Annotated in this window: 49 protein-coding genes (2 of these 49 cut by a window edge); 22 read left to right on the top strand and 27 right to left on the bottom strand. The window is 60.1% G+C overall.

The genetic code is table 11. From position 1 onward, the window contains the following. The 4 genes from AD668_RS24990 to betI all read right to left on the bottom strand — a co-directional run. Positions 1-1,121 carry the 5' portion of a TldD/PmbA family protein gene (locus tag AD668_RS24990; protein ID WP_053163133.1) on the bottom strand. Its footprint begins 322 nt before the window's first position, so only the first 1,121 of its 1,443 coding nucleotides appear in the window; its start codon is at positions 1,119-1,121; its stop codon lies beyond the left edge, outside the window. 282 nt (positions 1,122-1,403) lie between these two features. Beyond that, positions 1,404-3,104, bottom strand: coding sequence for a choline dehydrogenase (gene betA / locus AD668_RS24985; protein ID WP_053163131.1), 1,701 nt, complete (start codon positions 3,102-3,104; stop codon positions 1,404-1,406). Between the two features lie 169 nt (positions 3,105-3,273). After that, entirely contained in the window at positions 3,274-4,746 is a 1,473-nt protein-coding gene (gene betB / locus AD668_RS24980) for a betaine-aldehyde dehydrogenase (protein WP_053163129.1), read from the bottom strand. Between the two features lie 61 nt (positions 4,747-4,807). Next, positions 4,808-5,401: a transcriptional regulator BetI gene (gene betI / locus AD668_RS24975; protein WP_053163127.1), complete on the bottom strand. Its 594-nt coding sequence runs from the start codon at positions 5,399-5,401 to the stop codon at positions 4,808-4,810. A gap of 381 nt (positions 5,402-5,782) precedes the next feature. Here betI and AD668_RS24970 point away from each other — a divergent pair, with 381 nt between their 5' ends. Beyond that, on the top strand, positions 5,783-7,723 hold the full coding sequence (locus AD668_RS24970; protein WP_256220784.1) for a BCCT family transporter: 1,941 nt from the start codon (positions 5,783-5,785) through the stop codon (positions 7,721-7,723). 172 nt (positions 7,724-7,895) lie between these two features. Here AD668_RS24970 and choV read toward each other — a convergent pair whose 3' ends face one another. The 3 genes from choV to AD668_RS24955 all read right to left on the bottom strand — a co-directional run bounded on the left by choV (position 7,896) and on the right by AD668_RS24955 (position 10,940). Continuing rightward, positions 7,896-9,074: a choline ABC transporter ATP-binding protein gene (choV, locus tag AD668_RS24965; protein WP_053163123.1), complete on the bottom strand. Its 1,179-nt coding sequence runs from the start codon at positions 9,072-9,074 to the stop codon at positions 7,896-7,898. Then, positions 9,071-9,916 carry a choline ABC transporter permease subunit gene (gene choW / locus AD668_RS24960; RefSeq protein ID WP_053163121.1) on the bottom strand — a complete coding sequence of 282 codons (846 nt, stop codon included), beginning with the start codon at positions 9,914-9,916 and terminating at the stop codon, positions 9,071-9,073. The genes choV and choW overlap by 4 nt, the downstream gene beginning before the upstream one ends. A 76-nt stretch (positions 9,917-9,992) precedes the next feature. Continuing rightward, on the bottom strand, positions 9,993-10,940 hold the full coding sequence (locus AD668_RS24955) for a choline ABC transporter substrate-binding protein (RefSeq protein ID WP_053163119.1): 948 nt from the start codon (positions 10,938-10,940) through the stop codon (positions 9,993-9,995). Between the two features lie 435 nt (positions 10,941-11,375). Here AD668_RS24955 and AD668_RS24950 point away from each other — a divergent pair, with 435 nt between their 5' ends. Beyond that, on the top strand, positions 11,376-12,752 hold the full coding sequence (locus tag AD668_RS24950) for an L-serine ammonia-lyase (protein ID WP_053163117.1): 1,377 nt from the start codon (positions 11,376-11,378) through the stop codon (positions 12,750-12,752). Positions 12,753-13,279: 527 nt separating this feature from the next. Next, positions 13,280-14,383, top strand: coding sequence for a GlxA family transcriptional regulator (locus AD668_RS24945; protein ID WP_053163115.1), 1,104 nt, complete (start codon positions 13,280-13,282; stop codon positions 14,381-14,383). A gap of 76 nt (positions 14,384-14,459) precedes the next feature. On the opposite strand, the gene AD668_RS24940 is transcribed toward AD668_RS24945, so the two are convergent. The 6 genes from AD668_RS24940 to choX form a co-directional block, all read right to left on the bottom strand. Continuing rightward, positions 14,460-14,726, bottom strand: coding sequence for a hypothetical protein (locus AD668_RS24940; protein ID WP_053163113.1), 267 nt, complete (start codon positions 14,724-14,726; stop codon positions 14,460-14,462). Between the two features lie 353 nt (positions 14,727-15,079). After that, positions 15,080-16,243, bottom strand: coding sequence for a gamma-butyrobetaine dioxygenase (locus AD668_RS24935; RefSeq protein WP_053163112.1), 1,164 nt, complete (start codon positions 16,241-16,243; stop codon positions 15,080-15,082). 13 nt (positions 16,244-16,256) lie between these two features. Beyond that, a complete protein-coding gene (locus AD668_RS24930) occupies positions 16,257-16,733 on the bottom strand; it encodes a thioesterase family protein (RefSeq protein WP_053163110.1) in 477 nt (158 codons plus the stop codon). A gap of 129 nt (positions 16,734-16,862) precedes the next feature. Next, complete coding sequence (locus tag AD668_RS24925) at positions 16,863-17,828, bottom strand: L-carnitine dehydrogenase (protein ID WP_053163108.1); 966 nt, start codon at positions 17,826-17,828, stop codon at positions 16,863-16,865. 135 nt (positions 17,829-17,963) lie between these two features. Next, positions 17,964-18,851 carry a 3-keto-5-aminohexanoate cleavage protein gene (locus tag AD668_RS24920; protein ID WP_053163105.1) on the bottom strand — a complete coding sequence of 296 codons (888 nt, stop codon included), beginning with the start codon at positions 18,849-18,851 and terminating at the stop codon, positions 17,964-17,966. Positions 18,852-18,925: 74 nt separating this feature from the next. Further along, entirely contained in the window at positions 18,926-19,870 is a 945-nt protein-coding gene (choX, locus tag AD668_RS24915; RefSeq protein ID WP_053163103.1) for a choline ABC transporter substrate-binding protein, read from the bottom strand. A gap of 224 nt (positions 19,871-20,094) precedes the next feature. Here choX and AD668_RS24910 point away from each other — a divergent pair, with 224 nt between their 5' ends. After that, positions 20,095-21,039 (top strand): GlxA family transcriptional regulator, encoded by a 945-nt coding sequence (locus AD668_RS24910; RefSeq protein ID WP_053163101.1) that lies wholly within the window; start codon positions 20,095-20,097, stop codon positions 21,037-21,039. A 108-nt stretch (positions 21,040-21,147) separates the two neighbouring features. Here AD668_RS24910 and AD668_RS24905 read toward each other — a convergent pair whose 3' ends face one another. From AD668_RS24905 to AD668_RS24890, 4 genes are all read right to left on the bottom strand, one after another. Beyond that, complete coding sequence (locus tag AD668_RS24905; protein WP_053163099.1) at positions 21,148-21,564, bottom strand: DUF3010 family protein; 417 nt, start codon at positions 21,562-21,564, stop codon at positions 21,148-21,150. 33 nt (positions 21,565-21,597) lie between these two features. Continuing rightward, positions 21,598-21,921 carry a helix-turn-helix transcriptional regulator gene (locus AD668_RS24900; protein WP_053163097.1) on the bottom strand — a complete coding sequence of 108 codons (324 nt, stop codon included), beginning with the start codon at positions 21,919-21,921 and terminating at the stop codon, positions 21,598-21,600. Then, on the bottom strand, positions 21,905-22,159 hold the full coding sequence (locus AD668_RS24895; RefSeq protein ID WP_053163094.1) for a type II toxin-antitoxin system RelE/ParE family toxin: 255 nt from the start codon (positions 22,157-22,159) through the stop codon (positions 21,905-21,907). The genes AD668_RS24900 and AD668_RS24895 overlap by 17 nt, the downstream gene beginning before the upstream one ends. Before the next feature lie 210 nt (positions 22,160-22,369). Then, positions 22,370-22,771, bottom strand: a complete 402-nt coding sequence (locus tag AD668_RS24890) for a lysozyme inhibitor LprI family protein (protein ID WP_053163093.1) — start codon at positions 22,769-22,771, stop codon at positions 22,370-22,372. A gap of 224 nt (positions 22,772-22,995) precedes the next feature. Here AD668_RS24890 and AD668_RS24885 point away from each other — a divergent pair, with 224 nt between their 5' ends. The 7 genes from AD668_RS24885 (at position 22,996) to AD668_RS24855 (ending at position 32,132) form a co-directional block, all read left to right on the top strand. Beyond that, entirely contained in the window at positions 22,996-23,973 is a 978-nt protein-coding gene (locus tag AD668_RS24885; RefSeq protein WP_053163091.1) for a dipeptidase, read from the top strand. 78 nt (positions 23,974-24,051) lie between these two features. Beyond that, entirely contained in the window at positions 24,052-24,582 is a 531-nt protein-coding gene (locus tag AD668_RS24880; protein ID WP_008033249.1) for a DUF5943 domain-containing protein, read from the top strand. 15 nt (positions 24,583-24,597) lie between these two features. Beyond that, complete coding sequence (gene dgcA / locus AD668_RS24875; RefSeq protein ID WP_053163088.1) at positions 24,598-26,658, top strand: dimethylglycine demethylation protein DgcA; 2,061 nt, start codon at positions 24,598-24,600, stop codon at positions 26,656-26,658. Between the two features lie 138 nt (positions 26,659-26,796). After that, entirely contained in the window at positions 26,797-28,746 is a 1,950-nt protein-coding gene (gene dgcB, locus AD668_RS24870; protein WP_053163086.1) for a dimethylglycine demethylation protein DgcB, read from the top strand. Continuing rightward, the gene (locus AD668_RS24865; protein ID WP_053163084.1) at positions 28,746-29,966 is read left to right on the top strand and encodes an electron transfer flavoprotein subunit alpha/FixB family protein; all 1,221 of its coding nucleotides are present in this window, start codon (positions 28,746-28,748) and stop codon (positions 29,964-29,966) included. The genes dgcB and AD668_RS24865 overlap by 1 nt, the downstream gene beginning before the upstream one ends. Before the next feature lie 15 nt (positions 29,967-29,981). Further along, positions 29,982-30,752, top strand: coding sequence for an electron transfer flavoprotein subunit beta (locus AD668_RS24860; protein WP_053163082.1), 771 nt, complete (start codon positions 29,982-29,984; stop codon positions 30,750-30,752). Positions 30,753-30,932: 180 nt separating this feature from the next. Further along, the gene (locus AD668_RS24855) at positions 30,933-32,132 is read left to right on the top strand and encodes a retropepsin-like aspartic protease (RefSeq protein WP_256220760.1); all 1,200 of its coding nucleotides are present in this window, start codon (positions 30,933-30,935) and stop codon (positions 32,130-32,132) included. 765 nt (positions 32,133-32,897) lie between these two features. On the opposite strand, the gene gbcA is transcribed toward AD668_RS24855, so the two are convergent. Next, entirely contained in the window at positions 32,898-34,193 is a 1,296-nt protein-coding gene (gene gbcA / locus AD668_RS24850) for a glycine-betaine demethylase subunit GbcA (RefSeq protein ID WP_053163079.1), read from the bottom strand. Between the two features lie 283 nt (positions 34,194-34,476). Here gbcA and gbcB point away from each other — a divergent pair, with 283 nt between their 5' ends. After that, positions 34,477-35,577 (top strand): glycine-betaine demethylase subunit GbcB, encoded by a 1,101-nt coding sequence (gene gbcB / locus AD668_RS24845; protein WP_053163077.1) that lies wholly within the window; start codon positions 34,477-34,479, stop codon positions 35,575-35,577. Between the two features lie 129 nt (positions 35,578-35,706). Here the strand turns inward: gbcB and AD668_RS24840 are convergent, their stop codons facing one another. After that, positions 35,707-36,531 carry an NAD(P)-dependent oxidoreductase gene (locus AD668_RS24840; protein WP_053163075.1) on the bottom strand — a complete coding sequence of 275 codons (825 nt, stop codon included), beginning with the start codon at positions 36,529-36,531 and terminating at the stop codon, positions 35,707-35,709. Between the two features lie 178 nt (positions 36,532-36,709). Further along, positions 36,710-37,750 (bottom strand): low specificity L-threonine aldolase, encoded by a 1,041-nt coding sequence (locus tag AD668_RS24835; protein WP_053163074.1) that lies wholly within the window; start codon positions 37,748-37,750, stop codon positions 36,710-36,712. 131 nt (positions 37,751-37,881) lie between these two features. Here AD668_RS24835 and AD668_RS24830 point away from each other — a divergent pair, with 131 nt between their 5' ends. The 9 genes from AD668_RS24830 to AD668_RS24790 all read left to right on the top strand — a co-directional run bounded on the left by AD668_RS24830 (position 37,882) and on the right by AD668_RS24790 (position 48,709). Next, positions 37,882-38,610 (top strand): TraX family protein, encoded by a 729-nt coding sequence (locus AD668_RS24830; protein ID WP_256220759.1) that lies wholly within the window; start codon positions 37,882-37,884, stop codon positions 38,608-38,610. Positions 38,611-38,893: 283 nt separating this feature from the next. Next, positions 38,894-40,147, top strand: a complete 1,254-nt coding sequence (gene glyA, locus AD668_RS24825; protein WP_053163070.1) for a serine hydroxymethyltransferase — start codon at positions 38,894-38,896, stop codon at positions 40,145-40,147. 23 nt (positions 40,148-40,170) lie between these two features. Then, positions 40,171-41,421 (top strand): sarcosine oxidase subunit beta, encoded by a 1,251-nt coding sequence (locus tag AD668_RS24820; RefSeq protein ID WP_007980419.1) that lies wholly within the window; start codon positions 40,171-40,173, stop codon positions 41,419-41,421. Positions 41,422-41,435: 14 nt separating this feature from the next. Next, a complete protein-coding gene (locus AD668_RS24815; protein WP_053163068.1) occupies positions 41,436-41,765 on the top strand; it encodes a sarcosine oxidase subunit delta in 330 nt (109 codons plus the stop codon). Next, on the top strand, positions 41,762-44,779 hold the full coding sequence (locus AD668_RS24810; protein ID WP_053163066.1) for a sarcosine oxidase subunit alpha: 3,018 nt from the start codon (positions 41,762-41,764) through the stop codon (positions 44,777-44,779). Before AD668_RS24815 ends, AD668_RS24810 begins: the two co-directional genes overlap by 4 nt. Before the next feature lie 142 nt (positions 44,780-44,921). Further along, positions 44,922-45,554, top strand: coding sequence for a sarcosine oxidase subunit gamma (locus AD668_RS24805; RefSeq protein ID WP_053163064.1), 633 nt, complete (start codon positions 44,922-44,924; stop codon positions 45,552-45,554). Between the two features lie 133 nt (positions 45,555-45,687). Further along, on the top strand, positions 45,688-46,545 hold the full coding sequence (gene purU, locus AD668_RS24800; RefSeq protein WP_053163062.1) for a formyltetrahydrofolate deformylase: 858 nt from the start codon (positions 45,688-45,690) through the stop codon (positions 46,543-46,545). A 222-nt stretch (positions 46,546-46,767) separates the two neighbouring features. Then, positions 46,768-47,967, top strand: a complete 1,200-nt coding sequence (gene fdhA, locus AD668_RS24795) for a formaldehyde dehydrogenase, glutathione-independent (RefSeq protein ID WP_053163059.1) — start codon at positions 46,768-46,770, stop codon at positions 47,965-47,967. A 169-nt stretch (positions 47,968-48,136) separates the two neighbouring features. Next, complete coding sequence (locus AD668_RS24790) at positions 48,137-48,709, top strand: DUF2780 domain-containing protein (RefSeq protein WP_053163827.1); 573 nt, start codon at positions 48,137-48,139, stop codon at positions 48,707-48,709. 1 nt (position 48,710) lies between these two features. Here the strand turns inward: AD668_RS24790 and AD668_RS24785 are convergent, their stop codons facing one another. After that, the gene (locus AD668_RS24785; protein ID WP_053163057.1) at positions 48,711-49,598 is read right to left on the bottom strand and encodes an acyltransferase; all 888 of its coding nucleotides are present in this window, start codon (positions 49,596-49,598) and stop codon (positions 48,711-48,713) included. 165 nt (positions 49,599-49,763) lie between these two features. On the opposite strand from AD668_RS24785, the gene AD668_RS24780 reads away from it, so the two are divergent. Next, positions 49,764-50,270 carry an ATP-dependent zinc protease gene (locus AD668_RS24780; RefSeq protein ID WP_053163825.1) on the top strand — a complete coding sequence of 169 codons (507 nt, stop codon included), beginning with the start codon at positions 49,764-49,766 and terminating at the stop codon, positions 50,268-50,270. A gap of 33 nt (positions 50,271-50,303) precedes the next feature. On the opposite strand, the gene AD668_RS24775 is transcribed toward AD668_RS24780, so the two are convergent. From AD668_RS24775 to AD668_RS24750, 6 genes are all read right to left on the bottom strand, one after another. After that, positions 50,304-50,933, bottom strand: a complete 630-nt coding sequence (locus tag AD668_RS24775; protein ID WP_053163055.1) for a glutathione S-transferase family protein — start codon at positions 50,931-50,933, stop codon at positions 50,304-50,306. 173 nt (positions 50,934-51,106) lie between these two features. Next, positions 51,107-52,405: an MFS transporter gene (locus tag AD668_RS24770; RefSeq protein ID WP_053163053.1), complete on the bottom strand. Its 1,299-nt coding sequence runs from the start codon at positions 52,403-52,405 to the stop codon at positions 51,107-51,109. 297 nt (positions 52,406-52,702) lie between these two features. Further along, positions 52,703-52,882, bottom strand: a complete 180-nt coding sequence (locus AD668_RS24765; protein WP_053163051.1) for a hypothetical protein — start codon at positions 52,880-52,882, stop codon at positions 52,703-52,705. Then, positions 52,879-54,009: a PepSY domain-containing protein gene (locus AD668_RS24760; protein WP_053163823.1), complete on the bottom strand. Its 1,131-nt coding sequence runs from the start codon at positions 54,007-54,009 to the stop codon at positions 52,879-52,881. The genes AD668_RS24765 and AD668_RS24760 overlap by 4 nt, the downstream gene beginning before the upstream one ends. A 72-nt stretch (positions 54,010-54,081) precedes the next feature. Then, the gene (locus AD668_RS24755) at positions 54,082-56,517 is read right to left on the bottom strand and encodes a TonB-dependent siderophore receptor (RefSeq protein ID WP_053163049.1); all 2,436 of its coding nucleotides are present in this window, start codon (positions 56,515-56,517) and stop codon (positions 54,082-54,084) included. Between the two features lie 226 nt (positions 56,518-56,743). Next, positions 56,744-57,332 carry the 3' portion of a FecR domain-containing protein gene (locus AD668_RS24750; protein ID WP_053163047.1) on the bottom strand. 386 nt of this gene lie beyond the right edge of the window, so 589 of the gene's 975 nt are visible here — the last part of the coding sequence; its start codon lies beyond the right edge, outside the window — the gene reads right to left on this strand; it ends in the stop codon at positions 56,744-56,746.

The raw sequence follows: 57,332 nt of genomic DNA, 5'->3' as shown, positions 1-57,332 counted from the left end.
ATCAGTTGTTCCAGCGGCTGATCGCCGGGCTCGATATTGAGGTTGGCCATGCGGTCGATCGGCGGACGGTTCCAGCCGCAGGCGCGGCTGTTGGCGACGCCATCCATACCCGCGCGGAACTGCGACAGCGCGCCACCCAGCGGGCGCAGCAACCGGCCTTCGCGGATCAGGAATTGTTTGCTGGCGGCGCTGCCTTCGTCGTCATGGCCGTAGCTGGCGAGCTGTTCGGGGATGTCCGGGTCGAAGGTCACGTTGAGCAATTTCGAGCCGTATTGCAGGCTGCCGAAATCTTCGGCTTTGACGAAACTGGTGCCGGCGTAATTGCGTTCATCGCCAAGGATGCGGTCCAGTTCCAGCGGATGACCGATGGATTCGTGGATCTGTAACATCATCTGGTCGGGCATCAGTAGCAGATCGCGCTGGCCCTGCGGAGTGTTTGGTGCCAACAGCAATTGCAGCGCCTGATCGGCGACTTGCGCGCCGGCACCGATCAGGCCGCAACGGCTGATGACATCGGCACCGCCCTGCTGGCCGAAGTTCTCGCGGCCAAGGCTGCGGGTCTGGCTGTCGTTGCCGTCGTAGGCCGTAACGTCCATGCCCGGATAGACAAAACGTTGGGCCTGGCGCAATTCGGCACCAGCGCTGTTGAGGTAGATCTGCTCGACGTGGGTGATACCGAGGCTGACTTGCCAATTGACCAGGCGTTCATCCTTGGGTACGGCGGCGGACTCGGCACCGAGCAGTTGATAGCAGTCGCTCAGGGACGGGAACGGCTGATCGAGATTTGGCGAGAAGTAATCGGCGCGATCACTTGAAACGGCCTGAGCGCGCAGATCCAGCAGGGCGTGGGGTTTGAGTCGTCGAGCTTGTTGCTCGGCGCGGTCCAGCGCCGCTTGCAGGCCTTGTGGCGACAGGTCATTAGTTGCGGCATAGGCTTCTACACCATTGACCCGCACCGTCAGCATCGCCCCTTCGTCACGGCTCAGGCTCGGTGGTTCGGCGACGTTCTTGCGTACCGACAGGTACTGGCCGGACTCGCGCACGTAACGCAGGGAAAAGAATTCAGCGCCCGTGCGCAAGGCAGCAAAACGCTGCTTGAGCTGGGGGTGGAAATCGAACATTCGGGAACCTCCTTGGTATGGAGTGACGGTGAAGCGGTGTAGCGAGGGGAGAGGTGAAACGATTGCGTGGCGCTAGATTAGGCTTGCGCGGGGGGAGGATCAAGTTTGGAATGGGGTAGGGGTGGATTGCTGAGTCTGACGGCACGATGTGTGCTGAATGGTCTGGCCTCATCGCTGGCAAGCCAGCTCCCACAGTGACCAAGTTGGACGCAAATTTTGCGGCCGACATAAAACCTGTGGGAGCTGGCTTGCCAGCGATTGGCCGTGACGCGGTATAACGCCTTACGCGATCTGGGTCACTTCACGCAAAGGCTTGCCCTTCACCGGCGCTTCACCCGCCACATAATAAGTGGCGGTGCTGCGCGGCAATGGTTTGCGGCCACGGATCTTGTCGGCGATTTTCTCCGCCATCATGATCGTCGGTGCATTGAGGTTGCCGGTGGTGATGATCGGCATGATCGAGGCATCGACCACACGCAGAGCTTGCATGCCGTGCACGCGACCTTCGCCATCGACCACGGCCATGTCGTCGGTGCCCATCTTGCACGAGCAGGACGGGTGGAACGCGGTTTCGGCGTGTTCGCGGATGAACTTGTCCAGCTGCTCATCGGATTGCACGTCGATGCCTGGGCTGATTTCTCGGCCACGGAAAGCGTCCAGTGCAGGTTGCTGCATGATTTCACGGGTCAGGCGAATGCCGTCGCGGAATTCCTGCCAGTCCTGCTCGGTGGCCATGTAGTTGAACAGGATGCTCGGGTGCTGGCGCGGGTCCTTGGACTTGGCCTGGATGCGCCCGCGGCTTGGCGAACGCATGGAGCCCATGTGCGCCTGGAAACCGTGTTCTTTCACACCGTTGCTGCCGTTGTAGTTAATGGCGACCGGCAGGAAGTGGTACTGGATGTTCGGCCACTCGAACTCTTCACGGGTACGGATGAAACCGCCGGCTTCGAACTGGTTGCTGGCGCCGATGCCGGTGCCGTTGAACAGCCACTCGGCGCCGATGGCCGGCTGGTTGTACCAGAGCAGCGACGGGTACAGCGAGACCGGTTGGGTGCACGCGTATTGCAGGTACAGCTCAAGGTGATCCTGCAGGTTTTCACCGACACCCGGCAGGTCGTGAACCACCGGAATGTCGAGCTTGTTCAGCAGTTCGGCCGGGCCGACGCCGGAGCGTTGCAGGATCTGCGGCGAAGCGATGGCGCCGGAGCACAGCAGTACTTCCTTGCGCGCTTTGACTTCAACGCGCTCCTCAGCGTCGCCGACCAGGTAACGCACGCCGACCGCACGCTTGCCGTCGAACAGGATCTTGTCGGTCAGGGCGTGGGTAACGATGGTCAGGGTCGAACGCTTTTTGGCGACGTCCAGGTAACCGCGTGCGGTGGAGGCACGACGACCTTTCGGCGTCACGGTGCGGTCCATCGGGCCGAAGCCTTCTTGCTGGTAACCGTTGAGGTCTTCGGTGCGCGGGTAACCGGCCTGCACACCGGCTTCAACCATGGCGTGGAACAGCGGGTTGTTGCCTGCCTTCGGCGTGGTCACGCTGACCGGGCCGTCGCCACCGTGGTAGTCGTTCGGGCCGATGTCACGGGTTTCGGCCTTGCGGAAATACGGCAGGCAATCGAGGTAGGTCCAGTCTTCCAGACCTGGCAGTTTGGCCCAGCCATCGTAGTCCATGGCGTTGCCGCGGATGTAGCACATGCCGTTGATCAGCGAAGAACCACCCAGGCCCTTGCCGCGACCGCATTCCATCCGGCGACCGTCCATGTGTGGCTCGGCATCGGTTTCGTAGGCCCAGTTGTAGCGACGGCCCTGCAGCGGGAACGCCAGTGCGGCCGGCATTTGCGTGCGGAAGTCGAAACGGTAGTCCGGGCCGCCGGCTTCGAGCAGCAGGACGGTGACGCCTGCGTCTTCAGTCAGACGGGTCGCCAGAGTGTTACCGGCCGAGCCGGCACCGATGATGATGTAATCGAATTCTTGGGACATTGAATGCACCCTCTTTGAAGTTGGTCAGGTCTTGGCGAGTGCTGCGCACTCGATCGCCAGCAAGCCGGCTCCTATAGAAGTGCGGGGCGCCGTGACTGTTGTGCACGACGCCACCTGTAGGAGCCGGCTTGCTGGCGATAGCGGGCTCCCGGGAGAAGCAGAGGCTGCCTTAGAACACCGAGACGTAATCGCCCAGCTCAACCTGTACCGATTTGATGCGGGTGAAGTTGTTCAGCGAGCTGATCCCGTTCTCACGGCCAACGCCCGACTGCTTGTAGCCGCCCACCGGCATCTTCGCGTCGGACTCGCCCCAGGCGTTGATCCAGCAGATACCGGCTTCCAGTTGATGAATCACGCGGTGGGCGCGGTTCAGGTCCTTGGTGACGATACCGGCGGCCAGGCCGAAGTCGGTGTCGTTGGCCCGACGGATCACTTCTTCTTCGGTTTCGTAGGTGAGGATCGCCATCACCGGGCCGAAGATTTCTTCGCGAACGATGGTCATGTCGTCGGTGCAGTCGGTGAACACGGTCGGTGCCACGAACGCGCCTTTGGCGAATTCGCCGTCGGTCATGCGGTCGCCGCCGCACAGAACGCGAGCGCCTTCTTCCTTACCTTTGGCGATGTAACCCAACACGCTTTCCATGTGGGCGAAGCTGACCAGCGGGCCGAAGTTGGTGTTTTCGTCTTCCGGGTTGCCGACGCGGATGCGCGCAACACGCTCAACGATCTTGGCTTCGAACGCAGCTTTCAGGTGGGCTGGTACGAACACGCGAGTGCCGTTGGTGCAGACCTGACCGGAGCTGTAGAAGTTGGCCATCATTGCGGTGTCGGCGGCGCGATCGAGGTCGGCGTCGTCGCAGATGATCAGCGGGGATTTGCCGCCCAGTTCCATGGTCACGTCTTTGAGGGACGAGGCCGAAGCGCTGGCCATGACTTTCTTGCCGGTGTCGGTGCCGCCGGTGAAGGAGATCTTCTCGATGCGTGGGTGCTCGGTCAACCAGGTGCCGACTTCACGGCCGCTGCCGGTCAGGACGTTGAAAACGCCGTCGGGCAGGCCGGCTTCGGTGTAGATCTCGGCCAGTTTCAGGGTGGTCAGCGAGGTGACTTCGCTTGGTTTGAAGATCATCGCGTTACCGGCCGCCAGGGCCGGGGCGGATTTCCACAGGGCGATCTGGATCGGGTAGTTCCACGCGCCGATGCCGGCAACCACGCCCAGCGGCTCGCGCCGGGTGTAGACGAACGACGTGGTGCGCAGCGGAATCTGCTCGCCTTCGATGGCCGGTACCAGGCCTGCGTAGTATTCCAGCACGTCAGCACCGGTGACGATGTCGACGTAGCGGGTTTCGGAGTACGACTTGCCGGTGTCCAGGGTTTCCAGGGCAGCCAGTTCGTCGTTGCGCTCGCGCAGGATTTCCACGGCGCGACGCAGGATGCGCGAGCGCTCCATGGCGGTCATCGCCGCCCAGATTTTCTGGCCCTTTTCGGCGCTGACAACAGCGCGCTCTACGTCTTCCTTGGTCGCACGCTGGACCTGTGCGAGGACTTCACCGTTAGCCGGGTTGATGGCTTCGAAAGTGGCGTCGCTGCTGGCGTCGGAGTACGCGCCATCGATGTAGAGTTTTTGCAGTTCGAAACGGGCCATAAAGTCCTCGCAAGAGCATTAAGTGGTTGGCGCGAGTCAGGGTTGAGCGTCTATGTGTGCTCTAACTCACCCGCTTGGCCAATTGGATATCCATGTATTCGTAAGCGATCTGTTGCGCCTGCCCGGTGTCGAAAGCGTCTCCCGACAGCGCGCCGCGCAACCACAAACCGTCGATCAACGCTGCCAGGCCGCGGGCGGCGCTGCGCGCATCATCGAGCGCCAGCACGCGGCGGAACTGGCAGCACAGGTTGGAATACAGACGGTGATCGTTGATCCGCTGCAACCTGTGCAAAGACGGCTGGTGCATGCTGGTGGCCCAGAAGGCCAGCCAGGTTTTCATTGCCGGGCCATTGACCTGGCTGGCGTCGAAGTTGCCTTCGATGATCACCTGCAGATGCGCCCGTGGGCTGTCATCTGCCAGCGCCTGACGGCGCGCGGTGACGCTCTCGCTGAGGGCGGTCATCAGATACCGCATCGTGGCGGCGATCAGGCCATTCTTGTCCTGAAAGTAGTGACTGATGATGCCATTCGAGACACCGGCCAAACGGGCGATCAGCGCAATGCTGGCGTCCCCCATTCCGACCTGATCGACTGCCTGCAATGTGGCTTCGATCAATTGCTGACGACGGATGGGTTGCATACCGACCTTGGGCATCTTGCACATCTCCTTAGGCCTTCCGGCAGACGTAGAACGTCTATCGGCTTGTAGGCCAGTCTATTTTGTTTTGATTGAACGTTCAATCAACAAAGAATAAGATCTGCGACAAATCGTCGCTGCCTGGAGATTTTTTCCACGTGTAGCGGCGAAAAAAATCGACTTCCGAAACTGCTCGAAACCTGCGCGCTGCGGCGCCTACGGGCTTCGGGCTTTTTTCGGGCTGTCTTTATATCACCCGTCGGTCGGCTGCCCACTAACCGATTAGTCGGGTAACACGTTTGTCTTGCGTTCTTCTCTCGCACTGCCCGGAGCATCTGTGCCATGAGTTCTGCCTCGCTAATAAAGACCCCACCGGAAAAGGTGACGGTCAACGGTTGGGTGTTTTACACCTCTACCGCGTTGATTCTGTTGTTGACCGCCATTCTGATCATCGCCCCGCAAGAGGCCGGCAGAATGCTGGGTACGGCGCAAGCCTGGCTGTCCCGCAGCTTCGGTTGGTACTACATGGTAGTGATCGCCGCCTACCTGATTTTTGTCGTCGGCCTGGCGTTCTCGTCCTACGGCAAACTGAAACTGGGCAGCAAGGACGACACCCCGGACTTCAGCTACGGCGCCTGGGCGGGGATGCTGTTTTCGTCGGGTATCGGCATCTCGCTGCTGTACTTTGGTGCATCGGAGCCGCTCGACCACTACTTCAATCCGCCGGAAGGCGTCTCCGCCAGCAACCTCGCGGCACGTCAGGCGGTTCAACTGACATTCATGCACTGGGGCCTGCATGGCTGGGCGATCTATGCGCTGGTGGGGTTGGCGGTGGCATATTTTGCGTATCGCCATAACCAGCCGCTGGCGCTGCGCTCGGCGTTGTATCCGCTGGTGGGCGAGCGTTGGGTCAAAGGCGCTGCCGGCCATGCGGTGGACGGCTTCGGCATGTTCGTGACCCTGTTGGGTCTGGTGACCAACCTGGGGATCGGTTCGCTGCAAGTGTCGTCGGGGCTGGAAAACCTGTTCGGCATGGAACACAGCAACACTAACCTGCTGATCGTGATCATCGTGATGAGCACCGTGGCGACCATTGCTGCCGTGTCGGGCGTGGAAAACGGCATCCGTCGTCTGTCCAACCTCAACATCGTGCTGTTCAGCGGCCTGCTGATTTTCGTGCTGCTGTTCGGCCCGACCCTGCACCTGCTCAACGGCTTCGTGCAGAACGTCGGCGACTACTTGAACGGCGTGGTGCTGAAGACCTTCGACCTTTACGTGTACGAAGGCGACAGTGAGAAGTCCGACCGTTGGTTGGGCCTGTGGACCCTGTTCTACTGGGCCTGGTGGATTTCCTGGGCACCGTTCGTTGGCATGTTCATCGCGCGTATTTCCCGTGGTCGCACGGTGCGTGAACTGGTGGCGGGTGTGCTGCTGATCCCGCTGGGCTTCACCCTGGCGTGGCTGTCGATCTTCGGTAACTCGGCCCTGGATCTGGTGATGAACCACGGGGCCGTGGAGCTCGGAAAGACCGCACTGGAACAGCCATCCATGGCGATCTACCAGTTGCTGGAACATTACCCCGCGTCGAAAGTAGTGATCGGCGTGTCGATCTTCGTCGGCTTCGTGCTGTTCCTGACCCCGGCGGATTCCGGTGCTGTAATGATGGCCAACCTGTCGTGCAAGGGCGGCAACGTCGACGAAGACGCTCCACACTGGCTGCGGATTTTCTGGTCGGTAGTGATCACCCTGGTGACCATCGGCTTGCTGTTTGCCGGCAACTTCGAAGCCATGCAAACCATGGTGGTGCTGGCGGGACTGCCGTTCTCGGTGGTGCTGGTGTGCTTCATGTTCGGCTTGCACAAGGCCATGCGCCAGGACGTGCAGATCGAACAGGAGCAAGCGCAGTTGGCTGAACGTGGCCGTCGTGGTTTCAGCGAGCGTTTGACTCAGCTGGACCTGCAGCCGAGCCAATCGGTGGTGCAACGCTTCATGGACAAACAGGTGAGCCCGGCATTGGAAGATGCGACGGCGCAGATGCGTGCGCAAGGTCTGGAAGTGCAGACGTTGCTCGGCAAGTCCAAGCGTTGCATGGGCGTGCGCGTGGAGATGGAAGAGGGCAACCCTTTCGTCTACGAAGTGAGCCTGGATGGCTATCTGGCCACGCCGACCGAGTCTGTTCAATCCGATGAGGCGCGTCAGCGTTTCTATCGTGCCGAGGTGTACCTGCACAACGGCAGCCAGGACTACGACCTGATGGGCTTCACTCAGGATCAGATCACCCGTGACGTGCTCGATCAGTTTGAAAGCCATCGGCAGCTCCTTGGCCGGGTTTATAGCTGAGTTGTGAGTAGCGCCTTTGTAGGAGCTGGCTTGCCAGCGAATGCCATACCGCGGTGTATCTGATACACCGCCATCGCCGGCAAGCCGGCTCCTACAGAGATAGCGTTGATACGAATAACGCGTTCAAACAAAAACGCCGCGATCCTCTCGCGGCGTTTTTGTGTCTGTTGCCTTACCCCAGGTTCTTGCCGAGCAGCGCGTGATACAGCTCGCTGTCACCCAGTATCCCCACCACATGGTTATTGTCGTGCAGCACCAGTTTGTTGCCGGTCTGATAACGAATCTGCAATGCGTCGCGCATGCCGATGTTCGAGTCCACCAGGGTTGGCCGACGACCCAGGCCTTCAACGGCCTGACCCGGTATCCAGTTCTGCAAGTCCAGCGCCGAGCCGTTCTGGCGAGCACCCTTGATGGTGTTGCCTTCCGCCAGATCCAGCCACGAATCGCCGCCCGGATCGAGGCACACTGAACCGTTGATGCGTTTGCAGTTGTCCAGTGTGCGCATCAGGCTGCGGCCGCACAGCACGTTCAGCGGGTTAGTGTGGGCGACGAAGGTTCGTACGTAGTCGTCCGCCGGGTTGAGGACGATTTCTTCCGGTTTGCTGTATTGGATGATCCGACCGTCTTTCATGATCGCGATGCGGCTACCCAGCTTCAGGGCTTCATCGAGGTCGTGACTCACGAACACAATGGTCTTGCTCAGCTTGCGTTGCAGTTCCAGCAGTTCATCCTGCAAGCCCTGACGGATCAGCGGGTCGAGTGCCGAGAACGGTTCGTCCATCAGCAGGATGTCAGCGTCCATGGCTAGCGCACGGGCCAGGCCCACTCGCTGCTGCATACCACCGGAAAGCTCATCGGGTTTCTTGTTGCGCCATTGGGTCAGGCCCACCAGTTCGAGTTTCTCGTCGACCAGTTTCTTGCGTTCTTTCTCCGGACGACCCTGCATTTCCAGACCAAAACTGATGTTTTCGCGCACGGTCAGCCAGGGCATCAAGGCGAACTTCTGGAACACCATCGCGATGCGCTTGGTGCGCATCATTTTCAGTTCTGCCGGGGTGCAGGAGGCGATGTCGATCTGTTTGCCTTCATGCTCGACGAACAGCTTGCCGCGACTCACGGTGTTGAGGCCATTGATGCAGCGCAGCAGGCTGGACTTGCCGGAGCCGGACAGGCCCATCAGCACGCAGATTTCACCTTTCTCGATATCCAGGCTGGCTTTTTCAACGCCGACAATCTGCCCGGTCTTTTTCAGGATTTCGTTTCGGGTCATGCCTTGGTCGAGCAGTTTCAAGGCTTCGCGCGGATCTCTGGCGAAGATCACGTCGACGTCTTCAAAGCGAATAATGCTCATGCGTCACCCCCTACTTTGGCGTCGGGTTGTTTGCAGATACGGTCGAGCATGATCGCCAGCAGTACGATCGCCAGGCCCGCTTCGAAGCCTAGGGCGATATCAGCGGTATTCAGTGCGTTGACCACCGGTTTGCCCAATCCATCGGCGCCCACCAGTGCCGCGATCACCACCATCGACAACGACAGCATGATGCACTGGGTGATGCCGGCCGCGATGCTCGGCATGGCGTGAGGCAGTTCGATCCGTGAGAGCAATTGGCGACGCGAGCAGCCGAAGGCCTTGCCGGCGTCCATCAGTTCTTGCGGGACATCGCGGATGCCCAGGTAGGTCAGGCGGATCGGCGCGGCAATGGCGAACACCACTGTGGAGATCAGGCCCGGCACCACGCCCAGCCCGAAGAGGGTCAGGGTAGGAATGAGGTAAACGAAGGTCGGTACGGTCTGCATCAGATCGAGTACCGGACGCATTACAGTGTAGAACATCGGTTTGTGTGCGGCGACGATGCCCAACGGCACGCCGATCAATACGCAGACCAGGGTGGCGAACAACACCTGGGCGAGGGTTTCCATGGTTTCCTGCCAGTACCCCAGATTGAGGATCAGCAGGAAGGAGGCGATGACAAAGGCGGTGAGGCCCCATTTGCGTTGGATGAAGTGGGCGAGCAGTGCGATCAGGCCGATCAATGCCAGCGGGTTGAACCAGGTCAGCGCAAAAGTCACGCCGTGGATCATCGTTTCCAGTGTCACGGCGATGGCGTCGAAGGTGTTGGCGCCGTGTTGCGTCAACCATTCAACGAAGCCTGCGATGTACTGGCCTAAAGGTATTTTCTGATCAATCAGCATGGTAGTGAACGTCCGCATGCGAGGAAATAAACAGCCCGGGCGGCTACACCGCCCGGCATAAGCGATGCTCCCTGATTCAAGGCGTCAGTTTGGCTTTCACGGCCTCCAGGCCAGGTTTACCGTCAATGGTGGTCACGCCAGCGAGCCAGGTATCGAGCACCTGTGGATTCTTTTTCAGCCAGGCCTTGGCGGCCGCGTCAGGCTTCATCTTGTCGTCCAGGATGTTGCCCATCAGTTCGCTTTCCATGTCGACGGTGAACTCCAGGTTCTTCAGCAACTGACCCACGTTGCTGCACTCCTGGGCGTAACCCTTGCGGGTGTTGGTCGCCACGGTGGCGGCACCGAAATCCGGGCCGAAGAAGTCATCGCCACCGGTCAGGTACTGGATTTTGAAACGCTTGTTCATCGGGTGCGGCGCCCAGCCGAGGAACACCACGGCGGTGTCGCGTTTCTGTGCGCGGTCGACCTGCGAGAGCATGCCGGCTTCGCTGGACTCGACCATCTTGAAACCAGCGTCCTTGAGACCGAAAGCGTTCTTGTCGATCATCGACTGGATAAGGCGGTTGCCGTCGTTGCCCGGCTCGATGCCATAGATCTTGCCGTCGAGTTCTTTCTTGAATTTGGCGATGTCGGCGAAGTCATGCAGCCCTTTGTCGTACAGCGCCTGCGGAACGGCGAGGGTGTACTTGGCGCCTTTGAGGTTGGTGCGCACAGTCTCGACGGTGCCCGCATCGCGGTAGGCCTTGATGTCGTTTTCCATGGTCGGCATCCAGTTGCCCAGGAACACGTCCATGTTCTTGCCGTCGGCCAGGGACTTGTAGGTCACGGGCACGGAAATCATGGTGGTCTTGGTCTTGTAGCCGAGGGCGTTGAGTACGACGCTGGTGGTCGCGGTAGTCGCGGTGATATCGGTCCAGCCGACATCGGAGAAGTTTACGGTGCTGCATTGGGCCGGTTCGGCGGCTTGCGCGAGAACCGGCAGACTAAGCAGGGCGGCCAACAACAACGACGGGGAACCTTTCATGGATGGACTCCTTGGTGTTTTTTTTGGCAGTGTTCCGACTGGACCACCGCACTTATAGGTTGCGGTTGGATGGCGTTCTGGAGACAGCTCTACCACGGCGCCTTGCAATCGAGTCGATATGATCATGTACCAGTGAAAATCTGACGCCTACAGGGTGCGTCGTATCCAGTACAGGGATGGTCGCATCCAGTGTCGGTGAAGTCGTTTACAGATTTTTTCAGCCTCCTTCGTCCTTCCTGAGCGCAAATAAACGGCTAAAACGCGGCGTAAAAGACACGCGGCGTTCGTGGGCATGAGTGCGTCGGTTAGAGACGTCGAACAACTGGATAAAAGCTTGATGATGCGGCCACCTCGACGGATTGCAGCTTGAGCGTAGCAGCTCCGTCACCGGGCGTTTTTGCGCCTGGAGTTGGTACATCCAGGAGTTCTGCAGTCATGGCTATCAGTGTTTTCGACCTGTTCAAAATCGGCATCGGCCCTTCCAGTTCACACACCGTGGGGCCTATGCGGGCGGCCGCGCTGTTCGTTCAGGGCCTGCGTGAGCGAGGGTTGCTGGAACACGTGCGGCGCGTCGAAGTCCAGCTGTTCGGCTCGTTGTCGGCCACCGGTATCGGGCATGGCAGCGACAACGCGGTCGTCATGGGTTTGATGGGCGAGTGGCCGGATGCGATCGATCCGTCGCAAATCGGCATTCGTATCGCCACGCTGCGCGAAACCGATACGCTGCTGCTCGACAGTCGCTTGCCGGTGCCCTTCATCTGGGCCCGGGACATGCGCCTGATCGACGAGAACCTGCCATACCATCCCAACGCCATGACCCTGATTGTCGAGGGTGATGACGGCGAGTTGTCTCGCGACACCTACTATTCGGTCGGCGGTGGTTTTGTCGTCGATGAGGCTCAGGCTTCCAGCGGTGTCGTCGACCTCGACCGCACTGTATTGCCTTATGACTTTTCCAGCGCTGCCGAGCTGCTGGAGCTATGTAAGAAGCACAACCTGCGGGTGGCCGAACTAATGATGGCCAACGAAAAGGTCTGGCGCAGCGAGGAGGAAATCCGCAGCGCCCTGATGACGCTCTGGCGTGCCATGCAGGATTGCGTCGAGCAGGGTCTCAAGCATGAAGGCATCCTGCCCGGTGGTCTGAACGTGCGCCGTCGCGCGGCCAAACTGCATCGCAGTTTGCAGGAGCTGAACAAGCCCAACGTCATTGGCTCGACCTTGAGCGCAATGGAATGGGTCAACCTGTTCGCCCTGGCGGTCAACGAAGAAAACGCCGCCGGCGGGCGCATGGTTACGGCACCAACCAATGGCGCGGCGGGAATCATTCCAGCGGTGTTGCACTACTTCATGAAGTTCAGCGAAGCGGTGACCGACGCCAACGTTGTCGATTACCTGCTTGGCGCGGCGGCGGTGGGAATTCTGTGCAAGAAGAACGCTTCGATCTCTGGCGCCGAGGTTGGATGCCAGGGTGAAGTCGGATCGGCCTGCGCCATGGCGGCGGCGGGGCTGGCGGAAATCCTCGGCGCCACGCCGGAGCAACTGTGCAACGCGGCGGAGATCGGCCTGGAGCATAACCTCGGCCTGACCTGCGATCCGGTGGGCGGGCTGGTCCAGGTGCCGTGCATCGAGCGCAACGCGATTGCGGCGGTGAAAGCGATCAACGCAGCGCAGATGGCCTTGCGCGGTGATGGGCAGCACTTTATTTCGCTGGACCGGGTGATCCGGACCATGCGTGATACCGGTGCCGACATGCATGACAAATATAAAGAGACATCGCGGGGTGGCCTGGCGGTGAGTGCGGTTGAGTGTTGAGTGTAGGAGCCGGCTTGCTGGCGATTCAGACGACGCGGTGAATCAGTCAATCCGCGTTATCGTTTATCGCCAGCAAGCCGGCTCCTACAGACGAGGCTTTACCATTCAGAACTGCGCGTTAAGTGAACACCCGATTTAAACCGCGCCACCTTTTGGCGCGTCGCTAACAGATAACTCGTTTCACCGATGGTCGTCTCCTATTCAAAGGCTCGACCACTCGTCCCCCGTGCCTGCGGTGACACTCTCTCCCTGCGGCACTCAGCCCTGTTCCCACAAGTGCTACCGAATTGCTCACGGCGTGTGGAGCGGGGCGCTTGCCAGCCTTGATGGCCATTTAAATCCCCACTCCTTGCGTGTCTTGTATAGACACATTCCGACGTCGTTTTCAGGAGTTATTGAACGCGCATTCAAATTTAGGCACGGCAATTGCTCTGTCATTACAAAGCCCGTCTCCCACGCGAGAACGATGGCAATAACAAGAGCCTCCGCCTGAGGCCATCACCCGCTTTGTGTGAGGAGATACCGCGATGACGTCGTTCAACTCCGGGGCCCAACCCCAGAACCGTGCGCCTCAATCCATCGGCTTTCTGCTGCTGGACAATTTCACGCTGATTTCTCTGGCCTCCGCAGTAGAACCGCTGCGCATGGCCAACCAGTTGTCCGGTCGCGAGCTGTATCGCTGGACGACCCTCACCGTTGATGGCGGTCAGGTCTGGGCCAGTGATGGCCTGCAAATCACCCCCGACGCCTCCATGCACAAAGCCCCGCCGATGGACACCATCATCGTTTGCGGCGGTATCGGCATCCAGCGCACTGTTACCCGGGAACACGTGTCATGGCTGCAAAGCCAGGCGCGTCAGTCCCGTCGTCTCGGCGCGGTCTGCACCGGCAGTTGGGCTCTGGCTTGCGCCGGTCTGCTCGATGGTTTTGATTGCAGCGTGCACTGGGAATGTCTGGCAGCAATGCAGGAAGCTTTCCCGCGTGTGGCGATGAGCACTCGCCTGTTCACCCTCGATCGTAACCGTTTCACCAGCTCCGGTGGCACCGCGCCGCTGGACATGATGTTGCACCTGATCAGCCGTGATCACGGTCGTGAACTGTCGGCCGCAATCTCGGAAATGTTCGTCTACGAGCGCATTCGTAACGAGCAGGATCACCAGCGTGTGCCGCTCAAGCACATGCTCGGAACCAACCAGCCAAAGTTGCAGGAAATCGTTGCGCTGATGGAAGCCAACCTCGAAGAACCGATCGATCTGGACGAGCTGGCGGTGTATGTCGCGGTGTCGCGTCGACAGCTGGAGCGGCTGTTCCAGAAATACCTGCACTGCTCGCCGTCGCGCTACTACCTCAAGCTTCGCCTGATCCGCGCACGGCAGTTGCTCAAGCAAACGCCGATGTCGATCATCGAAGTGGCGTCGGTGTGCGGGTTTGTGTCCACGCCGCACTTCTCCAAGTGCTACCGCGAGTACTTCGGTATTCCGCCGCGTGATGAACGCGTAGGGTCCAACACCACCCAGCAAGTGGCGATGATGCCGCTGCCGCAGGCGCTGGTACTGTCGCCGTTGTCCGGGCCGTTGTCGGCACTGAGCCAGGCGCGTAATGAGTCGACGTTTGCCAGTGTAAGGCTCTAGGCCGAGGGGCCATTAAAACATCGCAGCCTTCGGCAGCTCCTGTAGGCGCTGCCGAAGGCTGCGATCTTTTGATCTTTTATGGGCTGGTGTGGCTCTGCTGATACTCCGCCAATGCCGGCAACAACTGCTTGTCGATGGCCTGGCGCACTGCCGGCAATATCGTCGCGCTGCTGGTGTACATCTGCTTGACCATCGTGCGCAGCACTGTTGCCCGTTCGTTGTTCAAACCTCGCACCGCACATTCACAAGCCTGCTCGGCTGTGGATCCGATCGGTACTTGAAAGCCCAGCGACTTGAGCTGGCCCAACAGGTCTTCCTGGTCTATCAAATCGGCGTGCATCATGACGCAATCCTTCTTCAGGGAACGGTGTCGTGAATCGATTCTGGTGGGGGGGGCGGGGTGTCGGCAAGGGCGATTTGTCGCAATGCCTCAATTGGTTATGAACATGTCGTTTTCGGCTAACCTGGTAACGAGAGGAGTGGGCACACTGGACTCAGCTCGCTTCACGAAGGTTTGGTCACCATCGCACGGCAGCTCCTCAACAGTACCCTCTGCCTCGATCCTGTCACGGCTTGATCGGGGCTTTTTTTGTCTGCTTGAAAAGCAAAAGATCGCAGCCTTCGGCAGCTCCTACCGTTGAAACACAATCCCTGTAGGAGCTGCCAAAGGCTGCGATCTTTTAACGCTTTAACGCTTTAACGCTGCAATACGAGAATGCGCGACAGCAACTCATCCCGGTCGACATAACAACCCTGGAAATGCCTCGCCCCGCTGGCCGGGTCAAACGCGTTGCGGGCATGCAGGGTGCGGCGGTTGTCGAAGCACCAGAGTTCGCCCGGGTTGAGCCGCTGCATCAACCTGAACCGGGGCTCGCGTGTCATTGCGATAAAGCGACGATAGGCGTGATAAAGCCTGGGCATTTGCTCCACCGACGCATCGAACGGCCCGCGCAGAAAGTTCGCCATACGGATTTCCGACACCTGTCCCAAGGTGTCCAGGGCGATGATTGGTGCGAGGCAGCGGTAGTCGCTGTGGCGGTCCTTGTTGCGAAATTCGACGGGTATTTCACACAGGCTTTTAAAGGCCTCCGGATCCTCGCGGCGCAAGGCCTCGGCGATGGCAAAACCATCGACAAAAACGCTCTCGCCACCGTCGGCGTCGTTGACCAGGCAATGCAAAAACTGCAGCCCCGGTTGCAACTCCCGGGTTGGCAGATCGCTGTGCAACGGCAGGTTGAATGCGGTGTAGGCATTGCTGTCGGCATCGGCCTTGGATTGCACGTTGAACAGCACGCCAAAATTGCTCTCGCGGATGAAGGAAATCCGTTGGGCGATCAGCTTCAACGAACCGGGTTCAGTGGGTACGCCGCGGACTTGGGTCAGTCCGATATCACGCACGGCCAGCAGCCATTGCAATAGCGCATCGTTGTCGGTCATCAGCGCCTGATAGTCGAAAACCGGCAGCTGTAGATCGCTGTGCCACAGCCTGGCTTTCGGCTTGCCGTCACGGCGCTCGGCGCGAGATTCGTCATCATAGGCGTGAGCGCGAAGCCAGCCGGGATCGAAGCGGCTGAGGTGGCCGTCCTCCCATCGAATACTCAGGCAACCTTCAGCATCAACGCTGCTTTCGGCGGGCGTCAGGTTTTGCGCAACATCGACGATTTCCAACACCTGCTCACGGGTCACCGTGTACACGCATTGGGGGCACGGGCAGTTGTCCCGCAGCCATTGATGATGGAAGGGACTGACACGATCGTCGGCCCACTTCACCAGCACGCGATCCGCCATGGCGTGCACGCCAGCCAGCGCGCTGATCATCGGATAAGTACGAAAGTCGGCAAATGCTGCGGCGGTGTTCATGGTGATCTCCTTGTTATTTTTTTGGGGGCAATGCGATCACTCGGCCAATGTAGGCGGGTGTGGGCAGGTCAGCCTGTTCGGCGACGATGGCTTGCAGCTTGCTCAATGACTGTTCACTGAACGGTGTTGATCTTGGCCCGGCGAGATCGACATGCAGCAGCATTTGCTCGTTGCCCGCCAGCTCCTTGTCGTCCCCGACGAGGTGCAGGCTGTGGTAGAGGTGCAGGCGTTTGCTGTCGTGAGCGATGATTTGCGTGTGCACTTCGACGTCGGCGTCGAGCTTCACTTCGTGCAGGTAATTGAGGTGCAGTTCGAGGGTGAACAGCGAGTTGCCGCTGGCCTCGCGGCTGTTGCTGTCGAGGCCAAGGCGATCCATCAGCGCGTCGGTGGCGTAGCTGAAAATCAGCAGGTAGAACGCGTCGCGCAGGTGGCCGTTGTAGTCGACCCAGTCGGAGATGATTCGGGTTTTGTAGGTGGTCAATGCAGGCATGTCATCAAATCCTGAAATCACGAAAACCTGTAGGAGCCGGCTTGCTGGCGATAGCGATGTTCGCAGCGCCACAGAGGTGGTGGTTGTGCCGGCCTCATCGCCGGCAAGCCAGCTCCTACAAGGGTAGGGTTATTCGGCGAATGCCATCCCATGCTTCTCTTTTGTGGTCTTCACCGCCTCCAGCACGGCTAGCAGGCAATCATCACGATAGCGCTCCAGCGCCGAAATGCTGTGTTTGCCCAGTTGATCGCTGGTGCCATCGACCACATCGTCGATCAGTTTGTCGGTCAGCTCCGGTGCCGGCAGATAGGTCCACGGCAACTGCAACGCCGGGCCGAATTGCGCCATGAAGTGACGCATGCCGGCATCACCGCCCGCCAGAGTGTAGGTCAGGAACGTGCCCATGAACGACCAGCGCAGACCGGCGCCAAAACGGATCGCGTCGTCGATTTCGCCGGTGGTGGCCACGCCGTCGTTGACCAGGTGCAAGGCTTCGCGCCACAGCGCTTCGAGCAGACGATCGGCGATGAAACCTGGCACTTCCTTGCGCACGTGCAAGGGTCGCATGCCCAGGGATTCGTAGACGTTCATTGCCGCCTGCACGGCTTCAGGTGCGGTGTTTTTACCGCCCACCACTTCGACCAGTGGCAGCAGATAAACCGGGTTGAACGGGTGACCGACCACACAGCGCTCAGGGTGCGTGGCGCTCTCGTAGAACTCACTCGGCAGAAGGCCCGAGGTACTGGAGCCGATCAACGCATTGGGCTTGGCCGCCGCGCTGATCTTGCTGTGCAGTTCCAGTTTCAGTTCGAGGCGTTCCGGGGCGCTTTCCTGAATGAAGTCAGCGTCGCGAACGCACTCTTCAATGGTGGCGACAAAGCGCAAACGGTCCTGCGATGCACCCGGTGCCAGGCCTTGTTTCTCCAGCGCCCCCCAGGCATTGGCGACACGTTTGCGCAGCGCCGCTTCGGCACCTGGCGCCGGGTCCCAGGCCACCACATCGAGGCCGTGGGCGAGGGCGCGGGACACCCAGCCACTGCCGATGACACCGCTGCCCAGTGCGGCGAAGGTTTTGATTTCGGTGATGAAGGTCATGGTCATTTCCTGAAAATTTCGGTGTTCCCTGTAGGAGCCGGCTTGCTGGCGAAGACGGTATTCCCGTCACGGAAAATGTGGCGGATGTACTGGCCTCATCGCCAGCAAGCCGGCTCCTACAGGGGGGAGTGGGGGTTAACCGCGCTGGGTCAGGCCCATTTTCTTGCGGCCTTCAGCCGGGGTCAGGACGCGGGCGCCGAGGCGGCTGAGGATTTCCGTGGCGCGCTCGACCAGTTGGCCGTTGGTCGCCAGTACGCCTTTGTCCAGCCACAGGTTGTCTTCCAGACCGACCCGCACGTTGCCGCCCAGCAGCACCGCTTGCGCCGCCATGGGCATCTGCATGCGCCCGATACCGAAGCCGGCCCAGACTGCGTCCGCAGGCAGGTTGTCGACCATGGCTTTCATGGTGGTGGTGTCAGCCGGTGCACCCCAGGGGATGCCCAGGCAGAGCTGGAACAACGGGTTATCCAGCAGACCTTCCTTGATCATCTGCTTGGCGAACCACAGGTGACCGGTGTCGAAGATTTCCAGCTCGGCTTTCACGCCCAGCTCTTGAATGCGTTTGGCGCCAGCCCGCAGTTGCGCCGGGGTGGACACGTATATGGTGTCGCCATCGCCGAAGTTCAGGGTGCCGCAATCGAGGGTGCAGATTTCCGGCAGCAGTTCTTCGACGTGGGCCAAGCGGGTCAGCGGGCCGACCAGGTCGGTGTTCGGACCGAATTCCATCGGGTTCTCGCCAGCACCGATTTCCAGGTCGCCGCCCATGCCGGCGGTCAGGTTGACGATGATGTCCACGTCTGCCTCGCGGATGCGCTCCATCACTTCGCGGTACAGCGCCACATCACGGCTGAACTTGCCGGTTTGCGGGTCGCGAACGTGGCAGTGCACCACGGTGGCGCCGGCCTTCGCGGCTTCCACGGCAGCGGCGGCGATCTGTTTCGGGGTGACCGGCACGTGTGGGCTTCTGGCGGTCGTGTCGCCAGCACCGGTGAGTGCGCAGGTGATGATGACGTCGTGGTTCATTGGGCGGTTTCCTTCAGGCGTGTGGGTCCCGTTCGCAGCCCGGTCGGGCTGCGAGTCGGTGATTCAATCAGGGTTTATTTGCTGGTCAGTTTCAGGTTTTCCGCAGCCGGTTTGCCGTCGAAGGTGGTGACGCCTTCGAGCCAGCGTTGTTTGTCCTGCGGGTGATCCTTGAGCCATTGCCGGGCCGACTCGAAGGCGTCCTTGTGATCCAGCAGCGGCTGCATCATTCGGCTCTCGTCTTCGGCGGTGTAGGTCAGGTTGCTCAGCAGGCGGCCGATGTTCGGGCATTGTTCGGCGTATTTCGGCGCGGTAACGGTCCAGACCGTGGCCATGCCCTCGTTCGGGCCGAGGGCGTCTTCGCTGCCGGTCAGGTAAGTCATTTGCACATTGACGTTCATCGGGTGCGGCGCCCAACCGAAGAACACCACGGCCTCCTTGCGGCGCACGGCACGGTCCACGGCGGCGAGCATGCCGGCTTCACTGGATTCGACCAGCTGGAATTTGCCGAGACCGAACTGGTTCTTGGCAATCATCGCTTTGATCTGGGTGTTGGCGCCCGAGCCCGGTTCGATGCCGTAGATCTTGCCGCCCAGTTCTTTTTCGAATTTGGCGATGTCGGCGAATGTCTTCAAGCCTTTGTCGGCGAGGTAGGTCGGCACGGCAAGGGTGGCGCGAGCGTCTTGCAAACTAGGGGCTTCAAGCACCCTGACCTGGTTGGCGTCGACGAACGGGGTGATGGTCTGGGTCATCAGCGGGTTCCAGTAACCCAGGAACAGGTCCAGACGCTGGTCGCGGATCCCGGCGAAGATGATTTGCTGGGAGGCGCTGGTTTGTTTGGTGTTATAGCCGAGGCCATCGAGCAATACCTGGGTCATCGCGCTGGTCGCGATCACGTCGGTCCAGTTCACTACACCCATGCGCACGTTCTGGCACGCGGCGGGTTCGGCGGCCATGACACTGGCGCTCAGAAAAGCGGTACCACTGAGTGCAAGAACACAGCTGCTGATCAGTCGTTTCATTCTCAGGTTCCTCGGCAGTTCGTTTATTGTGAGTTCCGGCGTCTGATGCGCCGGTGATCACACGTTACGCAGCAAATCGGCCATGAAAGCGCACTGCGGCGACCAGCACTTGCACTGCAGCGACCTGTGCTCTTGAATGCACCTTGCAAGTGGCGTATCAACATCCCTACGCTGCCCGCCCCTCGTTACCTGGCCTCTTGTTACCTGCTAAGCGAGTGCGCTCCATGTCTCAGGATTTCTACTTCTTGTTGATGCCGGGTTTCTCGGCCATTGGCTTTATCTCGGCGATCGAGCCGCTGCGGGTCGCCAATCGCTTTCGTGGCGAACTGTATCGTTGGCATGTGCTGAGCGCGGACGGCGGCGCGGTGCTGGCCAGCAACGGCATGTCGGTCAACGCCGATGCGGCGCTGGAACCCTTGAAGAAAGGTGCGACGCTGCTGGTGGTCGCCGGGTTCGAACCTTTGAAGTTCGCGACTCCGGGGCTGGAGCATTGGCTGCGGCGGCTGGACAACGAAGGTGTAACCCTCGGCGCCATCGACACCGGCAGCTTCATCCTCGCCGAGGCGGGTCTGCTCGACGGGCATCGCCTGACCCTGCACTGGGAAGCCATCGACGCGTTCAAGGAATCTTATCCGCAGCTCAGCGTCACCCAGGAGCTGTTCGAAATCGACCGTCGGCGCATCACCTCTGCCGGTGGTACCGCTTCCATCGATTTGATGTTGGATTTGATCGCCCAGGCCCATGGTGCGGAACTGGCGATCCAGGTCAGTGAACAGTTCGTGCTCGGCCGTATTCGCCCGCGCAAGGACCACCAGCGCATGGAAGTCGCCACACGTTATGGCATCAGCAACAAGAAACTGGTGCAGGTGATCGGCGAGATGGAGCAGCACAGCGAACCGCCGTTGAGCACGCTGGAATTGGCGGAATCGATCAAGGTGACGCGGCGACAGCTGGAGCGATTGTTTCGGTTGCACTTGAACGACACACCGAGCAATTTCTACCTGCGGTTGCGCCTGGAAAAGGCGCGGCAGTTATTGCGTCAGACCGACATGAGCGTGCTGGAAGTGAGCATTGCCTGTGGCTTTGAATCGCCGTCGTACTTCACCCGCAGTTATCGGGCGAAGTATGAGCGGTGCCCACGGGAAGATCGGCGCACCGCAAAAGCATGATCAATTGAGAACCCTGTAGGAGCTGGCTTGCCAGCGATGGCACTCTCAAGATCACCACGATGCCCATGGCCTCATCGCCAGCAAGCCGGCTCCTACAGGGCGGCGTTTTTACTTTTTCATCAGTGCAGAGCAGGCTGCTTTGTAAGCCTCATGCTGATACTTGTTCAGCGTCCCCGGCAGCTCGAAGTTGTGCTTTTTGGCCTGGGCATTGATCGTCTGCGGCGACAGCAACGTCACCTCACAATTTTCCAGCAACTGGAAAACCCCTTCGATCTTGAACGTCGTCGGCCCGCCCGCGAACTCGCCTTTCTTGCTGCGCTTCTTGATCACAATACGATCAATGGAATTCTCACGCACAAACGACGCAACCTGAGCCGCAAACACTTTGACGTTGGCGGCCTCGTCGTCATCGTCCAGGGCAATTTTCTTGGTGGCGAGCGCAACATGGCTCAACGTCGTGCCGTCCAGGCTGGCCACGGCGATGATCGCTTCGCTGCCTTTGATTTCGATGCCGCAGAGTTTCATGTTGAATCCTTTTACTGGCTGATGGCGTGCAGCTTACAGCTCAAGTTGACTGGCGGTGATGCCAAACGCCATGGCGATTTTTTCGCGGGTCGCTTTGCGGGGCTTGGCGACTGTTTCCTGTTGAGCGAAGGCTGGTTGAGAAATGCCCATGCGTTTGGCTACTTCATCTTGGGTAAGGTTCAAGTGTTCTCGCCATGCACGGATGGGAGTGGCGCCGTCGACGATGCGACTGACCACTTCGTGAGGGATCAGATCGGGCTCGATTTTCTGCGCCACATATTGCGCGTATGGAATGACCACAAAGGCTGGATTGCCTTCGGCGTCGTTGATGATTTGTACGTCAGTAGGTGCGCTCATCGCGTTTTTTGACCTGTTGAATGCTGACCACTTTGATCGCGCCATCCCAATCAAACATGACCCGATAGTTACCGACGCGCAGCCGATAAGCGTAGTCATGACCGACCAGTGCTTTGACATTGCCCACATCGGGCATGCCAGCGAGCGCCGTGATGGCATCACGAACCTGAATCTGGTGAACGGAATGCAATCTCAAGAGTTGCTTAACGGCCTTTCGAGTCCAGTGAATGCTGTTCATGGAAGAATATAAGTCTTTTATAAGATTTGCGAATCTTTGCTTATATTTTTCAAATAGCCAATGAACAACAATTGTCAGCGTGTTGCTTAAAAGCCCACAGACTTGGGCTTTTAAGCAAAACGTGTAGGCGAGGTTAGAACGTGCTGTAGGAAAAACGGAATCTGCTGGTGAAGGCAGGAAAAATTTCCAGCTTTCACCGCTATACCAGGATCACTCCTGCCCAATCGACTCCAAAAACTCCGACCGCTCGTCACTCATTCGCGCCACGCAATCGTTCTGCGCAATGGTGAATGCTTTGCTGCCGGACGTGGTGGGAAAGGCTTCTACGGCGCAATCGGCATCGCGGGTTTTCAGCCATAGCGCCTGAGCGGCTTTGATTTTGGCGATGATGTCGTTCAGTTGCGACGGGTTCTTGCCGTACAGCGACTGCATGCGCTCGTTCAGGCTTTTGAGGTTTTCGTTCAGCAGCTCTTCAGCGGTGGTTTTACTGAAAGCCGAGCATTCCAGGGTCTGGATGTCGTTTTCGACTTTGTCGCACGGGTTGTCGTCGGACTCCTCCGCTGCGTGTACGCCAGTCGCAATCAGTGCCAAAGCCAGGAGGATGGATTTCATTGAAGTCGCCGCTCTATTCCAGTGATGCGGCGAATTCTGGCTCAAGCAGACGGCCTTGAACAGGTCGCCGATTGTGCCTGGCGACGACCCTTTGTCGCGGATTGACGCTTTCGGCAATTCCCCTGTCGTTTTTGCACCCGGCTGCCCCGGTGCGCAGGCATATGCTGGCCCCAAAGCGCCGGCAGACGATTCGGCGCATGAATCGCTAATAAGGGGACAGCCTGATGAGCCCAGCCGAATTGCACGCCGACAGCATCGTTATCGACGGGCTGATTATCGCCAAGTGGAACCGTGAACTGTTCGAAGACATGCGCAAGGGCGGTTTAACGGCGGCCAACTGCACCGTTTCAGTGTGGGAGGGCTTTCAGGCCACCGTCAATAACATCGCCGCCAGCCAGAAACTGATTCGCGAGAACGGCGATCTGGTAATGCCGGTGCGCACCACCGCCGACATCCGCAAGGCCAAGGAGCAGGGCAAGACCGGCATCCTCTTCGGTTTCCAGAATGCCCACGCCTATGAAGACCAGATCGGCTATGTCGAGGTGTTCAAGCAGCTGGGCGTCGGCATTGTGCAGATGTGCTACAACACCCAGAACCTGGTGGGCACCGGTTGCTACGAACGTGATGGCGGCCTGTCGGGTTTCGGTCGCGAAATCGTCGCCGAGATGAACCGCGTTGGCGTCATGTGCGACCTGTCTCACGTTGGCTCCAAGACCTCTGAAGAAGTCATCCTCGAATCGAAAAAACCTGTGTGCTACTCCCACTGCCTGCCGTCGGGGCTCAAAGAGCACCCGCGCAACAAGTCCGATGAAGAGCTCAAGTTCATTGCCGACCACGGCGGTTTTGTCGGCGTGACCATGTTCGCGCCATTCCTGGCCAAAGGCATCGATTCGACCATCGACGACTACGCCGAAGCCATCGAATACGTGATGAACCTCGTCGGCGAAGACGCCATCGGCATCGGCACAGATTTCACCCAGGGTCATGGCCAGGACTTCTTCGAATACCTGACCCACGACAAGGGCTACGCCCGCCGCCTGACCAGCTTCGGCAAGATCATCAACCCGCTGGGCATCCGTACCGTGGGCGAGTTCCCGAACCTGACCGAGACCCTGCTCAAGCGCGGCCACTCCGAGCGCGTGGTGCGCAAGATCATGGGCGAGAACTGGGTCAATGTCCTCAAGGACGTCTGGGGCGAGTAAGCCGCCGCACTTCTGAATCCTTTCCTGCGGCCGTCCGCGCCGCAGGCAACACAACGAATTTTCTGGAGTTAAGTTTCCATGGCCAAGATCGCCCCGCAATTGCCTATCGAAGTCGACAGCGAAACCGGTGTCTGGACTTCCGACGCCTTGCCGATGCTGTACGTGCCGCGCCATTTCTTCGTCAACAACCACATGGGCATCGAGGAAGTGCTGGGCGCCGACGCCTATGCTGAGATCCTCTACAAGGCCGGCTACAAATCCGCCTGGCACTGGTGTGAAAAGGAAGCCGAATGCCATGGTCTGGAAGGCGTTGCGGTGTTCGAGCACTACATGAAGCGTCTGTCGCAGCGCGGCTGGGGCCTGTTCAAGATCCAGGACATCGACCTCGACAAAGGCACCGCCAGCGTCAAGCTCGAACACTCGGCGTTCGTTTACGTGTACGGCAAGGTCGGGCGCAAGGTCGACTATATGTTCACTGGCTGGTTTGCCGGTGCGATGGATCAGATTCTCCAGGCCCGTGGCAGCAAGATTCGCACCGTCGCCGAGCAAGTCTACGGTGGCTCCGAAGAAGGCCACGATGACGGTTTGTTCACCGTCAAGCCGTTGTAAGTCGAGGAACCCGCCATGGCTTTCGAAGCAATGTTCCAGCCGATTCAGATCGGCAAACTGACCATCCGTAACCGCGTGCTCAGCACCGCGCACGCGGAGGTCTATGCGACCGACGGCGGCATGACCACCGACCGGTACGTCAAGTATTACGAAGAGAAGGCCAAGGGCGGGATCGGCCTGGCGATCTGCGGCGGTTCGTCCGTGGTGGCGATCGACAGCCCGCAGGAATGGTGGAGTTCGGTGAACCTGTCCACCGACCGCATCATCCCGCACTTCCAGAATCTGGCCGACGCCATGCACAAGCACGGCGCCAAGATCATGATTCAGATTACCCACATGGGTCGTCGCTCGCGTTGGGACGGCTTCAACTGGCCAACCCTGATGTCGCCATCGGGCGTGCGTGAGCCGGTGCACCGTGCCACCTGCAAGACCATCGAGCCGGAAGAAATCTGGCGGGTGATCGGCAACTATGCGCAAGCGGCACGCCGCGCCAAGGCCGGTGGCCTGGACGGCGTCGAACTGTCGGCTGTGCACCAGCACATGATCGACCAGTTCTGGAGCCCACGGGTCAACAAGCGTACCGACGAATGGGGCGGCACCTTCGAAGGCCGCATGAAGTTCGGCCTGGAAGTCTTGAAAGCGGTACGCGCCGAGGTCGGTGACGATTTCTGTGTGGGCATGCGCATTTGCGGTGACGAGTTCCACCCCGATGGTTTGTCCCACGAGGACATGAAGCAGATCGCCAAGTATTACGACGACACCGGCATGCTCGACTTCCTCGGCGTTGTGGGCTCGGGTTGCGACACCCACAACACCCTGGCCAACGTTATCCCCAATATGAGTTATCCACCGGAGCCGTTCCTGCACCTGGCGGCCGGCATCAAGGAAGTGGTCAAGGTCCCGGTGCTGCATGCGCAGAACATCAAGGACCCGAACCAGGCCACCCGTATTCTGGAAGGCGGATACGTCGACATGGTCGGCATGACCCGCGCCCACATCGCCGACCCGCACCTGATCGCCAAGATCAAGATGGGCCAGATCGACCAGATCAAGCAGTGTGTCGGCGCCAACTACTGCATCGACCGTCAGTACCAGGGGCTGGACGTGCTGTGCATCCAGAACGCCGCGACGTCCCGTGAATACATGGGCCTGCCGCACATCATCGAAAAAACCACCGGCGTGAAGCGCAAAGTTGTGGTGGTCGGTGCCGGCCCTGCGGGGATGGAAGCGGCTCGCGTTGCCGCCGAACGTGGCCACGACGTGACCCTGTTCGAGAAGAAAGAATTCATCGGCGGGCAAATCACCACTGCTTCGAAAGCGCCGCAACGGGACCAGATCGCCGGTATCACCCGCTGGTATCAGCTGGAACTGGCACGCCTGAAAGTCGACCTGCGCCTGGGCACTGCGGCCGATGCGCCGACCATCATGGACCTGCGTCCTGACGTGGTGGTGCTGGCGGTCGGCGGTCATCCGTTCATCGAGCAGAACGAACACTGGGGCGCGGCTGAAGGTTTGGTGGTCAGCAGCTGGGACGTACTCGACGGCAAAGTCGCGCCGGGCAAGAACGTGCTGGTCTACGACACCATTTGCGAGTTCACCGGTATGTCGACTGCCGACTTCATCGCGGACAAGGGCAGCCAGGTCGAGATCGTCACCGACGACATCAAGCCGGGCGTGGCCATTGGCGGTACGTCGTTCCCGACCTACTACCGCAGCATGTACCCCAAAGAAGTGATCATGACCGGCGACATGATGCTGGAAAAGGTCTACCGCGAAGGCGACAAGCTGGTGGCAGTGCTGGAGAACGAATACACCGGTGCCAAAGAGGAGCGGGTGGTCGATCAGGTGGTCATCGAGAACGGCGTGCGCCCGGACGAGGAAATCTACTACGCGATGAAGGAAGGCTCGCGCAACAAGGGTCAGATCGACGTCGAAGCGTTGTTCGCGATCAAGCCGCAACCGTGTCTGGAACAGAGTGGTGACGGTTACCTGCTGTTCCGCATCGGCGACTGCGTGGCCCAGCGCAACGTGCATGCGGCGATCTATGACGCGCTGCGGCTGTGCAAGGATTTCTAAGCCTGCCACCTGTAGGAGCCGGCTTGCTGGCGATGAACGATAACGCGGTCTGCCTGATTCACCGCGTCGTCTGAATCGCCAGCAAGCCGGCTCCTACAAGATCGATGCATGACTCCGTGGTTTGTGGGAGCAACACCTATGTTGAACACCCTTCTTCCAATCCTGTTGTTCGCAGCCCTGGCCCTTGCGGTGCTGGGCGCGTTGCGGCGGGTGGCCATGTGGCGTCGGGGCCGGGCCTCGAAGGTCGACCTGATCGGCGGCCTGTTCGCCATGCCCAAGCGTTACATGGTCGATCTGCACCACGTGGTGGCGCGGGACAAGTACATCGCCAACACCCACGTCGCCACGGCGGGCGGTGCGGTGGCGTCCATCGTGCTGGCGATTCTGGTGCATGGTTTCGGCCTGCATAACCGCATCCTCGGCTACGCGTTACTGCTGATGACGGCGGTGATGTTCGTCGGGGCGATCTTTGTTTACCTGCGTCGCCGCAACCCTCCGGCGCGTCTGTCGAAAGGCCCGTGGATGCGCCTACCGAAAAGCCTGCTGGCGTTCTCGGCCTCCTTCTTCCTGTTGACCTTGCCGGTGGCCGGGATCCTCCCGGAACACTTCGGTGGCTGGCTGTTGGCGGCGATTCTCGGGGTTGGCGTGTTGTGGGGCGTGTCGGAACTGTTCTTCGGCATGACCTGGGGCGGTCCGATGAAGCACGCCTTCGCCGGTGCCCTGCACCTGGCCTGGCACCGTCGCGCCGAACGCTTTGGCGGTGGTCGTTCCACCGGTTTGAAACCACTGGACCTGAGTGATCCTGACGCGCCTTTGGGCGTGGAAAAACCCAAGGATTTCACCTGGAACCAGTTGCTCGGTTTCGACGCCTGCGTGCAGTGCGGTAAGTGCGAAGCAGCATGTCCGGCCTTCGCCGCCGGTCAACCGCTGAACCCGAAAAAACTGATTCAGGACATGGTCGTCGGCCTGGCCGGTGGCACCGATGCCAAGTTCGCCGGCAGTCCGTATCCGGGCAAGGCCATTGGCGAGCATTCAGGGAACCCGCATCAACCGATCGTCAACGGTCTGGTAGACGCTGAAACCCTATGGTCGTGCACCACCTGCCGCGCTTGCGTCGAGGAATGCCCGATGATGATCGAGCACGTCGATGCCATCGTCGACATGCGCCGCCATCTGACCCTGGAAAAAGGCGCAACGCCGAACAAGGGCGCCGAAGTCCTGGAGAACCTGATCGCCACCGACAACCCCGGTGGTTTTGCGCCGGGCGGGCGGATGAACTGGGCGGCGGACCTGAACCTCAATCTGCTGAGCGAGAAGAAATCCACTGACGTGCTGTTCTGGGTTGGCGACGGCGCCTTCGACATGCGCAACCAGCGCACCCTGCGTGCGTTCGTCAAAGTGCTGAAAGCGGCTAAAGTCGACTTCGCGGTACTCGGCCTGGAAGAACGCGACAGCGGTGACGTGGCCCGACGCCTGGGCGATGAAGCGACCTTCCAGTTGCTGGCCAAGCGCAACATTCAGACCTTGGCCAAGTACAGCTTCAATCGCATCATCACCTGCGATCCGCACAGTTTCCACGTGCTGAAAAACGAGTACGGCGCCTTCGATGGCAACTACCTGGTGCAGCACCACAGCACCTACATGGCAGAAATCATCCAGGCCGGCGCGCTGAACCTCGGCCAGCACAAAGGCGACAGCGTGACCTATCACGACCCGTGCTACCTCGGCCGCTACAACGGCGAATACGAGGCGCCGCGTCAGGTGTTGCGCGCCCTCGGGATCGAAGTCAAAGAGATGCAACGTTCCGGTTTCCGTTCGCGCTGCTGCGGTGGCGGCGGCGGGGCGCCGATCACTGACATTCCGGGCAAGCAACGGATTCCGGACATGCGCATGGAAGACATCCGCGAGACCGGCGCCGAGCTGGTGGCCGTGGGTTGTCCACAGTGCACGGCGATGCTCGAAGGGGTGGTCGAGCCCCGCCCGCTGATCAAGGACATCGCCGAGCTGGTGGCCGACGCGTTGCTCGAAGATGCCGCGCCGAGCAAACCGGCTGCACCAGCCCAACGTGAACCTGCGGAGGTGCACTGATGAGCGACATTATCCGCCGCGACCCGCGTGCCGAATGGATCGCCCGTAACCGTCTGCATCCGCTGCACGCGGCCATGCAACCGGCGCAACACAGCTGGATGGGGCCCAACGGCGTCATCCGCAAGAACCCGCATGGGATGGGTTTCATCGGACCCAACGGCATCAAACGGATCGACCGAAGTGGCGAACAACAGGGTGGCGCCACCAAGCGCACCGCCGCCGTTGAGGTGCAATTGCCGCTGCATCAAGTGCCAGCACCGGCGTTCTACATCTGCGTGGTGCCGGACATGGTCGGCGGCCGCTTGAGCAGCCACGACCGCGATCTGTTGGGCCTGGCTCATCAACTGGCCGGCAGCGACGGCGCGGTACTGGCCGTGGTGTTCGGCGAGCACAAGGAAACCACGTTCGCCACTGCAGGCGTCGATCGCTTGCTGGTGCTGGATGGCGAAGAATTCAGCGGTTATGCACCGGAACAGCGAGTCCAGGGCCTGCGGGCTGTGGATAACCAGTTCAGCCCGCGTCACTGGTTGCTGCCGGACAGCCGCAGCGGTGGCGGTGAATTGGGTCGGCGCTTTGCTGCGGCTTTGGCTCAACGCCCGGCCACGCGGGTCTGGCAGGTCAAGGATCAGGAGTGCATCGGCCGCGCTGGTGCGGGTTTGCAAGACTTGGCCCGTCCGCTTGCGCGCTTGATTCTGGCGGCCGTCGAGTGCGCCGAACCGGTCAACGAAACCCGTCATGAAGCCTTGCCCGTGGAGTTATCCACAACCGTGGCACGCAGCCTGTCGCGGATCGAAGATCTGGGTGCGGTGGCGGTGGACCCGGCGGCGATCCCCATGGCCGAAGCCGAGTTCATTTTCTCCGGCGGCAACGGGGTCAAGGACTGGGGACTTTTCCACAGGACAGCCGAAGCCCTCGGCGCGACCGAAGGCGCCTCGCGGGTGGCAGTGGACGACGGCTTCATGGCCCGCGACCGTCAGGTCGGCGCGTCCGGCACCTGGGTCACGGCACGGGTCTATGTGGCGGTGGGGATTTCCGGGGCGATCCAGCACCTGCAAGGCATTGGTGCCTGCGACAAGGTGGTGGCGATCAACCTTGACCCCGGTTGCGACATGATCAAGCGCGCGGACCTCTCGGTGATCGGCGAGAGCGCGGAGATTCTTCAAGCCTTGATCGAGGCGGTAGAGGCTTACCGCAACGACGCCAAGCGCGACGCGGCTTAAGGGAAGGAAAGGGTTATGAGCACGAAAATCATCAGCCTGGTGTCCATCGGCGCCCACCCGACCTCCGGCCGGCCACGTCGCGCGGAACAGGATGCGCGGGCGGTGGAATTGGGTCTGCAACTGGCTGGGGATAACTTGCAGGTGCTGCATGCCGGCGACATCGCCGAACCTGCGTTGCGCGCCTATCTGGGTATGGGCCTTGAACAACTTCACGTACTTGAACAACCAGAAGGTGCTGATGCGCTGCCAGCGTTGACCGACTATTTGCGCGACGCGGGCGCTCAAGTGGTGCTGACCGGCAGCCAGGCGGAAACCGGCGAAGGTTCGGGGATGTTGCCGTTCCTGCTGGCCGAAAGCCTCGGTTGGCCGCTGGTGGTGGGACTGGCGCAGGTCGAGTCCATCGATGGCGGTTCGGCGCTGGTGCTGCAAGCCTTGCCCCGTGGCCAGCGGCGCCGGTTGAAAGTCCGGTTACCGTTTCTGGCGACTGTGGATAACGCTGCACCCAAACCTCGACAAAGTGCCTACGGCCCGGCTCGACGCGGAGTGTTGCGGGCCGATGAAGTGGAGGTTATCGATGATGAACTGCTGGCGGTTTCCACCCTGCAACCAGCCAAGCCACGGCCCAAACGTTTGAAAGTGATCAAGGCCAAGAGCGGCGCCGACCGCATGAAAGCGGCGACTGCCAAGGCCAGCGGCGGCGGTGGCCAAGTGCTCAAAGGCGTTACGGCGCAAACCGGCGCCGAGGCGATCCTTAAGCTGCTCATCGAAGAAGGGGTCGTCCGCTGACGAACCAACTGCAACAAATCCAATGTGGGAGCAAGCGCGCTCCCACAGAATATTGCGTCGCACCGAGCTGCCCGGTGAACTAAAGTTTTCCCATGCGCTGCTTAAAGGGCAATACGAGGTCGGGAGCTTTCAGACGTTCAGCGCTGACCCATAAAACCGGTTTTTATGATTGGCCTGAATATGAAGACTTTCGCTCTTCTGGCGCTCTTTGCATCGGCTCTGTGGCTCACCACGGGCGCCATATCTGCCGCCCCGACAAAGGCCCCCGTGGTTGAACCGGATTTTTATCAGTGGCTTGAGACCGAACAGGGGCGCAACGCCTCTTTGGCGCAATTGAGGCAACAGTGCGACGCGGTGCTGGATGCCACGAAGAATCTCAGTTGTTCAGTGACGGTCTTCGCCAGAATGCTCGAAGCCAAAGCCGCCAACCAGCTCCCTGAATACTATCTGGCGATCAAGGACAAACACGCGCGGGCGATTGAGGCTAACCCCGATCTGAAACCGTTGTTCTCCACGTTTGGCAGCGAATCGCTGGCAATGCTGGCTTCCACCGGCAGTTTCTCGGTCAATGGTTTAGCGCGGCATGAAGTACTGCCGCTCCATCCGTATGCCGACGACTTTTACATTGCTGATCAAGTGCTGCCATTTATTGAGGTCGGCGCGGCCAACGGTGTCTCGGCGCGTTTTGTACTGGACACGGGCGCACCACAAACCCGGGTCAACATCGCCACAGCGAAACAGATGGGCATCCGGTTGTTGCCCGATGCTCATTATCGCTACAACACGTTTTATGGCGAAAAGGGCCTTGCGGCGAGGCTGGGAATCCTCGGCTCACTCCGGGTCGGCAGCCGCGAATTCAGGAACGTCCTGGTCTTTGTCAGCGACCGGGAGAATCTGTTGGGGCTGGATCTGCTCAGCAAGCTGGGACGCCTGAAGATCACCCAACGAGCGCTGGAGCTCAATCCGCCGCCCGCCAGGCGTTGTGATGCGCCAATTGCCTACAGCCGCCTGGATCTCAATCAACGGCTGGTGGTTGCCGCACAACTGGATCGCCGGGCAACGCTGGCAATCATAGATACGGGAAATGTCGACTACCTGACGGCCGGATCGCCCGGCAGGCAAGAAAGCGTTGTGCAGGCGCTGACACCGGGAAGCTCAAGCTCCGGCGACAACTATCACTTCCAGCGCTTCGATGGCTTATTGGCCCTGCAAGGTGAGAGCATGGCAGTCACCTACAAATACTACCCCGGCTTTACCATCCCTCCGTCGCTGATGGATGGGCGTTACGTGCCGTCGATATTGCTCGGATGGCGCGCCTTCAAAGACTTTGAATTGAACCTGGATTTGACGTCAGGCCGTTCATGCCTCAATAAAGTCTGAACCACCTCGGCATTTACCCACAATCCCTGTTGGTGGTTCTGTGGATAACGTGTTCGCCACTCGCTGCACCCCATACCAATCAAGCCCTACAAGGCGTCGTTCAAAAAACAACCAGCCACAGCCTTGATTTTTCCAAGCTTTTTCAAGGGGATAAGTGCTGACGGTGATGCAGAGTTGCCCCCAATCTCTGTTGGCGGTTCTGTGGATAAGATGTTCGCTCAGTGCTACAGCCCTTGCAGGACGTAACGTTCATGGCTTTGATCAAATATTGATCATGTCGACGTTTTTTGCCCCTGAACACCGTGAAACCCTCTGTTTTTCACGGTTTGCAGGGGTTTTCCACAGGCGTGCTGAAGTTGTACCCAAAGTCTGTTGGCGATTCTGTGGATAAGGTGTTCGCTATAGTCTGCGAGCCACGTGATACGTGACTTTCAATGGTTTGGTTGAAAAATGATCAGGCGCATTTGAAAACCCTGGTTCTGGATAAGTCACGGATTTTCTTTGGTTTTTGTGGAGAAAGTTTTCAACATTTCCACAGTTGTCCCCATTTGCTGTGGGTGGAGATGTGGATAACTTGTTTGCGGAAGGCTGAGAGGCGCGGGCTGTATAGCGCGGAAGGGAATAGATCATATTTCGTACAGTTCTAAACCCCTGTAGGAGCAAGCGTGCTCGCGATGGACGCCAACGATAACGCTGGCAACCTGACACCCCGCGGCGTTCTCAGGTCTATCGCGAGCAGGCTCGCTCCTATAGGGGGCAGTGGCATCAGCCTTGGACGGGTACGCCTTTGAGATACGGCGCAGGCTCGGCCCCCAGGTTGCTCAGCAGGCGTTCGCTGTACCAGTCCACAAAGTTCACCACACCAAACTCGTAGGTCTTGGAGTAAGGCCCTGGCTGGTAAGCCGTGGAGTTGATCCCGCGCTGGTTCTCTTCGGCCAGGCGACGGTCCTGGTCGTTGGTGGCGTCCCAGACCTGGCGCATGCGGTCCACGTCATAATCCACGCCCTCGACCGCGTCCTTGTGCACGATCCACTTGGTGGTGACCATGGTTTCCTGGGCGCTGATCGGCCACACGGTGAACACGATGATGTGGTCGCCCATGCAGTGGTTCCAGGAGTGCGGCAAGTGCAGGATGCGCATCGAGCCCAGGTCCGGGTTCTTGATGCGGCCCATGAGTTTGGCGCAGCCCTGTTTGCCGTCCAGGGTCATCGACACGGTGCCCTTGAGCAGCGGCATGCGCACGATGCGGTTACGCAGGCCGAAGCTCGCGTGGGCGTATGGGATCTTCTCGGCGTCCCAGGCCGCGGCGGAGGCGGCGACGTGGTCCTTGAAGGCCTGGTCGGCGCGTGGATCGGTGACGTCGTCCCATTCCAGCAGGGTTTTCAACAGCTCCGGGTGCGACGCGTTGCAGTGGTAGCACTCGCGGTTGTTTTCCAGCACCAGTTTCCAGTTGGCCTTTTCCATCAAGGTGGTGGTGATTGCCACCTTGGTGTTTTCCATGTCGTACGGTTCCATGTAATGGCTGAGCGTCGACAGGAAGTCATCGATGGCCGGCGGGTTCTCCGCCAGGCTGATGAAGATGTAGCCGCCGGCGGTTTTCACGTTCACCGGTTTGAGGCCGTACTGCTTCATGTCGAAGTCGGCACCCATCTCGGTGCCGGCGAACAGCAGGCGGCCGTCGAGTTCGTAGGTCCACTGGTGGTAGTGGCAGACCAGTTTGGCGACCTTGCCCTTTTCGCTGGTGCACAGGCGCGAACCACGGTGGCGGCAGACGTTATGGAACGCATGCACCACACCCTCGGCGCCACGGATCACGATGATCGGGTTCTTGCCGACCTGCAGGGTCAGGTAGTTGCCCTTGGTAGGGATTTCGCAGGTCATGCCGGCGATCAACCACTCTTTCTGAAAGATTTCCTGCATGTCGATATCAAACAGGCGCTCGTCAGAGTAGAACGGCTGCGGCAGCGAGAACGTGCGCTCGCGCTCTTGCAGCATCTGCGCAGTGGCCTTGCGTGCGGGTTCCAGCGGATCGCCCAGGCTCAGGGTAGTAGTGACGTCCATCGATTCAGTCCTCATGGCCATTCTGTGTGGCCGGCGAAATGTGGCTACGGTTGTGCGACGCAAGACAAAAAACAGCAGTTCTCTGTTGAAGCGAGTGTGGGGCCGGCGCAGGCCAGAACCTTATCCATGGGCGACATGATGCAATCTGTTCCCGACGCGCAACCCCCGGTCGTTGGGGGCTGGTCGCGATAAGCATGTCAATGTCGCAGATAGGTAAACGGGTGGTTCGCGCTATACGCAGAATCGCCAACATGAAGGCCGACAGTCGGCCGTGGAGATCAGCATGTCCAACACCTTCCTGAACCCGGTAACCACCCAGACCTGGGCCAATGGTCGACACATCGTCCGTTGCGTCAAAGTCATCCAGGAAACCTGGGACGTGCGCACCTTCTGCTTTATGGCCGACCAGCCGATCATGTTCTTTTTCAAGCCGGGGCAGTTCGTCACCCTGGAGCTGGAAATCGAAGGCGAGCCGATCATGCGCTCGTACACCATTTCCAGCTCGCCGTCGGTACCCTACAGCTTTTCGGTGACCATCAAGCGTGTGCCCGGCGGTCGGGTTTCCAACTGGTTGCACGATACCCTGCACGAAGGCCAGGAGCTGGCGGTACACGGCCCGGTCGGGCTGTTCAATGCCATGGATTTCCCGAGCCCGAAAGTGCTGTACCTCAGCGGCGGCGTCGGGATCACGCCGTGCATGTCCATGGCACGCTGGTTCTACGACACCAACGCCAACGTCGACATGACGTTTATCCACAGCGCCCGCTCGCCGAAAGACATCATCTATCACCGCGAGCTGGAGCACATGGCGTCGCGGATCGACAACTTCAGCCTGCACCTGATCTGCGAGAAACACGGCCTGGGCGAGCCTTGGGCCGGTTATCGCGGCTACCTGAACCACAAGATGCTGGAACTGATGGTTCCGGACTTTCTCGAGCGTGAAGTCTTCTGCTGCGGCCCGACGCCGTACATGCACGCGGTCAAGCGCCTGCTGGAAAACGCCGGCTACGACATGAAGCGTTACCACGAGGAATCCTTCGGTGCGACACCACCGGAGGCGCGTGCCGATGCAGTGGAGCAAGCCGAACAAGCGGCCGATGCGCCGGAAGTCGATGCGGCTGATCTGCATCAGGTGGAGTTCACCGCGTCCGGCAAGAGCATTCGCGTGGCGCCGGGCGAGACCGTGCATGCGGCGGCGGCCAAGGTCGGTCTATTGATCCCTAAAGCTTGCGGCATGGGAATCTGTGGGACCTGCAAGGTGCTCAAGCTCGGCGGCGAGGTAGAGATGGAGCACAACGGCGGGATCACCGAGGAAGACGAAGCCGAAGGGTACATTCTGTCGTGCTGCAGCGTGCCGAAGGGGGATGTGCGCATCGAGTTCTGACGGTCACGCAATAACCCCTGTAGGAGCGAGCCTGCTCGCGATGAACCTGAGAACGCCGCGGGGTGTCAGGTTGCCAGCGTTATCGTTGACGTCCATCGCGAGCAGGCTCGCTCCTGCAGGGGAGGGTGTTTAGTCGATAAACAAGTCTGTCATGAGTTTGTCGCTACTGTCCGGCGCGAAGCGGTAGTGGTCGAACTCGGTCACACCGCTTTCCCGCAGAATCTCCTCATCGATCAGCAAACGCCCGGTCAGGCTGCGTCCGCTGCTGCTCAGAATGACGTGGGCCGCATCCGCCATGATCGCCGGCGTGCGCGCATGCTTGAACGACTCCCGCGACCCCAGCTGAAACTCAATGGCGGCGGTGGCAATCATCGTCTGTGGCCACAGGGAGTTGACGCTGATGCCGTAGTTCTTGAATTCCTCGCTCATGCCCAGCGTCAGCATGCTCATGCCGTACTTGGTGACGGTGTACGGGCTGTATTGGGCGAACCATTTGGTCGCAAGGTTCAGCGGTGGGGACAGGTTGAGGATGTGGCCGTTGGACTTCTTCAGATACGGCAGGCCCGCTTGACTGCACAGCAACACCGCACGGGTGTTGATCTGGTGCATCAGGTCGAAGCGCTTGAGTTCGAGGTGTTGAACGCCGGTCAGCTTGATTGCGCCAGCGTTGTTGATCAGTGCGTCGATGCCGCCAAAGTGTTCGTTGGCCTGGGCCAGCGCTTCGCGCACGGCGTCTTCTTCACGCACGTCCACTTGCAAGGCCAGTGCTTTACCGCCAGCGGCTTCGACTTCCTGGGCCACGCTGAAAATCGTCCCCGGCAGCTTGGCGTGGGGTTCGGCGCTTTTTGCAGCGATCACGATGTTGGCGCCATCGCGTGCGGCGCGCAGCGCGATCTCGCGGCCGATGCCCCGGCTGGCGCCGGTGATGAACAGGGTTTTGCCTTGCAATGACATGCGTACGCTCCTGATTATTGTTATGTGAGCGGAGTGGCTCGACAAACAATGTAGACGAAGTCTTCAGGTGCGAAGGTTTCCTGTAGGAGCTGCCGAAGGCTGCGATCTTTTGATCCTGATCTTGAGCATCGAAAGATCGCAGCCTCGTTTCACTCGACAGCTCCTACAGGGGCAGGTGTCAGAGGGACATGACTTCGCGGATGTCGCGGGCCAGCTCACGCACCCGCTCTTCCTCGGTATCCCACGAGCACATGAAGCGTGCGCCGCCGTTGCCGATGAAGGTGTAGAAACGCCAGCCCTTGGCGGTCAGCGCAGCGATGGCCGGTTCCGACAGTTGCAGGAACACGCCGTTGGCCTGCACCGGGAACATCAGCTCAACCCCAGGAATATCGCTGACCAGTTCGGCCAGCAGTTGCGCGCAATGGTTGGCGTGGTTGGCGTATTTGAGCCAGGCGCCGTTTTCCAGGATCCCGACCCACGGCGCCGACAGGAAGCGCATCTTCGATGCCAGTTGTCCGGCCTGTTTGCAGCGATAGTCAAAGTCTTCCGCGAGTTTGTGGTTGAAGAACAGAATCGCCTCGCCCACCGCCATGCCGTTTTTCGTGCCGCCGAAGCACAACACGTCGACACCAGCCTTCCAGGTCAGGTCAGCCGGCGAGCAGCCGAGGAAGGCGCAGGCGTTGGAGAAGCGTGCGCCGTCCATGTGCAGGTTCAGGCCCAGTTCCTTGCAGGTGGCGCTGATGGCGCGGATTTCGTCCGGGGTGTAGACGCTGCCGACTTCGGTGGCCTGGGTCAGGGTCACGACACGCGGTTTCGGGTAGTGGATGTCCTGGCGCTTGAGCGCGACTTCGCGAATCGAGTCCGGGGTCAGCTTGCCGTTTTCAGTGCGGGCGATCAGCAGTTTGGAGCCGTTGGAAAAGAATTCCGGCGCGCCGCATTCGTCGGTTTCGACGTGGGCGGTTTCCGAGCAGATCACGCTGTGGTAACTCTGGCACAGCGACGACAGGGCCAGCGAGTTGGCAGCGGTGCCGTTGAAGGCGAAGAACACTTCGCAATCGGTTTCGAACAGTTTGCGGAAACCGTCGGATGCGCGGGCGGTCCATTCGTCGTCGCCGTAAGCGCGTTGATGGCCATGGTTGGCCTGCTCCATGGCAGCCCAGGCTTCAGGGCAAATGCCGGAATAGTTGTCGCTGGCGAATTGTTGGCTCTTATCGGTCATGGCCTGCTTCCGTGGTCGGGACGCCTATGGTGAAGCGTTCCGTGGTCAATGAGGGTGCGCACGTTGCCCAAGATCGTCAGGCGCGCGCACGGGATGTCGCTGTCGGGAAAATACACAATCGAAGGACGATTATGCACGTGACTATGCACTTAAGGCAGCGCGACGGGGCACTGGATCTGCTCAAGTGGTTGGCGCTTTTGAGCATGGTTCTCGATCACCTGCGATACGTCGGCTTTTCCGCCGATCTGTTGTATGTGCCGGGGCGGTTGGCGTTTCCATGGTTTTGCCTGGCGATGGCCGCGAATCTGGCGCGGGTGCGAGAAACGACGACGGGTGGTCAATGGCGCTATCTGGGCTGGTTGATTCTGTTCAGCGCAGCAAGCGAAATCCCCTATCGGATGTTCATTGCAGATCACGATACCTTGAACGTCATGCCAACATTGGCCCTCGGCCTGCTGGTGGCGCGGGGCTGGCAGCAACCGACCTTGCAATCGCGCCTGCTGGCGGCCGGGGCCTTGCTGTTGGCGGTGTTCTTTTCCCCGCGCGTGATGTTTGGTTTCTTCGGCGTTTTATTGCCGCTGGTGTTGTTGTGGGTGATCCATCGTCCCTGGTACTTCGCGCTGATGGCGGGGCTGGTCTGCCTGGCGTGCAATCAATGGCAGGTGCTGTATTACTCCGTTCGATTGGGCAATGGCGTGGCGATGGCGGCGGTCGCCACTTGTCTGATTGCGCCATGGCTGGGTCTGTTCCTGTTGCGACACGCGAAGGACGTAAAAGCACCGCCGATGCGCCGTTGGGCGTATGCGTTGTATCCCGCGCATTTCCTGCTGTTGCTGGCACTACGTCAGGCCATCGCATGACCCTGCAGGAGCTGGCTTGCCAGCGATTGCGGCGGGCCTGCCGATATCAATGCCGGATGTGCTGCCCCATCGCTGGCAAGCCAGCTCCTACAAGGGATCTGCGTTGAATTGATGGTTGTGTTCGGCCAGCCATTTCTTGCCATGTCGTAAACGCACCTTTGCGTGGCGCCCGTAGGCATTTGATCTCTCCAAGCCAGTCATACCATCGCTACCAAAGGGCACTGCCGAAACGCCGGTGCCTTACCGAGACGAATGGCGCACTGATGCCGCTGGGAGAGACGCGATGTTCAGCAAGCAAGACCAGATCCAGGGTTACGACGATGCACTGCTGGCGGCGATGAATGCCGAGGAGCAACGTCAGGAAGATCACATCGAGCTGATCGCGTCGGAGAACTACACCAGCAAGCGCGTGATGCAAGCGCAAGGCAGCGGCCTGACCAACAAGTACGCCGAAGGCTATCCGGGCAAGCGCTACTACGGTGGCTGCGAGCACGTCGACAAGGTCGAAGCCCTGGCCATCGAGCGCGCCAAGCAACTGTTCGGCGCCGATTACGCCAACGTCCAGCCGCACTCCGGTTCTTCGGCCAACAGCGCCGTGTATCTGGCCTTGCTGCAAGCCGGCGACACCATTCTGGGCATGAGCCTGGCCCACGGTGGTCACCTGACCCACGGCGCCAAAGTGTCGTCCTCGGGCAAGTTGTACAACGCCGTGCAGTACGGCATCGACACCAAGACCGGCCTGATCGATTACGACGAAGTTGAGCGCCTGGCCGTCGAGTGCAAGCCGAAGATGATCGTTGCCGGTTTCTCGGCTTATTCCAAGACTCTCGACTTCCCGCGTTTCCGCCAGATTGCGGATAAAGTCGGTGCGCTGCTGTTCGTCGACATGGCCCACGTGGCCGGTCTGGTCGCCGCCGGTCTGTACCCGAACCCGCTGCCTTACGCCGATGTGGTCACCACCACCACCCACAAGACCCTGCGCGGTCCACGTGGCGGCCTGATCCTGTGCAAGTCCAACGAAGAGATCGAGAAGAAGCTCAACGCCGCAGTGTTTCCAGGTGCCCAGGGCGGCCCGCTGATGCATGTCATCGCCGGTAAAGCCGTGTGCTTCAAGGAAGCGCTGGAGCCTGGCTTCAAGACCTACCAGCAACAAGTGATCGACAACGCCCAGGCCATGGCCGGCGTGTTTATCAAACGCGGCTACGATGTAGTGTCCGGCGGCACCGACAACCACCTGTTCCTGGTCAGCCTGATCCGTCAGGGCCTCACCGGCAAAGAGGCGGACGCAGCACTCGGTCGCGCCCACATCACCGTGAACAAGAACGCTGTCCCGAACGATCCACAGTCGCCGTTCGTGACCTCCGGCCTGCGCATCGGCACCCCGGCGGTGACCACTCGCGGCTTCAAGGTTGCCCAGTGTGTGGAACTGGCCGGCTGGATCTGCGACATCCTCGACAACCTCGGCGACGCCGATGTCGAGGCCAATGTTGCCCAGCAAGTGTCGGCACTGTGCGCGGACTTCCCGGTTTATCGCTGAGCGCGGTTTTGGAGTAAATGACTATGCAACGCTACTCAGGTTTCGGCCTCTTCAAACACTCCCTCAGCCACCATGAAAACTGGCAACGCATGTGGCGCACGCCGACCCCGAAGAAAGTCTACGACGTGGTCATCGTCGGCGGTGGCGGGCATGGTCTCGCCACGGCCTACTACCTGGCCAAGGAGCACGGCATCACCAACGTGGCCGTGGTCGAAAAGGGCTGGCTGGGCGGCGGTAACACTGCGCGCAATACCACCATCGTACGTTCCAATTACCTGTGGGACGAGTCGGCGCACCTGTACGAACACGCGATGAAACTGTGGGAAGGCCTGTCCCAGGACCTGAACTACAACGTGATGTTCTCCCAGCGCGGCGTCTACAACCTGTGCCACACCCTGCAGGACATCCGTGATTCCGAGCGTCGGGTCAGCGCCAATCGTCTCAATGGCGTGGACGGTGAACTGCTCGATGCCAAGCAGGTTGCCGACGAGATTCCGTACCTCGACTGCTCCAAGAACACCCGCTACCCGGTGATGGGCGCCACCGTACAGCGTCGCGGCGGCGTGGCTCGTCACGATGCCGTGGCGTGGGGCTTTGCCCGTGCCGCCGACGCCCTCGGCGTGGACCTGATCCAGCAGACCGAAGTGATCGGCTTCCGCAAGGAAAACGGCGTGTGCATCGGCGTGGAAACCAACAAGGGCTTCATCGGCGCCAAGCGCGTCGGTGTGGTCACCGCCGGTAACTCCGGACACATGGCCAAGCTCGCCGGTTTCCGCCTGCCGATCGAATCCCACCCGCTGCAAGCGCTGGTGTCCGAGCCGATCAAGCCGATTATCGACAGCGTGATCATGTCCAACGCCGTGCACGGCTACATCAGCCAGTCCGACAAGGGCGACCTGGTGATCGGCGCCGGTATCGACGGCTACAACGGCTACGGCCAGCGGGGTTCGTACCCGGTGATCGAGCACACCATCCAGGCCATCGTCGAGATGTTCCCGGTGCTGTCCCGCGTACGCATGAACCGCCAGTGGGGCGGCATCGTCGACACCACGCCTGACGCCTGCCCGATCATTTCGAAAACCCCGGTGCCGAACATGTTCTTCAACTGCGGTTGGGGAACCGGTGGCTTCAAGGCCACACCTGGCTCGGGCAACGTATTTGCCGCGAGTCTGGCCAAGGGCGAAATGCACCCATTGGCCGCACCTTTCTCCATCGACCGTTTCCACAACGGTGCGTTGATCGATGAACACGGCGCTGCTGCGGTTGCCCACTAACAGGAGAAATCCCCATGTTGCATATCTTCTGTCCTCACTGCGGCGAACTGCGCTCCGAAGAGGAATTCCACGCTTCCGGCCAGGCGCACATCCCGCGCCCACTGGACCCAGGCTCCTGCACCGACGAGGAGTGGGGCGACTACATGTTCTTCCGCGATAACCCGCGCGGTCTGCACCACGAGCTGTGGGATCACGTCGCCGGTTGCCGCCAGTACTTCAACGTCACCCGCGACACCGTGACCTACGAGATTCTCGAAACCTACAAGATCGGCACCAAGCCACAATTCACCGACAAGACCGATAGCCCGAAAGCGGCCAGCACGGCTCTGGGAGAGAAGGTATGAGCCAGATCAATCGCCTGTCCAACGGCGGACGGATCGACCGCAACAAAGTCCTGACCTTCACCTTCAACGGCCAGAGCTACAAAGGCTTTGAAGGCGACTCGCTGGCCGCCGCCCTGATCGCCAACGGCGTCGATATCATCGGTCGCAGCTTCAAGTATTCCCGTCCGCGCGGCATCTTCGCTGCCGGTGCCGAAGAGCCGAACGCGGTGCTGCAGATCGGCGCCACCGAAGCCACGCAGATTCCGAACGTGCGCGCCACGCAACAGGCGTTGTATCAGGGCCTGGTCGCCACCAGCACCAACGGCTGGCCGAGCGTGAACAACGACATGATGGGGATTCTCGGCAAGGTCGGCGGCAAGCTGATGCCACCGGGTTTCTACTACAAAACTTTCATGTACCCGCAATCGTTCTGGATGACTTACGAGAAGTACATCCGCAAGGCTGCCGGTCTTGGCCGCTCGCCGACCGAGAACGATCCGGACACCTACGACTACATGAACCAGCACTGCGACGTGCTGATCGTGGGTGGTGGCCCGGCGGGTCTGGCCGCTGCTTTGGCGGCTGCACGCAGTGGTGCTCGCGTGATTCTCGCCGATGAACAGGAAGAGTTCGGCGGCAGCCTGCTCGACTCCCGCGAAAGCCTCGACGGCAAGCCTGCAATGGAGTGGGTGGCCGGTGTCATCGACGAACTGAAGAACACCCCGGACGTGCTGCTGTTGCCACGCGCCACGGTCAACGGCTACCACGACCACAACTTCCTGACCATTCACGAGCGCCTGACCGATCACCTCGGCGACCGTGCACCGATTGGCCAGGTGCGTCAGCGTATTCACCGGGTCCGCGCCACTCGCGTAGTGCTGGCGACCGGCGCTCACGAGCGTCCATTGGTCTACGGCAACAACGACGTGCCGGGCAACATGCTCGCCGGCGCCATCTCGACCTACGTGCGCCGCTACGGCGTGGCACCGGGCAAAAAACTGGTGCTGTCGACCAACAACGACCACGCCTACCGCGTTGCCCTGGATTGGCTCGATGCCAGCCTGCAAGTGGTGGCCATCGCCGACGCCCGCAGCAACCCGCGTGGTGCGCTGGTGGAGGAGGCTCGCGCTAAAGGCATCCGCATCCTCACCGGCAGCGCCGTGATCGAGGCCCGTGGCAGCAAGCACGTGACCGCTGCCCGCGTTGCCGCGATCGATGTGAAGGGACACAAAGTCACCAGCCCGGGCGAATGGCTCGACTGCGACATCGTCGCCAGTTCCGGCGGCTACAGCCCGGTGGTTCACCTGGCTTCGCACTTGGGCGGCAAGCCGATCTGGCGCGAAGACATCCTCGGTTTCGTACCGGGCGAAGCACCGCAGAAACGCGTGTGTGTCGGTGGCATCAACGGGGTCTATGGTCTCGGCGATTCTTTGGCTGACGGTTTTGAAGGGGGCGCCCGCGCCGCCGCAGAAGCCGGGTTCCAGACCGTCGAAGGCCTGTTGCCAAAAGCCCTGAGCCGTCTTGAAGAGCCGACGCTGGCGCTGTTCCAGGTGCCACATGAAAAGAACACCGCACGGGCGCCGAAGCAATTCGTCGACCTGCAAAACGACGTCACCGCCGCCGCCATCGAACTGGCGACGCGCGAGGGTTTCGAGTCGGTCGAGCACGTCAAGCGCTACACCGCCCTGGGCTTCGGCACCGATCAGGGCAAGCTCGGCAACGTCAACGGCCTGGCCATCGCTGCCCGCTCGCTGAACGTGACCATCCCGCAGATGGGCACCACCATGTTCCGCCCGAACTACACGCCGGTGACGTTCGGCGCCGTGGCCGGTCGTCACTGTGGGCACATCTTCGAGCCGGTGCGTTACACCGCACTGCATCAATGGCACCTGAAAAACGGCGCCGAGTTTGAAGACGTCGGCCAGTGGAAACGTCCTTGGTACTTCCCGAAATCCGGTGAAGACCTGCACGCCGCCGTCAAGCGCGAATGCAAAGCCGTGCGCGACAGCGTCGGCCTGCTGGACGCTTCGACCCTGGGCAAGATCGACATCCAGGGCCCGGATGCGCGTGAGTTCCTCAACCGCGTCTACACCAACGCCTGGACCAAGCTCGATGTGGGCAAGGCCCGTTACGGCCTGATGTGCAAAGAAGACGGCATGGTCTTCGACGACGGCGTGACGGCTTGCCTGGCGGACAACCATTTCGTCATGACCACCACCACTGGCGGCGCGGCTCGCGTACTTCAGTGGCTGGAGCTGTACCACCAGACCGAATGGCCGGACATGAAGGTGTACTTCACCTCCGTCACCGACCACTGGGCGACCATGACCCTGTCCGGGCCGAACAGCCGCAAGCTGCTCGCTGAAGTCACCGACATCGACCTGAGCAGCGAAGCGTTCCCGTTCATGACCTGGAAAGAAGGTCTGGTGGGTGGTGTGCCGGCGCGGGTATTCCGGATTTCGTTTACCGGTGAGCTGTCGTACGAAGTCAACGTGCAAGCCGACTATGCGATGGGTGTATTGGAGAAAATTGTTGATGCTGGCAAGAAGTACAACCTGACGCCATATGGCACCGAAACCATGCACGTGCTGCGGGCCGAGAAGGGCTTCATCATCGTCGGTCAGGACACTGACAGCTCGATGACCCCGGACGACCTGAACATGGGCTGGTGTGTCGGTCGCACCAAACCGTTCTCGTGGATCGGCTGGCGTGGCATGAACCGTGAAGACTGCGTGCGTGATCAGCGCAAGCAACTGGTGGGCCTGAAGCCAATCGATCCGAACAAATGGCTACCGGAAGGTGCGCAACTGGTGTTCAACACCAAGCAAGCCATCCCGATGACCATGGTCGGTCACGTGACCTCCAGTTACCTGCACAACTCCTTGGGCTATTCGTTCGCCATGGGCGTGGTCAAGGGCGGGTTGCAGCGGATGGGTGAGCGCGTGTTCGCACCGCTGGCCGACGGCAGCGTGATCGAGGCGGAAATCGTTTCTTCGGTGTTCTTCGATCCGAAAGGCGAACGCCAGAACGTGTGATTGCCGGATGTCCGTAGGAGCCGGCTTGCTGGCGATGAACGATAACGCGGTGCATCTGATACACCGCGTCGTTTGGATCGCCAGCAAGCCGGCTCCTACAGGAGGCAACCGCACCATCAACAGAATTCAGGAAAGGTGCTTTATGACCACAGCCAATGTTTATCAGCAACGCCCAACCACCGGGACCAAGGCCGAGTCGTCGCTGCATCATGCCGACCTCGCCAGTCTGGTGGGCAAGGGCCGCAAGAGTGCCGGCGTCATCGTTCGCGAGAAGAAACTCCTCGGCCACCTGACCCTCCGTGGCGATGGTCACGACGCAGCATTCGCCGCAGGCGTACACAAGGCCCTGGGCATCGAACTGCCGGGTGCGCTGAGCGTGATCGTCAAAGGCGAATCCAGCCTGCAATGGATGGGGCCGGATGAATGGCTGCTGATCGTGCCGAGTGGTGAAGAGTTCGCCGCCGAGCAAAAACTGCGCGCAGCACTGGGCGATCTGCACATTGCAATCGTCAACGTCAGCGGTGGCCAGCAGCTCCTCGAGCTGAGCGGCCCGAACGTGCGCCAGGTATTGATGAAGTCCACCAGCTACGACGTGCACCCGAATAACTTCCCGGTGGGCAAAGCCGTCGGCACGGTGTTCGCCAAGTCGCAACTGATGATCCGTCACACCGCCGAAGACACCTGGGAGCTGCTGATCCGCCGCAGCTTCTCGGATTACTGGTGGTTGTGGCTGCAGGATGCTTCTGCCGAGTATGGGCTAAGCGTTCAGGCTTGAGATTTATCGCCGGCAAGCCGGCTCCTGCAGGATTGATGTCGGTCTTGAGAGCGACGTGAACCCCTGTAGGAGCTGGCTTGCCAGCGATCAACCGCGCAGCGGTTGTCATTAAACGAACAGGAGTCACCGCACTATGAGCCGCGCCCCAGACACATGGATCCTGACTGCCGACTGCCCCAGCGTGCTCGGCACCGTGGACGCGGTGACGCGCTTTCTGTTCGAGCAGGGCTGCTACGTCACCGAACACCACTCCTTTGATGACCGGCTCTCGGGCCGTTTCTTCATTCGCGTGGAGTTTCGCCAACCTGATGGCTTCGACGAGCAGTCCTTCCGCGCAGGTCTCGCCGAGCGCGGTGAATCCTTCGGCATGATCTTCGAACTGACACCGCCGCATTACCGGCCGAAGGTGGTGATCATGGTCTCCAAGGCCGATCACTGCCTCAACGACTTGCTCTACCGCCAGCGCATCGGCCAATTGTCGATGGACGTGGCTGCCGTGGTCTCCAACCACCCGGACCTCAAGCCGCTGGCCGACTGGCACCAGATTCCGTACTACCACTTCCCGCTGGACCCGAACGACAAGCCCTCCCAGGAACGCCAGGTGTTGCAGGTGATCGAAGAGGCCGGGGCTGAGCTGGTGATCCTCGCCCGCTACATGCAGGTGCTGTCGCCGGAGCTGTGCCGCAAACTCGATGGCAAGGCGATCAATATCCACCACTCCCTGCTGCCCGGTTTCAAAGGTGCCAAGCCCTATCACCAGGCCTACAACAAGGGCGTGAAACTGGTGGGTGCGACGGCGCATTACATCAATAACGATCTCGATGAAGGGCCGATCATTGCTCAAGGCGTCGAGGTGGTGGATCACAGCCATTACCCGGAAGACCTGATCGCCAAGGGGCGGGATATTGAAGGCCTGACCCTGGCGCGGGCGGTTGGGTATCACATTGAACGACGAGTGTTTTTGAACGCCAATCGCACCGTTGTGCTTTAGATTTTTGGGGCCGCTTCGCAGCCCATCGCCAGCAAGCCGGCTCCTACAGGATTGAGGCCGGCATAAGATCTGGCTCGGCCGCGATCCCTTGTAGGAGCCGGCTTGCTGGCGATGAGGCTCGCACGAACAACACAAAACACACAGGCAACACCCAGAGCAATCAACGCGGCGCCGATCCCTGGCGACGCGACCGCTACATAAAAACAACAGCGAGGTGAAAGCATGTCTGGCAATCGTGGTGTGGTGTATCTCGGCGCTGGCAAGGTCGAAGTGCAGAAAATCGACTATCCGAAAATGCAGGACCCGCGCGGCAGGAAGATTAACCACGCCGTCATCCTGCGTGTGGTTTCCACCAATATCTGTGGTTCCGACCAGCACATGGTGCGCGGCCGTACCACGGCGCAAACCGGCCTGGTGCTGGGACATGAGATCACCGGTGAAGTGATCGAGAAGGGCAGCGACGTCGAGAACCTGCAGATCGGCGATCTGGTGTCCGTGCCGTTCAACGTGGCTTGCGGGCGCTGCCGTTCCTGCAAGGAAATGCACACCGGCGTCTGCCTGAGCGTCAACCCGGCGCGCCCCGGTGGTGCTTATGGTTACGTCGACATGGGCGACTGGACCGGTGGTCAGGCCGAATACGCCTTGGTGCCGTACGCCGACTTCAACTTGCTCAAACTCCCGGATCGCGACCGGGCCATGGAGAAAATTCGCGACCTGACCTGCCTCTCCGACATCCTGCCGACCGGTTACCACGGTGCCGTGACCGCTGGTGTTGGCCCGGGCAGTACCGTTTACATTGCTGGTGCCGGTCCGGTCGGCCTGGCGGCGGCTGCTTCGGCCCGTCTGTTGGGCGCGGCAGTGGTGATCATCGGCGACGTCAACACCGTGCGCCTGGCTCACGCCAAGGCCCAGGGTTTTGAAATCGCTGACCTGTCCCTCGACACCCCGCTGCACGAACAAATCGCCGCGCTGCTCGGTGAACCGGAAGTGGATTGCGCCGTCGACGCCGTAGGTTTCGAAGCCCGTGGCCACGGCCATGATGGCGTCAAACACGAAGCCCCGGCTACCGTGCTCAACTCACTGATGGGCGTGGTGCGTGTCGCTGGCAAGATCGGCATCCCCGGCCTCTACGTCACCGAAGACCCGGGCGCTGTCGACGCTGCGGCAAAAATGGGCAGCCTGAGCATCCGCTTCGGCCTCGGCTGGGCCAAATCCCACAGCTTCCACACCGGCCAGACACCGGTGATGAAGTACAACCGCCAGTTGATGCAGGCGATCATGTGGGACCGCATCAACATCGCCGAAGTGGTGGGTGTGCAAGTCATCAGCCTGGATCAGGCGCCGGAAGGTTACGGCGAGTTCGATGCGGGTGTGCCGAAGAAGTTTGTGATCGATCCGCACAAGCTGTTCAGCGCGGCGTAAGTCTTCAGGCCAAACAAAACGGCGACCTTCGGGTCGCCGTTTTCGCTTGGATCGACTGACAAGGTAAAAATGCCTGAGTCGCACAGGAACATGCCGGTCGATGTCCGGTCAAACCGGCAGCTTTCCGTCCGTTCAACCGGACGGTTTACATGCACAAGAGGATGTCTGGATGAAGATTTCACGCGGTATTGCACTGGCTTCGCTGTTGGCCTTGTCCGCCAGCCCGGTCTTCGCACAGTTCAGCCTGAACGATGCGGCCAATGCCATTTCGGGCATGCAGGGCGGTAACGCGGCTACCGACGCGGCGCCCACTACGCAAACGGCAGATCTGCTGGGCGCGCTCACTCAATTGAACATCACCCCGCAGCAAGCCGTCGGCGGTGCCGGCGCGATGTTGGGGCTGGCGAAGAACCAGTTGAGCTCGACCGATTACTCGGAACTGGCCAAGAGTGTGCCGGGGATCGACAAGTTGTCAGGTGGCGGTGAGTTGGGTGCGCTGGCCGGGCTGCTCGGCTCCACCGGCAAAGCCGCCGGGTTGGACAACGCCCTGGGCAACGTCAAGGACACCAGTGACCTGAGCAACGCCTTCAGCGCCCTGGGCATGGACACCGGCATGATCGGCCAGTTTGCCCCGATACTCCTGCAATACCTCGGTCAGCAGGGTGTTGGTGGTTCGCTGCTGAGCAGCCTGGGCAGCATCTGGGGCACCGGCACCGGCACCGGCACCGGCACCGGCATCTGATTCAGTTACGCTCGGCGCGCAAAGCGTCGATGCGCTGGTCCTTCTCGATCCAGAGCTGGTTGACCCAGTTCTGGATTTTCTCGCGAAACAGCGGGTCGTTCTCGTAATCGCCTTGGGACAACGACGGATCAAGTTCGCGGGTCTTGATGTCGATAATCACCCTTGGCACATTGCCGCAGATCAGATCCCAGAAACCCGGAATCGTTTGCTGCGGATAAACCACCGTCACATCCAGAATGGCGTCCAGCTGTTCACCCATGGCTGCCAGCACAAACGCCACGCCACCGGCCTTGGGTTTGAGCAAATGGCTGAACGGTGATTGTTGCTGGGCACGTTTGGTCGGCGTGAAGCGAGTGCCTTCCAGATAATTGACCACGGTGACCGGCTGACGCTTGAACAGCTCGCAGGCCTGTTTGGTGATTTCCAGATCCTTGCCCGCAAGTTCCGGATGCCTGGCCAGGAAGGCCTTGCTGTAGCGCTTCATGAACGGATAATCCAGCGCCCACCACGCCAGACCGAGGAAGGGCACCCAGATCAGTTCTTTCTTGAGGAAGAATTTGAAAAACGGCGTACGTCGGTTGAGCGTCTGGATCAGCGCCGGGATATCGACCCAGGATTGATGGTTGCTGATCACCAGGTAAGAAGTGTCGCGGCGCAGATCGTCACCGCCGCGAATGTCCCATTGGGTGGGGATGCACAGGCGGAAAATCAGCTTGTCGATTTCCGACCACGTCTCGGCGATCCACATGACCAACCTTGAGGCATAGTCGCGAAAGGGGCCCGGCAGGACCAGTTTGAACAGGGCAAACACCATCAGCGGACCGATCAGGACCAGCGTATTGAGCAATAGCAGCAAGGCGACGAAACAGCCGGTGAGCAGGCGGCGCATAAGTAACTCTTGAAATCATTTGGGCGCGACATGATAAGCAGCTTCGGACGGCAGGCCAAATCGGTGGTGACGAATGTTTCACTTCCCTGCCGCTAACCTTGTGGGAACGATCATGTGGACAACGGTCTAAAATCCCGCTGCTCACTTCTCATGGAAGCCCATTACGTGAAATCCCTCCTTGCACTGCTTTCCCTCATCGCCCTGCCGGTCATGGCCGCCGAGCCGACCCTTTACGGGCGCTACGAATACATCGCACTGCCGGAAATCGGCGGCGAAGTGCTCAAGGCCAAGATGGATACCGGCGCGCTGACCGCTTCGCTCTCGGCCAAAGACATCGAAACCTTCACCCGCGATGGCGAAGACTGGGTACGTTTCCGCCTCGCTACCAAAGATGCGAGCGACAAGGTCTACGAGCACAAAGTCGCGCGGATCAGCAAGATCAAGACCCGCTCCGAAGAGGACGAAGATGAAAGTGAAGTGATCGCACCCACCAAGCGCCCGGTGGTTGATCTGGAACTGTGCCTGGGTAACGTCAAACGCATAGTCGAGGTCAACCTGACTGACCGCAGCAGCTTCAACTACCCGTTGTTGATTGGCGCGAAGGCGCTGCGTGAGTTTGGTGCAGCGGTGAATCCGGCTCGTCGGTTTACCGCAGACAAGCCGGATTGCTGACCGATTGCTTTCGAGCAGACTGCAATGCTCGCTTCAAACCTTGGGCATTGTCGCGATCATCGAAGGCCGTTGGCTGACCTCGAAATACCACGCCGCCAGCTGCGGATTCGCCGTGCGCCAGTCCAGATCCGGGTGGCGCAGGTCCACGTAACCCAGCGCACAGGCCACGCTGATCGCGGCGACGTCGAAGTGGCTGGTCAGCTCGGCAATCGCGTCTTTTTCCAGCAAGGCCAAAGCGCGGCGGATCTTGTCGCGCTGGCCGTCGAGGTACGCGTCCCACTGTTTTTCCGGGGCGCGCAAGACGACTTCGTAACGCACCAGTACGGCGGCGTCCATGATTCCGTCGGCCAGAGAGGCCAGGGTCAGACGACGCCACCGTGCGGAGCCCTCACGGGGGATCAGCGGGTTGCCGACGTGTTGATGGTCGAGGTAGTCGAGGATCACCCGGCTGTCATGAATGATGTTGCCATCGGCCAGGCGCAGCGCGGGGATTTTGCTCAGCGGGTTGTCATTGATCAGCATCAGGTCCGGATCTACCGGCGTGAGCACGCAGTTCTGCAACGCCACGCGGTCCTGTTGACCGGTTTCATGCAGCATCACCATGACTTTACGGACGAAGGGGGAAAGGGTGTTGTGGTACAGGGTCATGCTCGGGGCGGACATGGCAGTGTCTCGATCGGTGGGCAGTGCCGGGCAGCATAGCGCGTTGGCTCGTTGGCTCAAATGTCGATCTCCTGTGGGAGCGAGCCTGCTCGCGATGGCGGCCTGACATTCAACAGCTATGTTGGCTGACAGACTGCTATCGCGAGCAGGCTCTTTCCCACAGGGATTGCGTTTTAGCTGGCGGCTTGCAGTGTCTGCCCGGCTTGTGGCCCTGAAACGGCTTGCGGCTTGAGTTCGCGAGCCACCGTCCAGACGATGAACGCCGCGACGATATCGAAAATCGCCAGCACCACGAACAGCGGGCTGTAGCCGATCCTGGTCACCATCACACCAAACACCAAGGTAAACGCAGCGGCGCCCAGGTAGCCGAACATGCCGCCCATGCCGGTGGCGGTGGCCACTTCGTTTTTGCCGAACGAGTCGGAGGTGATTGCGTACAACGCACCGGACAACGTCTGGTGAGCGAAGCCGCCGATGCACAGCAGCGCAATCGCCGTATAGGGGCTGGCGACCAGACCGATGCAGGCCGGGCCGATCATGCACGAGGCGCCGAACAGCAGGACCATTTTGCGCGAGGTGAACAACGACACATTGCAGTGCTTGTGGAAGAACGGGCTCAGGTAACCACCGAGTACGCAGCCCAGGTCGGCGGCCAGGAATGGTAGCCAGGCAAACATCGCGATCTCCTTGATGTTCATGTGTCGCTCGGTCATCAGGTACAACGGAATCCACGCATTGAAGGTCTGCCATGCCGGCTCGGAGAGCATGCGGGCGCTGGCGATGGCGTAAAAGTTGCGGCTGCCGATGATCTTTTTCCAGCTGCCTTTTTGCTTGGTGGTGTCTTTGAAGTGATCTTCCTGACCGCTGAGGATGTAATCGCGTTCTTCATCGCTCAGACGCTTTTGATCCCGTGGATGCTTGTAGAGGACCATCCACAGAAAGGTCCAGGCCACGCCCAGTCCGCCGACGATCAGGAACGCCAGTTCCCAGCCGCTGTTCAAAATCGCCCAGACCACCAGCGGTGGCGCCAGTACGGCACCAATCGAGGAGCCAATGTTGAACCAGCCGATGGCCACCGAACGTTCTTTGGCGGGAAACCATTCGGTGGAAGTCTTGACCGCTGCCGGCAAGCCCGCGGCTTCCGTCAAGCCGAGCAGGCCACGGACGAATGCCAGGCCCTGCCAACCCGTCGCCAGTGCAGCCAGCGCACAAGCGATCGACCAGGCAAAGGCGAAGATGGCGAAGCCCATTTTGGTGCCGATGGCATCGATGATGTAGCCGGCCACCGGTTGCATCAAGGCATAGCAGACCTGCCACGCGACAACGATGTGCGAGTACTGCTCGGTGGTGATGTTCATTTCGCTCATCAGGGTCGGTGCGGCCACTGAGAGGGTATTGCGAGCCAGGTAGTTGACCATCAGACCAGCCGTCACCAGGCCGACCATCCACCAGCGGATGCCTTTGACTTTCATCACGTCACCAATATTTTTTGGATTTATTTTTGGTTGCTGCGCTTGTTGTAGGTTGTCGTACAACGTGTGACTTTATAGAAGCGCAAGGGTGAAACTGTCAACAAATATGTCAGAGGATTTGCGAGGCAGGCTGACGAGCGGAAGAGGCAGGCTGACGAGCGGAAGAGGCAGGCTGACGAGCGGAAGAGGGCGTCATCGTATGACTTGGGAAAATTCCGAAGTGTAGGAGCTGCCGAAGGCTACGATCTATTGATCTTGAAAGGCAAAGATCGCAGCCTTCGGCAGCTCCTACAGGGATCAGCGGCGTTGCAGGAGGCCGCGCAGGCCGAGGATGGCCGGGATGCCGAGTCCCAACCAGCTCAACGCATCCCACACACCATCACCCAGCAACGCGGCAAACAAACCCGCCGCGCTGAACAGGGCGATGAGGGTGGGGGTGCCGAAGACCTTCCAGAAGTTTGACTGCCGGGGTTTCATGCCGCGCTCTCCGATTTTTCCAGCACGGGTTTCGCGGCCTTGCGTCGCACCACCCACAGGTAAACCCCGCTCCCGAGCACGATGATGGTCAGCACATCGAGGGTCGCCCAGAGGATCTGCATCGGCATGCCGCCATAGTCACCGAAGTGCAGCGGTTGTGACATGCCCATGACGTCCATGTACCACGGGCGTTCGACCACCGCGGTGACCTGCAGGGTGCTGGCATCGATCAGTACGGGCGTCAGCAGGTGCGAGGTCAGGTGTGTGCTGCCCTTCATGAACACTGCGTAATGGTGCTCACTGGAAAAGCGCGTGCCTGGGAAGGCGATAAAGTCCGGCTGCATGCCCGGTGCGACTTCCTCGGCGATGTCGAGCAAGCGGGTGGCGGGCGCCAGTTGCGTGAGCGGCGGAGCATCGCGATAAGGCGCGATCATCGCGGTCAGCGAGTCGTTGCGCCAGGCGGCAATCAGCAAGTCCGCGCAGGCGCTGACAACGCCGGTCACACCGACAACCAGCGCCCAGGTCAGCGTCACGACGCCGATCAGGTTATGCAGGTCGAGCCAGCGCAGGCGGGTGGATTTGTCCTGCCTCACGGTGGCGAATTTCAAGCGACGCATGAACGGCAGGTACAGCACCGTGCCGGAGACAATCGCCAGAACGAACAGAATCCCCATGAACGCCAACAGCAACTTGCCCGGCAACCCGGCGAACATGTCCACGTGCAGGCGCAGCATCACCATCATGAAGCCACCATTGGCCGAAGGCATCTCCAGGGCTTCACCGGTACGGGTGTCGAGCATGAAGGTGTGGGACGAATTCGGCTCGGTGCCGGCCGTGGGCGCCATGATCGCAATCGCGGCGTTGGGTTCGTCCTCTTCATAACCGAAGTACTGCACGACTTCGCCGGGACGATGCTTTTGCGCGGCCTGCACCAGTTGCTGCAGGTTCAACTGCGGCGTGTCCGCCGGCATGACCTTCAACTCGGCGGCATCGCCCAACAAGTGGTCGATCTCGTGGTGGAAGATCAACGGCAGACCGGTCAGTGCCAGCATCAGCAGGAACGCGGTGCAAATCAGGCTGGTCCAGGTATGTACAGCGGACCAGCGGCGAATTGTTTTACTTTTCATTTCATAGCCTTCAGAAAAACCAAAGCCGTCCACGAAGGACGGCCTGGTCGTTGGGCGTGTCAGGTCAAGCGGTTACCACTTGTAGTCGAGGCTGGCCATCACGTTGCGACGGTCGCCGTAGTAGCAGTAGAAACCGTCACAGGTCGAAATGTATTCCTTGTCGAATACGTTGTTGGCATTGACGCTGACACTGACGCCCTTGAGTACGTTGTCCAGGCGACCCAGGTCGTAATGGACGGCCGCATCATAGACGGTATAGGAATCGCTGTGGCCATCGGATGGATCGCGTACGAAAGCCATGCTGCCAATGGCGATGTTGTCGGTTTCGCCGACATAGCGCACGCCGAAGCCGATTCCGAAGCCATCCAGAACACCGGTATGCCACGTGTAGTCAGCCCATGCAGCGGCCTGGTTTTCCGGGGTCAGTGGCAGCGGGCGGTTTTTGTCCAGTGGATCGGTGACTTTGGTCATCTTGCTGTTGGCGTAGGTGTACGAGGCAGTCAGGTTCAAGTTCTCGTTGACGTTACCGGTCGCTTCCAGCTCGAAACCACGTACTTTCGCTTCACCCAGTGGGCGAGATACGCCCAGGGTGTCGCTGAGTACGATGTCCTTGCGGGTCAGGTCATAGGCGGCAGCTGTGAACAGCATGTCGGTGCCCGGAGGCTGGTACTTGATACCGACTTCGTATTGCTTGCCGGTTCCCGGACGGAATGCTTCGCCATTGGCGCCACCGGCTTCTGCCTGGAAGGATTCGGCATAGGAGACGTAAGGCGTGAAGCCGGAGTCGAACACATAGCTCAAGGCCGCGTTGCCGCTGAAGTTGGTGTCGTCGCGGGTGTCCTTGGCATTGTTCATGTTGTAGAACGTCGAATCGGTGTGTAGCCAGTCCTGACGACCGCCCAGGGTCAGGCGCCAGTTGTCGAGGGCCATCTGGTCCTGAACGTAGAGGCCAGTGTCATGGGTCTTCTGGTTGTAATCGTTGAACGCGTTGAAGGGGACGTTACTGAAGTCCTGACCGTAAATCGGGTTGTTGATGTTGCTGGTTGGCGCGCTGCCAAACAGCCATTTGTAATTGGTGTTGACGCGTTGGTGGTCCAGGCCCAGCAATACCGTGTGCTTGATTATGCCGGTGTCGAAATCAGCCTGGAAATTGTTATCCACAGCAAACTGACTGAGGTCTTCGTCGACAACGTTGGCACCACGAGACAGTGTGCCGTCGTCTGCAACCGAACCGTAGAAACCGCCCGAAGTGATGCTCTGGAAGGACAGGTCGCTTTTGGTGTAGCGCAGGTTCTGCCGGAACTGCCAAACGTCGTTCATCCGGTGCTCAAAGGCATAACCCAAGGCGTAATAGGTCTTGTCGTAGAATTCCCATTCTGGATCGCCGAGATTCTTGTGGAACTTCACTTCACCGGCGGGCGTGGACAGCTTGGTGCCTTGTAGCGGCAGGAACTGGCTGGTGGTGCCGGTATCGTCACGGTTGTACTGGCTGAGGAACGTCAACGTGGTGTCGGGATCGATGTTCCAGGTCAGGCTGGGAGCGATGTTGTAGCGCTTGTCGTCAATGTGCTCGATGGTGGTGTTGCTATCGCGTACCACACCGCTGACACGATACAAAAAACGCCCTTCGTCATCGACCGGACCGGTGCTGTCGAAGCTGATCTGCTTGCGCTCGTAGCTGCCGACCTGCAATTGCACTTCATGGCTGGCCAATGCATCAGGGCGCCGACTGACCATGTCGACCAGACCGCCTGGTGGTGTCTGGCCGTACAGCGAAGAGGCAGGGCCACGCAGCAGCGCTACGCGTTCAAGATCCCAGGTCTCCATCTTCGGCATGGTGTAAGTGCCCTTTGGCAGCGGCAAGCCATCGAGGAACTGGGTGGGTTCAAATCCACGAACCTTCAGCCACTCGGCACGGCTATCGCTGCCGTAGCTGCTGGCGATCACACCGGGCATGTAACGTACGGCGTCATCCAGATTCTGTACGGCACGGTCCTGCATCTGTTCACGGGTGGCGACAGAGATCGAACGCGGTACTTCAGCCAGCGCGGTATCGGTCTTGGTACCGGCAGCGGTGCGCTTGGCCAGGTAGCCTTGTGCCGGGCCCCAGGCACTTTCGGAGTCTTCCACGCCAATCACGCTGGTCGCCGGCAGCGCCATCACACCTTCAGGCACAGCCACCAGGCTGTAAGTGCCAGCGCTGCTTTGCTCCAGTTGCAGCCCGGTGCCACGCAGGGCTTCGCGCAGGGCGCCCGCCGCGTCGAACTGGCCTTTGACCGGGGCCGAGGTCTTGCCCGCCGCCAGCGACGGATTCAACGACAGCGCCAGGCCGGCCTGGCTGGCAATCTGGTTGAGGGTGCTGGCCAGCGGGGCGGCCGGCAGGTTGTAGGCGCGAACGCTGGATGCCTGTTCAGCGGCGATCAGTTGGCTGCTGGCCAAAGGGGTGCAAAGGGCAATGGCTACCGCCAGCAAACTGGGGCGCAACAAGGTGTCTAGCGAACGGGACATACAGCGGCTCCTGAAAGGGAATACTTCTCAATTGCCTAGGTGCCGAATGAAAATCGAAAAGTGATAGGGCTGGATGAAAATAATTTAGATTCAGTAAACGGTTTTTGGTTTGTGGTCAGGCTGATGGCCCTATCGCTAGCAGGCTAGCTCCCACAATGGACCTTTGTTCGCAGGTCAAATGTGGGAGCTAGCCTGCTAGCGATAGGGCCTGACAGAGAAGCATCCGTCAGGGTTTGGCGTCTGCCTTTGCCACCACCGTCACCCACCATTGCGCGTGCTGTTCGATCTTCACCGGCAGGGTCGGCAGCAGGGCATTAAGCGCCAGGTCGGTATCGCGCAGCGGGAAGCTGCCGGTGATCCGCAGGTCAGCGACTTGCGGTGCCACCCCCAGATAGCCGGGTCGGTAGCGACCGATTTCCTGCACCAGATCTTCCAACCGTGTGTTGTCCACCACCAACATGCCACGGGTCCAGGCGTCTGCACCCATGTTGACGGCCACTATCGGCCCCAGGCCATTGTTTCGGATCAGCACTTGCTGACCTTCACGCAGGATCTGCTCTTCGGGGCTGGATTGCGGATGGGCCGCCACCGCCGACTGCAACACGCTCAGGCGCGTGCCTTCTTCCTCGCGCTTGACCAGGAACCGCGTCCCCAGTGCGCGCATGCTGCCTTCGCGGGTTTCGACGATGAACGGCCGCGCGTCGCCATGACCGGTCTCGACGAGGATTTCACCTTCCTGAAGGACGATCAGACGCTGCTTCTCATCGAAACGTACGTCCACGGCGCTGTGGGTGTTGAGATTGATCACGGTGCCG

This window comes from Pseudomonas sp. P1.8 (assembly GCF_001269805.1).
Classification (GTDB): Bacteria; Pseudomonadota; Gammaproteobacteria; order Pseudomonadales; family Pseudomonadaceae; genus Aquipseudomonas.
This window is presented reverse-complemented; position numbering and strand designations above follow the sequence as displayed.

Excerpts from the sequence above, each read along its gene's own strand:
- betA (WP_053163131.1), bottom strand. The coding sequence starts at position 3,104 with ATGTCCCAAGAATTCGATTACATCATCATCGGTGCCGGCTCGGCCGGT.
- betB (WP_053163129.1), bottom strand. The coding sequence starts at position 4,746 with ATGGCCCGTTTCGAACTGCAAAAACTCTACATCGATGGCGCGTACTCC.
- betI (WP_053163127.1), bottom strand. The coding sequence starts at position 5,401 with ATGCCCAAGGTCGGTATGCAACCCATCCGTCGTCAGCAATTGATCGAA.
- choV (WP_053163123.1), bottom strand. The coding sequence starts at position 9,074 with ATGAGCATTATTCGCTTTGAAGACGTCGACGTGATCTTCGCCAGAGAT.
- choW (WP_053163121.1), bottom strand. The coding sequence starts at position 9,916 with ATGCTGATTGATCAGAAAATACCTTTAGGCCAGTACATCGCAGGCTTC.
- AD668_RS24955 (WP_053163119.1), bottom strand. The coding sequence starts at position 10,940 with ATGAAAGGTTCCCCGTCGTTGTTGTTGGCCGCCCTGCTTAGTCTGCCG.
- AD668_RS24950 (WP_053163117.1), top strand. The coding sequence starts at position 11,376 with ATGGCTATCAGTGTTTTCGACCTGTTCAAAATCGGCATCGGCCCTTCC.
- AD668_RS24945 (WP_053163115.1), top strand. The coding sequence starts at position 13,280 with ATGACGTCGTTCAACTCCGGGGCCCAACCCCAGAACCGTGCGCCTCAA.
- AD668_RS24940 (WP_053163113.1), bottom strand. The coding sequence starts at position 14,726 with ATGATGCACGCCGATTTGATAGACCAGGAAGACCTGTTGGGCCAGCTC.
- AD668_RS24935 (WP_053163112.1), bottom strand. The coding sequence starts at position 16,243 with ATGAACACCGCCGCAGCATTTGCCGACTTTCGTACTTATCCGATGATC.
- AD668_RS24930 (WP_053163110.1), bottom strand. The coding sequence starts at position 16,733 with ATGCCTGCATTGACCACCTACAAAACCCGAATCATCTCCGACTGGGTC.
- AD668_RS24925 (WP_053163108.1), bottom strand. The coding sequence starts at position 17,828 with ATGACCTTCATCACCGAAATCAAAACCTTCGCCGCACTGGGCAGCGGT.
- AD668_RS24920 (WP_053163105.1), bottom strand. The coding sequence starts at position 18,851 with ATGAACCACGACGTCATCATCACCTGCGCACTCACCGGTGCTGGCGAC.
- choX (WP_053163103.1), bottom strand. The coding sequence starts at position 19,870 with ATGAAACGACTGATCAGCAGCTGTGTTCTTGCACTCAGTGGTACCGCT.
- AD668_RS24910 (WP_053163101.1), top strand. The coding sequence starts at position 20,095 with ATGTCTCAGGATTTCTACTTCTTGTTGATGCCGGGTTTCTCGGCCATT.
- AD668_RS24905 (WP_053163099.1), bottom strand. The coding sequence starts at position 21,564 with ATGAAACTCTGCGGCATCGAAATCAAAGGCAGCGAAGCGATCATCGCC.
- AD668_RS24900 (WP_053163097.1), bottom strand. The coding sequence starts at position 21,921 with ATGAGCGCACCTACTGACGTACAAATCATCAACGACGCCGAAGGCAAT.
- AD668_RS24895 (WP_053163094.1), bottom strand. The coding sequence starts at position 22,159 with ATGAACAGCATTCACTGGACTCGAAAGGCCGTTAAGCAACTCTTGAGA.
- AD668_RS24890 (WP_053163093.1), bottom strand. The coding sequence starts at position 22,771 with ATGAAATCCATCCTCCTGGCTTTGGCACTGATTGCGACTGGCGTACAC.
- AD668_RS24885 (WP_053163091.1), top strand. The coding sequence starts at position 22,996 with ATGAGCCCAGCCGAATTGCACGCCGACAGCATCGTTATCGACGGGCTG.
- AD668_RS24880 (WP_008033249.1), top strand. The coding sequence starts at position 24,052 with ATGGCCAAGATCGCCCCGCAATTGCCTATCGAAGTCGACAGCGAAACC.
- dgcA (WP_053163088.1), top strand. The coding sequence starts at position 24,598 with ATGGCTTTCGAAGCAATGTTCCAGCCGATTCAGATCGGCAAACTGACC.
- dgcB (WP_053163086.1), top strand. The coding sequence starts at position 26,797 with ATGTTGAACACCCTTCTTCCAATCCTGTTGTTCGCAGCCCTGGCCCTT.
- AD668_RS24865 (WP_053163084.1), top strand. The coding sequence starts at position 28,746 with ATGAGCGACATTATCCGCCGCGACCCGCGTGCCGAATGGATCGCCCGT.
- AD668_RS24860 (WP_053163082.1), top strand. The coding sequence starts at position 29,982 with ATGAGCACGAAAATCATCAGCCTGGTGTCCATCGGCGCCCACCCGACC.
- AD668_RS24855 (WP_256220760.1), top strand. The coding sequence starts at position 30,933 with ATGAAGACTTTCGCTCTTCTGGCGCTCTTTGCATCGGCTCTGTGGCTC.
- gbcA (WP_053163079.1), bottom strand. The coding sequence starts at position 34,193 with ATGGACGTCACTACTACCCTGAGCCTGGGCGATCCGCTGGAACCCGCA.
- gbcB (WP_053163077.1), top strand. The coding sequence starts at position 34,477 with ATGTCCAACACCTTCCTGAACCCGGTAACCACCCAGACCTGGGCCAAT.
- AD668_RS24840 (WP_053163075.1), bottom strand. The coding sequence starts at position 36,531 with ATGTCATTGCAAGGCAAAACCCTGTTCATCACCGGCGCCAGCCGGGGC.
- AD668_RS24835 (WP_053163074.1), bottom strand. The coding sequence starts at position 37,750 with ATGACCGATAAGAGCCAACAATTCGCCAGCGACAACTATTCCGGCATT.
- AD668_RS24830 (WP_256220759.1), top strand. The coding sequence starts at position 37,882 with ATGCACGTGACTATGCACTTAAGGCAGCGCGACGGGGCACTGGATCTG.
- glyA (WP_053163070.1), top strand. The coding sequence starts at position 38,894 with ATGTTCAGCAAGCAAGACCAGATCCAGGGTTACGACGATGCACTGCTG.
- AD668_RS24820 (WP_007980419.1), top strand. The coding sequence starts at position 40,171 with ATGCAACGCTACTCAGGTTTCGGCCTCTTCAAACACTCCCTCAGCCAC.
- AD668_RS24815 (WP_053163068.1), top strand. The coding sequence starts at position 41,436 with ATGTTGCATATCTTCTGTCCTCACTGCGGCGAACTGCGCTCCGAAGAG.
- AD668_RS24810 (WP_053163066.1), top strand. The coding sequence starts at position 41,762 with ATGAGCCAGATCAATCGCCTGTCCAACGGCGGACGGATCGACCGCAAC.
- AD668_RS24805 (WP_053163064.1), top strand. The coding sequence starts at position 44,922 with ATGACCACAGCCAATGTTTATCAGCAACGCCCAACCACCGGGACCAAG.
- purU (WP_053163062.1), top strand. The coding sequence starts at position 45,688 with ATGAGCCGCGCCCCAGACACATGGATCCTGACTGCCGACTGCCCCAGC.
- fdhA (WP_053163059.1), top strand. The coding sequence starts at position 46,768 with ATGTCTGGCAATCGTGGTGTGGTGTATCTCGGCGCTGGCAAGGTCGAA.
- AD668_RS24790 (WP_053163827.1), top strand. The coding sequence starts at position 48,137 with ATGAAGATTTCACGCGGTATTGCACTGGCTTCGCTGTTGGCCTTGTCC.
- AD668_RS24785 (WP_053163057.1), bottom strand. The coding sequence starts at position 49,598 with ATGCGCCGCCTGCTCACCGGCTGTTTCGTCGCCTTGCTGCTATTGCTC.
- AD668_RS24775 (WP_053163055.1), bottom strand. The coding sequence starts at position 50,933 with ATGTCCGCCCCGAGCATGACCCTGTACCACAACACCCTTTCCCCCTTC.
- AD668_RS24770 (WP_053163053.1), bottom strand. The coding sequence starts at position 52,405 with ATGAAAGTCAAAGGCATCCGCTGGTGGATGGTCGGCCTGGTGACGGCT.
- AD668_RS24765 (WP_053163051.1), bottom strand. The coding sequence starts at position 52,882 with ATGAAACCCCGGCAGTCAAACTTCTGGAAGGTCTTCGGCACCCCCACC.
- AD668_RS24760 (WP_053163823.1), bottom strand. The coding sequence starts at position 54,009 with ATGAAAAGTAAAACAATTCGCCGCTGGTCCGCTGTACATACCTGGACC.
- AD668_RS24755 (WP_053163049.1), bottom strand. The coding sequence starts at position 56,517 with ATGTCCCGTTCGCTAGACACCTTGTTGCGCCCCAGTTTGCTGGCGGTA.